The sequence below is a fragment of the Dyadobacter subterraneus genome, assembly GCF_015221875.1.
Lineage (GTDB): Bacteria > Bacteroidota > Bacteroidia > Cytophagales > Spirosomataceae > Dyadobacter > Dyadobacter subterraneus.
This window is the reverse complement of sequence record NZ_JACYGY010000001.1, coordinates 3,678,256-3,735,926: the sequence shown is the minus strand read 5'-3', so window position 1 is coordinate 3,735,926 and position 57,671 is coordinate 3,678,256. Positions and strand designations below refer to the sequence as shown.

Below are 57,671 nucleotides of genomic sequence, written 5' to 3'. Positions count from 1 at the left end.
TTTTTTATAGGCCAACTCCGTAGCGCCGCAAATGTTTGTCCCGCTGGTTGGCAAAAGTTCTGTTTGCAAACTCTGAATAAAAAGTTCAAGTGCGGCGGCATCATAAGTAAGCGGAACCTGAACGAATGCTTCATTGGAAAAAACGATCAAACCAATCCGATTTGAATGCTGATTCTGGACAAAATGGTTAATCTCAAATTTTACTTTTTCCAGTCTGGTGGGGGTAACGTCCGTCGCATCCATAGATTTTGACAGATCAACAAGTACGTAAATATCCTTTCCTTTTGACTGAATGGCCTGATCAGCTTCACCAAAAGACGGACCGAGCAGGCTGACAATTAATAAGGCAAAATAAATGGTTCGTAAAAAAAGCTTTAAAATTAAAGTTCTGGCCGTGGTATTAAGCTGCCGGGCCACCCGGATGGTACGGTAAATAAAGGAAACGTATGCAACAATGAAGAAAAATATAAAAAAATATTCGGTACTTTCAAAGGGGTAATTCCAGTTCATAATGAACGATTTGACTATTTAAAACTTTTTCAAAAATAGACAATAGAAGCTTCTGACAAACTTTTTTTTTCGAAAACATTTGTTTTTCTGAATCAGAACCTCCTATATTTGCAACCCAGAACGGAAAGACGGAGGGATGGGTGAGTGGCTGAAACCAGTAGTTTGCTAAACTGCCGTACTCGCAAGGGTACCGCGGGTTCGAATCCCGCTTCCTCTACACTGTTTCACTATTGCGGGTCGCCGCAAGTTGGTTAATGGTTGGAAAAGTAATTGGACAATCATCAAAAAAGGTTTTAAGGTTTCGGGGAGTGGCGCAGCCCGGTAGCGCATCTGGTTTGGGACCAGAGGGTCGCAGGTTCGAATCCTGTCTCCCCGACAATTATAACCATTGATCAGTTGGCAGTATCATTGAGTAATTTGTAATTTCTCGCTGCATATCACCAACTGTTTTTATTTTAAACGGTCCCGTAGCTCAGCTGGATAGAGCAACTGCCTTCTAAGTAGTAGGTCTTGTGTTCGAATCACAACGGGATCACGGAAAAGAGTATCAAAACTCGCTAAACTCCTGCAAATTAAACATTTGCAGGAGTTTTCTTTTTGCGGAATGCCCCAAAATATTCAATTATTCTCAAAAAAAAGGTGAGTGATTCGGTGAGTCAAATCTCTGAATTTCCCGACTCACCAGAATGCACTTAACTAATTGTATTTCAGCATATTCTGCAAATGAACATCTTGTGCTAACGGATTTGTAAGACTAATTTTGTTTAACCTTTTAACTTAAAAGTTATGACGACAAATTTGAGTCTGCTTTTCTATGTGAGAAAGCAAGAATTATGATGGTGGTGAAGCGCCGATTTATTTGAGGTTGACCGTCAACGGAAGGCGGATTGAAATTGCCACAGGTAGGCAATGTGATCCAAAAAGATGGAACAGTAAAGCCGGCAGATTGTCTGGCAGTAAAGAAGACGCTCGTTCTACAAATTCATACCTAAATACTTTACAGGAAAAAGTATTTAGTGCTCATAGTGAGCTTGTAATTAGCGGTGAGCTAATTACAGCTGAGTCAGTTAAAGATAAATTCAATGGCCGGGTTGAAAATCCCAAACTTCTATTGGAAGTAATCAAAGAGCATAATAAATGGATGGAAGCCCTTGTCGGAACCACGTCAGTTGTATGTTGGCCTGTCTCCACTTGCTAAAATGTGCATAACGGGGCCAGGCTGTGGCTATATATATTACTTTAATCTAGGTTGACTGCATCAATTTACTTTTAGAGCTGATAGATAGCTCTCAAAAGTAAATTATAGTCTAAATCGTGTACGATTAAATATACTAAGCAGCCGACTTATATACACATGTAAAGGGTCATGTGTATATAACGACGCTTATGTGGCTGTTTTGATCTACTGAAATTATACTACTTAATACTTAGGGTCATTGAGGGCTTCATCCTGGAAATCAAACTCCTCGTGCGAATGGAAGATGTTTAGAAGCCCTTAGTCTTCCCGAATCCGGTCACGGTGTTTTTTACCCCAGGCAATCATTTCCAGCACCATATTCTGCAAGGTATCGCAATACGAGGAAGTCGTGTACTCCACGGTGGGCGGCGATGTGTCATACACCCGCCGCACCACCAGCTTGTTTTGTTCCAGGGCTTTGAGCTCTGTGGATAAGACCTTGGTGGTGATACCATGCACGCTCCGCTGAATTTCGCGAAAGCGACTATTGCCTTCGTGTATGGCCACTAGGATAGGTAATTTCCACTTCCCACTTACCACGTACAAGGTATCCTGAAGGTGGCGTATTTGCTGCGCAACGGTGTCTTTATCTGGAGGTATATCTGGCATCCTTTAGGTAACTGGTATGTTTTGTAAACCAGTTAAGGCGTAAATTTACAGAAATTAATTAAATGAACATGAATCATATTCAAAAACCAGTAATCCTAGTTGCTGGTGGCGCGGGCCTCCAGGGAGGTGCCGTCATTAAGGCCTTACTAGCAAAAGGTGATTTCGCCATACGGGCGATTGTACGGAATAAAAACAGCGAGGCAGCCAAGGCTCTGGCGGCTCAAAATATCGAACTATTCGAAACTACCTTCGATGAACTGGAAGGTTTGAGCAAGGCGGCGCGAGGGGCGACCGGTGTCTTCTCTGTGCAAATGGGTACTCACCCTGGCAATAAGGGAGAGGAAACGCGTCATGCCAATAATTTAGTAGCGGCTGCAAGGGCGGCGGGTGTCCGGCAATTCGTACATACGTCGGTGGCGCGGGCTGGGGAGCATGAAAATTTTGTGGACTGGGACAAAGGCCGCTGGGAGCCGTTGTATTGGCTGGAAAAATCTGCTGCTATTGACGCGGTTAAAGCTGCGGGCTTCCCGTACTGGACCATTTTGAAACCGCCGTTTTTAATGGAGAATTTGCTTCCCCCAGGGATGCAGGCATGTTCCCTACCATGGCCAATGGAAAGTTCATCACACCGGTCGCGACGGAACCCAAATTGACTGGTTTTCAGCACAGGATATTGGCCGCTTTGCAGCCGAAGCCTTTACTCAGCCGGAGAAATTCAACCATAAAGAACTCTCATTAGTGGGTGAAAAACACACCATGTCAGAAGTTGCCGAGGCGCTTTCCACTGTGACCGGCAAACATTTTGATGCCATCAGCCAAACTGAGGAGGAAGCAGCCGCCAGCGGATTGTTTAAATGGGGGTTCGAAGCCTACATCTGGCAGAATGTGGAAGGGTATAAAATTGACCCTCAGGAAGCTTCCGGCTACGGCATCCACCCCGAGTCGCTAGATGAATTTCTGGAGGGCCATAAATCTTTCCTGCAAGAAAGATATTCTGGTTTAGAATAAGACAGGTCAACGATCATTGACAGTTTATCCTGCATCTGGCTCAAGGCAAGGTGCGTATATCATTTTTAATCTAACCAAACGTAAGTAAACATGACAAAACAGGTATTTGGGTACTTTTTGCTCCTATCACCTAGTTATATAACAAATATATTTCAATATGTTTTTGGAAAGTTGCACCATACCAGCTTCTAGTTATGGATAAAATGCGAGCCAATTAATTAGGTCCTGTTTTATAGTGAAACTGTCGGTTTGATTATTACATTTTTGTGCACCGGTGTATTAATTTGGAAGAGATTAAGGAAAGATGAAGGTACTTACAGACTTTTACTTTTCTTGATCTTCTTTCTTACGTTTGAAGGAATTATAATTTCTTCCATATTCAAGATTTGGCGGTTGGCTTTAAAAAAAACCTCTCGTTATGCGTATATTTTTTTCTTTGGAACGATACTAGTTTCTGACTGATGCTTGCACACCACCGGTTTTAACCCTGTTTACTGCCAAACAGTCGAATAGTGCTTTCTCAGGGGGAAGATCTTATTCAATCACTGTTTGCAGGTACTGGTTCAAGACCTCCAGTCCTTTTTATTTACATTTGTAGTAGGTTGAAAGTGAGCGCTTCTATATCCCCAATTCATGGGGGCCGAACCGTTAGCGGTCATTGTATAAATCCACGAACTACAATAAAAATGATTCTTGACAGAAAAGATTTTGACATCAATAATAAATATTTAATTGAAAAATTAATAATCAAGACACCATTAAGACTTGGACTTGACTCAATTTTTCAGGACCATGCCTGTTTTATTTACCTTATGGAAGGGGAAGTGTCCTATACTTCACCAACTGACAGCCTATCTATTCAAACGGAGGAAAGTGTTTTGCTTAGATGTGGTAATTACTTCGCAAACGCTCTTCAAAAACATCCTGCTAAAACCTGTGAAATTTTTGCTGTCCATTTATATTCAGACATTTTGAAAGAATTATACAAAAAGGAATTTCCAACTTTCATAAAAGACTACACTCACAAACCGTATATTAAGAAAATAAAAAAACAAAGCATCATAACCCATTTCATTCAAAGTCTTAACTTTTATTTTGAAAACCCGAACTTGTTACGGACGAGTTGCTTAAATTAAAATTAAAAGAACTCATCCTTTTACTTCTTCAAACAGACAATGCTGAAAATATAATTACATTATTCTCTCATTTATTTAATCCAAGACAAGCAGGTTTGTTTGAAGTAGTAGAGGCACATTTATACTCATCTATTTCTATAGCCGAGTTAGCCAGTTTGACTGGACGGAGCCTTTCAACATTTAAGAGAGATTTTGAAACACAGTTTAGTGATACACCGGCAAATTTCATAAAAGAAAAGAAGTTGGAAAAGGCTCTTGAGCTACTACAATCAACCAAATTATCTGTATCTGAAATTTGTTATGAAGTTAGTTTTCAGGATACTTCACATTTCACAAAGACCTTCAAACAAAAGTATAATCAATCGCCTTCTGAGTATCGTAAGCAATAATTGAACTAAATTTACCATTTTTTGAACTGTACTGCCAGGTTTGAATTTACTTCAGGTTTTATTTTTGCCTCGTGATTTTAGATTTATTAAAAAAACGAAAGCAAAAGGACGGCTGCTTTCTCAAATTCGATACTCCATTGACCTGGTGCGTCCTTCAAAACACCTTTATACGCTTGATCCCATACATCTTTTTAATCGCTGTCCCATATAACTAACTGTATCTAAAAAGATTGAGAAATGAACGAAAGTATATTAATAACCGGAGCAAATGCAGGGCTTGGGAAAGAGGTTGCCCGCCAGTTAGCATTGAAAAAAGAAACAAAAAAGGTATTTCTTTTCTGCAGAAACCAAGTGAAAGCCGAGGCAGCAAAAAAATACCTTGAGGTGCAAACGGGCCAAAAGATTTTTGAGATTATTATTGGGGATGTTGCAGATGTCGATTCTGTAAGAAGAGCGGTAGAAAAAATAAAGGAACCTATTGACGCCATAATTTTAAATGCAGGCGGAATGGTTGGGAAAATGGCTGGAAAAATGACCCCTTCTGGTATGAATGAATTAGCTGCTGCGAATATTTTAGGTCATGTGATCTTAGTGGAGGAATTAATTAAACATGATAAGTTAAAAAAAGCAGTATTGTATCCAAGTGCAGAAGCAATACTGGGAGTAAAGATGCTCGGAATGAAACCGGTTGCCATGAAGACTTCTTCAGTAGATGAGTTTGCCGGTGTTCTTGATGGATCATATTTTGGTAATAAATTCGATGCGGTGCAAGCATACGGATACGTTAAATATGCTGCAACCATGTGGATGTTATCAATGGCAAGGAGATATCCTGACCTCAAATTTGTTGTTATGAGTCCAGGGAACACAAAAGGAACTTTGGCACCGGATAATTTGCCCCCGGCAATGAAATTTTTGTTGAAGTATTTTATGATGCCTGTTGTATTTCCAGTGATAGGAGGAATGGTGCATTCGTTAGAAGTAGGTGCAAAACGCTTTGTAGATGGTATTTCGGATGAGCAATATAAAAGTGGCGTTTTTTATGCAAGTAAAGAGGGTAAGTTATCAGGGGACGTGGTTGACCAGAGCACTTTTTATACTGATTTGAAAAATACTACATTTCAAGATAACGCTGATAAAGCAATTCACCGTTTTATAAAATAGGCTTAAAAATGCCTTATGGAGGTACACCACGCGCTGAACTTATGCAATTATTTGAACAGATGCTCCGTGATGGCGTAACTAAGAATTGATCTGAAAAACTTTCATGCAGAAATTATTAATGATCATCAAGCGATTCATGCAGAGCAGGTTGCATACATACTTATTCCTGCCGTGTGAAATCTGAATGAGAACATGGTCAATCGCAACTATATCGAAATTCGGCAGGAGTTTCATAATATTGCAGAAAGAGAGATTAAGCACCTGATCATTCAAAAAAAATCCAGCTAGATATTAACCAAAAAAAGTGTTATAAAAGATGATGAAGAAACAATACGCCAGGCAATAGTCCTTTTAGAAAGAAAGGCCTTGTATCACATACAAATGTTATGTTAAACTTCATTGCGACGGCATAATATAGCAGGCCTCGCATTTAGCTCTTGTGATTTAATTCTGGTCTGTTTCAAAGACTTGTTTAAGCCTTAAAACATTATCAACGCCGAGTTTTGTAAAGATAGCGGTTTTGAAAGTGCTGATCGTAGATATGTGAAGTCCTGTTGCTTCTGCGATTGCACTAGTGGTCAAGCCCTGTATCAGATACCGGGCAACTTCGTTCTGACGGGGCGTGAGAAGATCCTGCTTCCTGCTGGATTTATAGTTTTCAATCAGGTATGAGAGCAAGACTTCTTTATATTCCGCATTGATATAACGATTTCCCTGGTTTACGACCTGGATACAGTCAATGAGCTCTGTCAGGTTTTCATGTTTGAATAAGTAACCTTTTATACCGGATTTGAAATAGGAAATTATAAGTTCAGGTTTGAGTTCCTCGGCGTACAGGATGATCGAAGCCAGCGGGTATCGTCTTTTTATTTCTGCAACAGGATTTGTGCCATCTTCTTCAAAATCAGAATTGATTACAATAATGAAAACCGCCATTTCTATTTCCGGCAGTGATTGACCGATCTCTTGGAGATTTTTGGCTTCGCTCAGAAGCGTCTGTGGAAAATTTTCTTTGAGCAGTCTTGCCAATCCCTTACGAAAAAGAGGATGTGTGTCCAGGATGATAATAGAGGAAGCAGTCGTTTCAGGATTGTTCATGGGTAAAGGTAGCATCTCTATCCCTGGTATACCCTATACTTTCTTAAAGATAAGTTACCAACCCTGGTGCGGTCCCGGATGGGCACTTTCTTTTTTTAAGATATGCCCATCCATGACCCAAATCCATGTTCGCCTGTTGTATTCTACTTTCCAACTACTACGATAAGCTATTCAAATTAATTTTATAAACAGGTAATAATAATTGATTTTCAACGTTTTACATTCATACGGCTTCCTGACAAATCGAAGATTAACTTGCTTTCTCACCAGGTCTTTTGGTAACCAAGTTAACTCTTACGTGATGACAAACCAACAAAATATCAAATTCGCCGCACCTGATAAAAGCCTTTTCTTCCCTACGCTTAAAAAAAGGGTTAATCAGTATTTTAGTGAACATCATAAATCAAAATATGCTAATAAAACCATGGTAGTGAAAACCATTGTTTTAATTGCGGCTTATTTGGTTCCATACTTTGTACTGATCATTTTTACGCCGCCGGCAGTAATAAGCCTGCTACTCTGGCTGCTGATGGGCTTTGCCATTTCCGGGATTGGTATGAGTGTGATGCATGACGCAAATCATGGTGCCTTTTCTAAAAATCCTTCGGTGAACAAGTGGCTGGGTTATACCATAAATCTGGCGGGTGCAGGGGCGCTGAACTGGAAGTTGCAGCACAATATTCTTCACCATACTTACACGAATATTGCAGGGCTGGATGAAGACATCAAAGACCGCGGGGTCATTAAACTTTCTCCCCATGCCAAAGCCGGAAAGCTTCACCGGTTTCAGTGGATTTACGCTTTTTTCTTTTATGGAATTTTGACTCTTTACTGGGTGCTGCTTAAAGATTTTATCCAATATTATACCTTCATAAAAGCCGGCGTTAACCGGCAGACCAGATCACAAAACAAAGAGATGCTCGGCGGCCTGATCCGTATGAAGCTGATCTACATTGCGGTGATGCTGGTCGTTCCGGTATTTGTATTCAAGATTTCATTCGGACAGATCTTGGTCGGCTTTTTACTGATGCACTTTGCAGCAGGACTTGTCTTGACTGTAATTTTTCAGCTTGCCCACTCAGTCGAAGGCGCACAGCATCCGCTGCCTGATCATACAGGTATCATCGCCAAAGACTGGGCAATCCATCAGCTTGAAACGACCGTAAATTTTTCCCCGCGCAACAAATGGCTGAGCTGGTATATTGGCGGGCTGAATTTTCAAATCGAACATCATTTGTTTCCCAAGGTCTGCCATGTGCATTATCCCCAGCTAGCACCGATCGTGCGGCAAACCGCTCAGGAATTCGGGCTTACTTATATGGAAAACAAAACTTTCCTTGCGGCGGTCAGATCCCACATTTCAAGCCTTAAACGTTTTGGGATGCCTTCTTTAAATGAGGCAATCGTATAACTACTCAATAGCGTCCGGAACTCTTTTAACAATTTATTATGCCATTTTTAGACACAGTGTTGCAAACCCCGGCGTACGGCTGGAAAGATGCTGCCGGAAATCTGGTTAGACCAGGTGCTGGCGCGATCCTTCGTGAATTTTTTAGCAGACTAAATATTTGGGCCGACCGCCGTAACTGGCTGCCGCTGATGAGCTGGATGAAGGTATTCTGCATGATGCCATTCCTGTTTCTTTTTGTGTTCCGCTATTTCAGTTTCTGGACACTGCTGGCAGCGTTTTTATATAGTATGGTTATCATGGGAACGCATGGAACGATATGGCATCACAGGTATTGTACCCATGGGGCTTACACATTCTCTAACAAGTTCTGGCGTTTTTTTACGCAGAATCTAACTGTCAGCATGATACCGGAGGAAATCTATGTAATCTCACATCATGTGCATCATGCCAAGTCGGACCAGCCAGGTGATCCTTATAACGCCAAAGCCGGTTTTCTTTACTGCTTTCTGGCTGACGTAAACCACCAGCCCATTGCAAAGAACCTTAGTGAGACAGATTATTACCGGGTAAAAGCCCTGATGAAGCATACAGGGGTAAAAGCCAATACTTTTAAACAGTACCAGAAATGGGGCTCTTACGCGAATCCGACAAGAGCAGTTTTAGCCTGGGCGCTCAACTGGTCGTTCTGGTACTGCGCATTTTATCTGGCAGGTGGCCATGCGCTGGCATGTTGCCTTTTTGGAGCAGCTGGCTTCTGGGCTGTCGGGGTCAGGACCTTTAATTATGAAGGACATGGCAAAGGGAAAAACGTGCAGGTGGAAGGAAATGATTTCAATACCGGGGATAACTCTGTCAACCAGATCTGGCCGGGCATTGTGGCCGGCGAGTGGCATAACAATCATCACCTGTATCCAAAAAGTGCAAGAAGTGGATTTAAACCTTACCAGGTAGATTTAGCATGGTATTACATTAGGATAATGAATAGGCTTGGAGCAGTCAGTTCTTACAAAGATTTTAAAAAGCAGTTCTACGCCCGTTACCATGTGCCTTATCAGGAAAAGAAATCTCACTAAGCATAGAGTTATCCGAAAGAAGTTCTTTAACACGTCCGCACATTGTATCGATTTGACATTTTAGTCTTTGGTGATCAGCTTTAATAATATGGTCCGGGCCTGCGTCAATAAATTTTTTCATTTAAAAAAATACGCTCCCGGTTACGCGTGCCAGCGCAAGGCGCATTTTGATTTGACGTGGGTTTGACATGGTACAGATCTTGCATAGAATACCTTATCAATCTATTATCACAAAAAAGGCAAAATCCAATGACACAACCATTAGTGATTTCAAAGCAGGAACAACCGGTTTCTGCAGCACCAGATAACTATCAGGTTGCCATGGCGGAATTTGTAAAAAAACATAAATCCAGTGATGGAAATATGAATGCGCTGCAGCAGACTGTTTGCAAACATCCGGCCCTTTTAAACGGTAAATATTATCAGCGGTCCATCTCAGTTAGCGGGGCGCAATTCCTGTATCCAGATTTAGCTGACCACTATCTCTACTGGATCTTTGCGTGGTCCCGGATTTGCGGTGATCAGGAGTATCTGTGCGCCGTTAACCTTGATCAGCAGATCAGTGCCAGTTTGTATGTTACCATTGATAGTAATCTGCATCCTGTGGGAAATAAGATGAACTGCTTATTTGCTACCGGGGATATCCCCAACGAGCTCAACGTCGAAGTTAGAAACGGTAAAGCAGTTCGACTGACCATTCCGGCCGGTGGCATGGTATGTTATGTCGGTGGATTGGTTTAATTATTGCTATTTGACGTATCGACAATGGTTTTGTTATTAAATGCAGCTGCCTTAAATGCAGCTGCGTAGCTCAAATAGTCAGTTGTAACACCTTTAAATGCCGTAATTTGCATTTTTGATAGATGATTGACCGGATGCGGATCGATTTCCGGAAACGAATCCTCCCTTTAGTCGGCCGTCGAGCTGATGCAGGCAATACAAGCTTCTAAGCAGTACATGTTGGAGACGCAGAAATATTCCTGCTGGATTATAAAAAATGCAAGCTTTGAAATAACAATTTGAAGATGTTTGTTTGATTCTGACCGTTAACTCAGTTTTATTTTACCGCCAGTTTACTTGTTAGTACTTTTGAATCTGTAAGTAGGGGCGAGGCATCCGGCTTGGGGCTGGCAGCGCCGGGACTCTGCTACTAAATTTACTCAACGTTAGAGCCTTCCCTTTATGGGAAGGGTTTCTAAAAAATGGATTTTCATTTGAAGATATTCGGGCAGCTCTATTAACTGCTTCCATAAAAAATTGGCCTTTCACAGATGGATCTTGATGCTTTTAGAGCCTAATACTCAGACCGAATGGAAAACGTTCACCAATGCAGCATGGTTTGTGGTTATTGACATGCCTTAAAACTTAAATCCTAACCACTAAAAGTCCTTGTCAGCAATTCTCTGCCCGCTGATTAGAGAATTTTCATAAAAAATGCTTAGCGGAGCAGGTAGATAGTCTACTAAGATTGAAAGTGTATCTTGAATAGAAGATGATACAATTATTCCGGTCTGATGCTGTCTAGTCTCTAATATGTGTTCGTATTTTGAGACATTTGATTCTCATAAATTAAACTGAAACCAAATAAATAAATTTTCTTCTTATTATATTGAACCAGGTATTCTTGGAAACAGCTACTTTATCTTCAATAAAACAGATTCTTTCTATGAAACAAACTTTTCTCGTACTGTTCGTGCTATTGGTATCTTACAACGCTATCGCCCAGATTGACACAACCAGCTTTCCAAAAGAAAGAAATGAAATCAGGGAACTAATGCGGAACCGAAAGCCGGATATACAAATCGATTGCAAGGATTTTATCGCAGTGGGTGCGAAAGGCGACATTTCTTTTTCACACGAAGCATGGCAAGGCGTGCAGTCGAAGGAAAAAATTGTTTTTAAATCGGTCAGGCCAGTGCCCGGCAATGAATTTATCCGAATTTACGACGGTAATATGGCTGTTGTCAATTTTCTGATTAATGTACAGCTCGAAGTAGACGGCCGTGCAGTGAATATGAAGGTGAGAAGGTTAGAGGTTTTTCACAAAACGATCAGCGGATGGTGCCGTGTGGCGGGGCAGGGTACCGAAATAGATGAGAAGCTATTTCCAGTGAAAGCCAATTGAGGTAAAGCGCTTCATAATGTTCTTCTTTTGAGCAGCCATTATAATACCACAGTCACGAACCAGCGTTCCTTTATCTGTACTTGCGATAATTTCATTAGTTTTCTGCAGTTAAACCCTCCATAGAAGCAGTCAGCGCACCTGTTAGCTTAGGCTTTAAAAGAAGTTTCATATCGCCTACAGATGTGTGGGGACCAGGACGGTATAAGTGCCAGCTATGACAATGGTCTTCTGCACATATGTATTCCAAGGAAAGAAGAAGCCAGAGGATGCCCGAGGCTTATTGAAGTCGTATAAAAATAAAGCTTGCTGAAAAACAAGCCTTATTTTTTAGTAGGAGGCTATATTCCCAGAGTACTAAGAAACCCGGCATTTTAAAACCAGTACAGAGCAGCTGGCGACATTGATAATGCTGCCGGGTTTAAACTCCTGCTCTGATGTACCAATAAAACCTTCATTACTATCGAGGACCATACGCCACTGATCGGCGCACTCATCCGGTAAGGTGAATCTGACATTATCTTTTGAAGTATTAAAAATAATTAAAAAGCTATCATCTGTAATTCTTTCGTTGTCCCAGTTCACACATCTGATGCCTTTTCCGTTTAGATATACACCAAAAGTCTTGGCAAGCGCATCGTCCCATTGCTCATCGGCTACGCTGCTTCCGTCTGCTTGTATCCACAAAATGTCTTTTCTTTGTGAGCCAGTAACCGGTAAACCCTGAAACCAACGTCTGCGGCGAAAAGAAGGATGCTCCTTGCAAAATCGAATCAGCGATTTTGTGTATGCCAATAGTTCAGGGTCAGCTGACTGCCAGTCCAGCCAGGATATCTCATTGTCCTGACAATATGCATTGTTGTTGCCCTGCTGGGTACGGCCCCATTCATCCCCGGCCATAAGCATCGGAACACCCTGCGATAAGAACATTGTAGTCAGTAGATTCCTTTTTTGTTTTTGCCGTAAAAGAATTATTTGCTTATTGTTTGTAGGCCCTTCAATGCCACAGTTCCAGCTGTTATTCTCATCAGCTCCATCTTTGTTATCCTCTCCATTGGCTTGATTGTGTTTTTCGTTATAGCTGACCAAATCGTTCAGGGTAAAACCATCATGGGCAGTTAGCAAATTCACGCTGGCTGTTGGCCGCCGGTAATCTCCCTGATAAAGGTCCGGGCTGCCGGTAAACCGGTTTGCAAATTCATATAATGTCACATCACCACCCCGCCAGACATCCCGGATATGATCGCGGTACTTGTCATTCCATTCTCCCCAGCCCACAGGAAATTTCCCAACCATATAACCTTTATCGCCAATGTCCCAAGGTTCAGCAATCAACTTTACCTGCGATATAACCGGGTCCTGGTAGATAATGTTGAAAAAAGAGCTTAGACTGTCTGTTTCTTCAAGTGTTCTTGCCAGCGAGGCAGCCAGATCAAACCTAAAGCCGTCAACATGCATTTCAGTGATCCAGTATCTGAGACTATCCATGATCAAAGCCAGAACATTTGGGAGCTGAACATTGAGTGTGTTGCCTGTACCGGTATAATCCATGTATTTAGATTTCTCATCGCTGCAAAGCCGGTAATAAGAAGCATTATCTAATCCCCTGAAAGACAGGGTAGGGCCCAGATGATTTCCTTCCGCAGTGTGATTGTAGACCACATCCAAAATGACTTCTATACCCTCTTTATGCAGCGCTTTGACCATTTTTTTAAATTCAATCACCTGGTCTGCTGCTGCCGAACCGCTGCTATAACGGAAGTCAGGTGCAAAAAAGCCCAGAGTATTATAGCCCCAGTAATTGGCAAGTCCTTTTTTGGCAAGATGCTGATCAGAAACAAAATGATGTACCGGAAGAAGCTCGACGGCCGTAATGCCAAGTTCTTTTAAATAACGCAGCGTCGCCGGGTGTGCCATACCTGCATAAGTTCCTCTTGCTTCCTTCGGAATTTCCTTGTGAAGCCGGGTAAATCCTTTTACATGGGCCTCGTAGATGACAGTATCACTATAAGGAATGTCTGGTTTTACGTCATTTTCCCAGTCAAAGTAATTATCAACTACTACGGATTTGGGAATAAAAGCAGCACTATCGGTTTCACTAAAACTCAGATCGTCAATATTGTCTCCAACCTGGTAGCCAAAAACGGCATCGTCCCACTGAACGTCTCCGTCCACTGCCCTGGCATAAGGATCGATAAGCAGCTTGTTGGGATTAAACCGGTGCCCGTTTTGTGGTTCATACAATCCGTATGCTCTGTATCCATACCGCTGGCCCGGTCGTAGTCCTGGAATATAGACATGCCAGATGTGATGGGTGACTTCTTCAACCTTGATTACCGTGCTTTCCTTTTCAGGATTATCTGCGTCAAAAAGGCACAGTTCTATGCCTTCTGCATGTTCTGAGAAAATCGAGAAATTGACACCTTTTCCATCCCAGGTTGCGCCCAGTGGATAAGGTTTTCCCGGATAAACTTTTACTTGCTTTGGATTTTCGTTTTCCAAAACTTGGTTCTCAATATGTAGGTTCATAATATTAACAGCTGAATAATCAGTTTATATCAGTAGGATGATCTTAAATGGGGCAGTACCTTCGAGCCAAAGGCATCGATAAATTCGAACTGCCGTGTATTTACATTATGCAGATACAAGTTTGAAACGCCGGCGCTGATGTCTGCCATAAGCCATTCCAGATGCTGGTCTGTGCTGTCTGAGATCCGGACCGAATTAATCATGTCCTGGGGTTTTACCATGTCACCTGCTGCATCAAATCCCTGTGCCGAGCGGATATCAGAAAGCAGCGCCGAAGAGAAGACATTGTTTCTCCACTGCTGGTGCGCTCCTGCAAGGGCATTGTCGAAAGTGGTATCGTAAGATAGCTGGACTTTCAAATAAATTGGCTTGTTTTCACCACCCCCGGAACGGAAAGCATCAATAAGTGTTTTGAGCTCATCCTTGGGGCGTGAAGTCGTAATCATACCATCTGCCCAGCTGCCAACCCATTTGGCAGTCTGCTCTGTCAGCGCGGCCCCAATGACCGAAGGAATATAATCCGGCCGTGTATATAGCTTGGCCTCACTGACTTTGACATGACCGTCATGGGTTACTGTTTCACCCCGCCACAGCGCGCGCATGATATCAACGCTTTCTTTCAAACGCTCATTACGGACAGCTTTTAATGGCCACTTATCTCCGTTGATGTGCTCGTTTAAAAACTGTCCGCTACCGGCAGCGATCCAGAATCTGCCCGGGTTCATTTCACAAAGGGTTGCCACGGCCTGCGCGATGATTGCCGGGTGATATCTCTGACCGGGTGCGTTTACAATCCCGTAACCCAGTGTCGTAGCCTGCATGGCAGCACCGAGCCAACTCCAGGCAAAACCGCTTTCTCCCTGCGATTCACTCCATGGGAAATAGTGGTCCGAGCTTAGTGCCTGCGTAAAACCGGCCTGCTGTGCTTTCTGGACCAGGGTTAATAATAAACTTGGTTTAAACTGCTCGTGAGAGACATGATAACCTGCCTGAATATTTTCCATGCTGTTTGCTGATAAATTGCTTCTTTAAGTTGTTGGGAAACCAAATGCATAAATCGCCTGTCGAATATAAAAGGTATGCCAACGAAGGATCCAACTCTGTAAAATCAGCTTTCTTTATGGATGAGCTACCACTGCAAAAAATAGTTTTTCAGGTAGTGAACGGTTAGCGTTATTTGCTTAGGCGCATTGCGACTGCTATTCGACCGTTTAAGGAAACAACGCGCCTATCCAGACCTCGGCTATTTTTTTGCGTTTTTACATTAGTCGGGTGGAACGACATTACATGACCATCACTCGTCTAGTTTCTAATTAAAAAAGACCTTTTATGATGAAGCTATTATCGTGAAAGATGCCGGGTCCTTATTATCTCTGTGCAGTGCGTCACAAAGATACGGATCAGAAGAAAGGTAGCTTTATCATAAAACGTGCTTTCATTAGGATGTGGGTAAGTAATTGCTCAAAATAACCTGGTAGAAACTTCGAAGGCATTAGGTTAACGTAAAATATTACCGAATCTTTAAATAATGCTCTTTAATTTTCCTTCTTGTTACAACTTTTTAGAATAGTGCCCTGATTAATCATGGAGGCTAATTCGTATATCGCCCTGCAAGCTTTGTCTTACCGAATAGTAAATTTTGATAGTTTAATTGCGATAAATAAGATTTTATTTGTTTTATGGCATGCTTTATTGCTGGTAACTTCCCTTATCTGCACCAAGGATCTAACACCTTTAAAATGATAAAGGCCTCGCAGATCATTTACAATGGATTTTTTGTGACGCTTACCAAACAACTACTTACCTTCCAACACTTTATGTTTACAGCAGAACCCCATCATATCATTGCCATAGGCGCTTCGGCTGGCGGCCTTGATGAGCTTAACACTTTTTTTGACCATACTCCCTCTGATGGAGTTTCCTACATCATTGTTCAGCATTTATCTGCTGAATTTAAAAGCCACATGGTAACGCTGCTTTCCAGGCACAGCAAACTAGTTGTTCATGAAGCCGAAAACGGAATGTCAATTCAGGGAAATCGGGTATATATTATTCCTAATGACAAGTTTATGACCGTGCGCGGACACACTTTGTATCTAACCGACAAGAGCGATGACCGTGGTCCACACATGACCATCAATACTTTTTTCACTTCACTGGCGGCAGATTATGGCCACAAAGCGATCGGCGTTGTGCTATCAGGGCTGGGTTCGGATGGAACCGATGGGGTTAAAGCCATAAAAAGGGGCGGTGGAATGGTGATTGCCCGAGAGCCTAAAGGCACAGAGTTTCACAGCATGCCGGCAAATGCAATTGCCTCTGGCATGGTTGATTTGATTTTGGAACCCGAAGCTATGCCTGCTGCTATTGAGGATTATGTCAGGCGTGAGCTTGATGTTCTGGCTGCCGGAATTCTGGATGAAGGTCACGTCGATGAGATTATCGGGCTGATCAATCAGAAACTTCCGCTTGATTTTTCGGATTACAAGCATACCACCATTTTAAGAAGAATAAAAAGAAGGACAGCTTCCAACAATTTTGCTGAGTTAGGTAGCTATATTGAGTTCATCAAAAGCAATCCTGCGGAGTTGGAAATATTAGCGAAGGATTTTTTAATCAGTGTGACCGCTTTTTTCAGGGATACAGAATCATTTCAATTTATCGAAAGCCAGGTAATGCCTGCGATCATTAATGAATTGTCGCCCGGGCAAGAAATAAGGATGTGGGTTACCGGATGCGCAACGGGTGAAGAAGCATATTCAATAGCCATGCTTATCAGTGAACAACTGGGCGGCAGGATTGATGAGCATGTGGTGAAAATTTTTGCAACAGATATTGATAATGTTGCTTTGACTAATGCCGGCAAAGGGATATATAAGCAAAGTACTATGGTCAATGTCTCACAGCAACGCCGGGAGAGATTCTTTCAGCTGGAAGGAGATGACTATAAGGTCAGGCCTGCTCTTCGTAAAATGGTTATTTTCGCCCAGCATGACCTGGTAAAAAATCCGCCCTATTGCAATATGCATTTTATAAGCTGCCGCAATGTGTTGATTTATATGGCGCCCGCCCTTCAAAAGAAAATTTACCTGATGCTGCTTTTCGGTCTTAAAGCAGATGGATACCTTTTTCTTGGTTCAAGCGAAAACCCGCTGCCAATCCTGCAAAGCCTTAAAGTACTTAGCAAAAAATTTAAGGTCTATAAAAATTTGGATACCAATCATCCGGTAAGGTTCGAATCCTTTTCGCTTCCCGAAGTCTCTTATAAAAAGCGGACAGACACATTCCATCCCCAGGAGCAGGCCTATAAAGTTCCTGAACGTACCCTTGGCGATGCAGTCAATGAAACGCTGATGAAGGATCTTGGCCAACTCATTATCTGTATTGATCATAATGAAAGGATTCTAAAATTCTATGGAGATACAACAAAATTTTTGCTCCAGAAGATCATGACCACGGATTTTACCGAACTGCTTCCGGGCCCGCTGGCCATAGCATACAATGCCGTTGTTAACGATGTTATGCTAAACGATCACGCCGCATCGATCACCGGAATCAAAATCAAACAGGGTGAAGTAATCATCAGTGTGACGCTATCAGTAAGCCCAATGATATATAAAGGCCGAAGCAATGGCTTTCTGATGGTACGTATAGAGGAAGAAGATTACCCCGAGGAAGCATTGAACAGCGGACCGGTCTTTGATGAGGAATTGTATTTCAACCAGTATACCCGGAGCCTGGAACAGGAGGTAAGGGATTTAAAAGAAAAGCTGATGGTTTCAAACGAGAAGCTGTATGCACTCGATGAGAACATGCAGTCTTTCAATGAGGAGCTGCTTTCTGCGAATGAAGAAATGCAGAGCACCAGTGAAGAAATGCAGTCTATCAATGAAGAGCTGCACACTATAAATTCTGATTACCAGCTCAAAAACAAAGAACTTTTAGAACTTAACGATGATCTGAATAATTATTTTAGAAGCAATGTTAACGGTCAGCTTTTTATAGATGATCAGTTGCGGCTTATTAAGTTCTCTCCAGGAGCAGTTAAATTAATAAATCTTCTTGAAAGTGATATCGGACGGCCTCTAAGTAATTTCTCCACAAACTTTAAGGTCGAGACTATTATTGAAGATATCAATCAGGTACTAGCCAGCGATACAGTGGTGGCTAAGGAAATTGAGACACGGGATGGCAGATGGTTCCAGGTTATGACCATGCCCTATATCAAGCAGATCAACAATTCGACCTGCGGAGCGATCATAACTTTTAATGACATTACCGAACTTAAAACAATCCAGCAGCAGCTTGATAAAAAAAATCAGGCTCTGACAAGGATTAATGCCGACCTTGATAATTTCATTCATACTGCTTCGCATGATTTAATTGACCCCCTAAATAGTATTGAGGGAAGCATCTCACTCATAAATGCAATAAATTCCAACGATACCGAGCTTAATGAAGTACTGCCTATTATAAATGGGTCGATAAAAAAATTCCGCTCACTGATTAGTGAGATTGCCGCGATTGGCAAGATTGAAAATAATGCCATCCAAACTGAGCCGATCGACATGGATGAACTGCTGGATAATATCGAATGGAGTCTGTCTGAAAGGATCAAGTCCAACGGGGCAGTAATTAAAAGGGACGTGAGGGTAAAGGAAATTGTTTTTTCTAAAAAAAACCTTCGTAGTATCCTTTACAACCTAATTGCTAACGGCATCAAATACCGTTCTGAAGCTCCCCCGGTCATTACTGTCCAGATAACTATTGAAGATAGCGGTACTGTTGTGTCGGTGAAGGATAATGGAATGGGTATTGAAAGCAAGCATCTAAGTACCATTTTTGATAAATATACCAGACTGGATATGGAATCGGTTTGTACCTAACCCGTAAAATAGTCCATGCTGCTGGTGGCAGGATCAGTGTGGAAAGTCAGCCCGGCGTCGGTAGTGAGTTTAAAATATACCTAACTGAATAACATGTCGAATCATCCCAGGTTTCTTGTGGTAATCGGTGCATCCGCCGGCGGATTGAATGCGTTAACCGAATTGGTACGCACACTTCCCGTTGAATTAGACGCTGCTTACTGTATTGTGCTTCACCTGTCACGGAAAGGGATTGGCGATTTTGTCGTGCACCGGTTAGGGAAAGTAACAACGATGCAGTGCAGCATGGCAGTCAGTGGCACGGCAATTCAAGCAGCAAATGTATACATCGCGCGCCCTAATCAGCATTTGCTTGTTAAGGAAGGTAAATTGTTATTAGGCTCCGGACCACAGGAAAACCGTTTCAGGCCTTCAATTGATGTGCTTTTTCGCTCGGCTGCCGTAAATTATACATCCCATGCCGTTGGAATCATATTAAGTGGTATGCTCGATGATGGAACTTCGGGCATGTGGGCAATTAAAAGAAGCGGGGGAGTCTGCATCGTACAAGACCCTAATCAAGCGGAATACCCTGACATGCCCCTGTCAGTAATAAACAATATGGATGTAGATCATGTCTGTGAGCTTGGCAGCATAGGAACATTTTTAACACAAATAGCTGATCTTGAGAGAACATCTCAAATTTCGGCGCCTGAGGATGTGGTGCTCGAATCGCAATCAGCCGAAAAAACGGCAGTTGGCATTGATGTGGTTGAAGAAATCGCTGATAAAAGTGTTTTTGCCTGTCCGGACTGCGGGGGAAATCTATGGAGTATTAAAGGGGATATCATAAACCGTTACCGCTGTCATATTGGACATTCTTATACCGAAGGCGACCTGGTAGTAAAGCAGGCTGAAACGGCCAGCGCCACGCTATGGGTTGCGCTTCGGATGATGGAAGAGCGGAAACATCTTTTGCGTAAACTGGAAGTTGATTTTGCTCAGAAAGGATACACCTCACTTTCATTAGATCATCTTGAAAGAAAGGATGAAATGCAGCGGCACATTGATACGCTAAAAGTTATTTTATCTGACCTGCAGCGTAACGATGAGGCATTAGCATTTTAATAATATCCTGTAATTAATTATCACCTGAAGCGTTGAACTTATCAGCGTTCTTTACCTGCTGATGGTAAATGTGTTGATTTAAAGCCATTGGCAAGCAGCAAGTACACAGTCAAGTGCGAATGGGTAAAGAGTTGATTGAATTGGAAAGACAGAGTCAAAAATTCGAAGGATACCGCGAAATTGTTCTGAATATCTACTGATAGAGAGGCCTGAATGACCGGAAATAAGCGGAGAAGTTACGTTGATTAAACGGATTAGCTGTAAGATACAATTATTGCCTATAAACCACAAAGTTTCCCTAAATCGTGTTAACTTTTTAGGGAAACGGGAAATTGAAATGATTTTACTGCGGGAATTATCATTAGTCGAACCGCTTATATCTCAGAATAGGCAGTAGGGTGAAGCAAGTAAATATCTGCCCTTAGAAAGTTGTGAGCATATTCCGGCCGCGCATTCAGTGCAACCCATGCCGGATCCGCACTAAATGATTTCCAATGCGCATCACGGTCTGTTTTATTTTCAAAAGACGTCATGTAAAAAAGCGATGGCAGTTTACTGCCGGCAATCGCTTTTCCGCAGAATATGGTATTAAAACCAAGGCGCTTGAATATGTCTAATTCTCCATTATTAAACTGGCTTATCTTATTATCATGCAGTTTTTCACTGGCGGCCTCATATCTTCTTAATTCGTATACACGTTCAGAAGGAGCTGCTTTCAGATCAGGTAGTTGAAGCAGCGGCATTCCGCTAATACCATCCATGAAAACGGATTCAATATGTTTGAACACCGGGTTGTCAAAGCTGGTATTCAAATAATCGTCAGCTGCCGATAAATAACTTTTATCCGCTGCAAGTTTATTGGATAAGGATGAAAACTGTTCAGCCGAATTGAATGGAATCAGAATATACACCAGTGAATCCGCATTGTCAGAAGCTTTAAAAACCCCAACCTTTTTAATGCCTGCACGATGAAGCGCTGGAAGGTATGCCTGTTTCAAATAATTTTCCAACCGGTCGCCCTGGTTCTTATCTTTCAGATGGTAGATTTTAAGCTGATAATATTCGGGTTTTGCCGCATAAGCGGAATTGTAGCTTAGCGGTACAATTATACATAATAGTATTACAAATGTTTTGAATAGACTGATTTTGATCATCGGGATTCTGGCGTTTGATAAATTGATAAAATGTTAAAGTAATTGTTATATCCAGGCCACCAACAGCAGGTTGAAAATGTTTGCTACATTTGGTAGACAAGATTTGACTAAGAGCGAATATTTTCTTTCTGACTGCCATTAAGTAACCATATTAATTGTGTTAAAAATGTACCAATCTTGTCAAATCCTGGATTTTTAGTATGCTGATCAATCATCATTGTAAAATGTGATACCAATGCGCGGCAAACAATGAGTAATTAGCATTTTCTTAGCCGTAGCTCATATATAGAAACCTATGGAAGCTGTATAATTGCTTAAAATTTTGTTAAGTAGCGCATTAGATACCTGATTTTTAGAGCATATTAAATTCAAAAGACCCTCAGTAAGCATCTGATTTTAAATTGTTCTTATACTGAATTTAGATGTCTGGCACACTTCTCATTTCTCTGAATCGGCAAACGCTTCCCCATCAGCTAATCTCGGTATAGGCCTGGTGATAATTTTTTAGATCAGGTATGTGAATTACTTTATTTGGTATACTTCTTTATCACACAGGTTCTCTTTTAATCTGCCATACCATCAAATCAGTTCATTGTCGAAACAAAGTAATTATTTATCTAAACGCAAAGAATTATGCTTGCAATGAATTACCGTGGCCCATTCAGGGTCCGTATACAGCAGAAGGCAATGCCAGAAATTCAGCATCCGCAAGATGCGATTGTCCGTGTCACACGTTCATGTATCTGCGGGTCAGATCTGCACTTGTACCATGGGCTGGTACCCGATACGCGGGTTGGGACAACTTTTGGTCATGAATTTATAGGTGTTGTTGAAGAAATCGGTACTGAGGTTCAAAACCTTAAAGTCGGCGACAGTGTGCTGGTTCCTTTTAATATCGCGTGTGGCAAATGTGTTTTTTGTCAGCAAGGGCTATATGGAAATTGCCACGAATCCAATCCACAGGCAACTGCGGTTGGCGGTATCTTCGGCTATTCGCATACCGCAGGGGGCTTTGACGGCGGACAGGCACAGTACGTCCGTGTTCCTTTTGCTGATGTAGGTCCGATGGTTATTCCCGAAGATCTGGATCACGATGATGCAGTCCTGCTTACAGACGTAGTACCAACAGGTTATCAGGCAGCCGAAATGGGAGCAATTAAGCCAGGGGACACCGTAGTAGTTTTTGGCGCAGGGCCTATCGGTATTATGGCAGCCAAAAGCGCCTGGTTATTTGGTGCAGGCCGCGTGATCGTAATTGATCACATTGAGTACCGGCTTGAATTTGTAAAACAATATGCACAGTGTGAGGCGTACAATTTCCGTTCATTGGAAGATGTAGTTTTATTTATTAAAAAGACGACGGGTTACATCGGAGCGGATGTATGTATTGATGCGGTTGGCTGTGAAGCCGCTGGAAATGCTATGCAGACCATTACAGGAAGAAAATTACTATTACAAGCAGGCTCAGCAACGGCCTTGCACTGGGCAATCAATTCAGTGAAAAAGGGTGGTGTTGTCTCCATTGTTGGTGTTTATGGGCCAACAGATAATCTGGTACCCATAGGTAATGTGGTTAATAAAGGAATTACAATCCGGGCCAACCAGGCTTCCGTCAAACGTCTTTTGCCTCGGTTAATTGAACATGTAAGAGAAGGAAGGTTAAACCCGAAGGGCATTATAACACACCGTGTTCCACTGGAAGAGGTTGCGGATGCTTACCATATATTTTCAGCAAAACTTGACAACTGTATCAAAACGGTACTAATTCCATAAATCTTCAACCATTTAAATTCAGAGAATCATGCAGGACGAAAATAGCATCCGACACAAAGATATTAAGGGTTGGGGTATTGATGCCGATCCACTGGATCTGCCCGCTTATCCGATGAAAATACGTAGTGAAAATGATAATAGAAAAGGTCTTTTTTGGGAAAGGCCCTTACAACAGGCGGCGCAGGTTGAAATTCTTGTTTCAAATGAAAGGCCAACAATTACTTCCGTTTTTGGAACGCCCAATCCGCCTAGTGGATTAAGTGGAAAAATACGCAGATATGCATTCAAATTCAGCGAATCAAGTTATGGCCACTGGCTGTCACTTCTTTTGGCCGACCGTGTTAATGTGATCGAGGGTATTGTTGATGATATCAAGCAAGGTAGTTTTCCAAATTTGTTCGCCGAGCTTGGGGGAAGAGCAGAGCTAAAGCATAATCCGGCGAGACTGGCGAAAAAAGTGGCCATTGGACTTGCTATTACCGCTGGCATCGTCCTTTTGTGTAAACGAAATAGCAGAGACAGAAGTAGCTAAAATATATTGACCAATATGGACTATTAAAAGGGATTACGCTGTCTTTGCTTGTAATTGCCGCACTAGCAGAATACTGGTGGTAAATCGCCAGCTCTCAGTAAAATCATATCTGAATCAGATAAGACAGAAATAGGACATTAGTTCGTCCTTTGGCTATCAGCAGCAAGTAATTCAAAAAAAAATCCTGTGAATTTATTTTGTTGAATCAAAAAAAGCCGTTGCAGTTTGGGCTGCAACGGCTTTTGCAAATGCTGATACATTGCATCACGGGACGATCACAAAGGAGTCTGTCGCCAGCTCCTTTGAACTTTGAACCTTAATGCTGTATTTTCCTGGTGACAGACTTTGCAGACCAAGATTCAGGTTTTGCTGGTCAGGAGAGGCCTTTTTGTTGTCATTTTGATAAACGGTGTTGCCTGCCAGGTCATATACCGCAATTTTTAGCTGCTCTGTGGCTTTAAGGCCGCGGACTCTAAAAAGTAAGGTTTTGGCCTGGGAAGGATTCGGAAATGCGGCTACATCAAAAGGCATCTTTGATCCTTTCACGGCAACAATCGAGCTATATTGATAGCTGCCATCAAAATCGACTTGTTTGAGCCGGTAATAGGTGTAGTCTGAATTATCATTTGGGTCGGTCGTCTGATACTTTACCGCCGATTTAGAAGATCCGGCACCCTTAACCACACCAACGGTCTGAAAGCCAATACTCGGATTGAGCGTTCTTTCGATCTGAAAATAATCATTATTAACCTCTTCACTGGTCTGCCAAAGAAGCAAGACACTTGACTCATTTAGCCGCTCACCGGTGAAGCTTATCAATGTAACCGGCAAAGGTTTTTGTGTGCAAGGCACAATCATCGCGCATGGGTCCGTGCTTAATGCTGTTGTTTTTAGAGTCCGGGCAGCGTAGAAGCTGGAATTTGTCTTTTCTGCCAGCCGTTGCACAGTCAGGTGCGCCTTGGTCTTGCCAAGTGATTGCCCTCGGGCTGCGCCTGCCAGAAAAAGTAAAGACAGAAAAAATAGAAATCTCATATTGGATTTGCGAATTAAAATAAACTAATCAAAATTCGGGGTTCAATGTCGGAATGTCAAGTTCGAAAGGATTCGGATTAGCACTAAAAACGCCCGTCTTGGCATCTTGTGAATAGGTGGTAATTCTGATGGCTTTGTATACAAAACTGACGCTCTCTGCAAGTGTTCCACAATCATCACATCCTGCACTTGCGTCAGAGATTTTTGTAACAAAAACATTTTTAAGTTCTATCTTATGGACCACCAATTCGCTGCCCTGCTGCGGCCTTGCTGTTGTAGCAATTTCAATCAGTGGAATGGACTTGCCTGCCGCAATATTTTTCAGTAGTTCGTTTGATAATTTATCCACATTCTTAGTAATTGAAATTACATCGAAACTTGGTTTTCCAACCGACGCACCGCCACCTTTGGTGTAAGAAGATTCTGCTTCGGCGCCAAACTGCACCCCTGTAATCTCAATATAATTTTCATAGCCTTTAATCAAACTGCCTTTGGCGGTGAGCTCTCCGGCTTTTAAAAAAATGTGCTGGGCAAAAGCAGCATCAACATTTAGAAAAAGAAACGGTAAAATCATTAAAAGGGAATAGCAGAATTTTTTCATAGTACTGAGTAATTAAGAAAAATTAAAAAATAGATTGAAATTGTAAAGAGTGAAGCATCTTAAATTAGGAAAATTCAGGTTAATCAGTTGGGCATTTGATTTGATGAAAGCTCACGTTGGGATTTTTATTAGTTTAATCTAGTTGTGCTGTGGCATGGAACCACTCAAAGGTAAATATAATGGCTAGCTCTTTATTTAAAATAAGGGTGAAATTTATTTAAAGGTTACTGGTAGTTCGTAGGGGATTTATAATATTCCCTAATATCTGGACACTACTTAAATTTTTTAATTCATTATGAAGTCCTCTCTGGTTTTCAGACGGTTGAAAGTAGAGTTTCTGGTGTCAAATGGTCTATAACACGTTATCTATATTTTAATGGCTTATTTTCAGCCATATATCCGAAAGTGACAAAGATGGGTATATAGATTATTCGGGAACAATGAGAGAAGCATTTGAATTTTATAGATCTATTAAAATAATCCGACGTAATTCGCCGGATTACAAACGCTTCATTTATCTTTTTTGTCTAAGTTCTCTATTGATCCTACTGGTGAATCCTGTTTGTATGGTAAAAAATGATCGATTAAATCTTGTAATAGCTAGTGCATTTTTCGATTTTGCCCGTTTTTTCTTATGCTGTTTTACAGAGAATTAATAACAGATTCTATCTCTTGCTCTATTTGCAGACTTGAATTCATGATCCTTTTTATATATCCTGCTTTGTCGATTACAATGCTGGTCGGCCATAAACTGACCTGGTATTTTTTATCTGTTTCTGCCGAATTTGGCAATAATTTAAAATTGAAGGGATGTTTCTTTACAAAGGCCTTGATCTGGTCCGCGTTGTTAAAAGTCAAAGCCAGAAAAACTACATTTTCGTTTTCATTACGGCATACTAACGCATTTAATTGCGGTATTTCCTGAACGCAGGGTGCACAAGAAGTAAACCAAAAGTTGAGCACTACAATCTTACCACGGAGCTTGCTTAAAGTCCAGGACTTGCCTTGCAAATCTTTCATTTCAAAATCAGGTGCTGGTTTGTTAAGCATGGATTCCATGGCCTGTTCTCTTTTAGTATTTGCGATTTCAAGTTGCTGTCTGATTTCATCAGTCATCGGCATCAGGTGAACAATACCCTTTTCGTCATCTTTTTTATCATGCGCAAACAAGACCCTTCCCCATGCCTGTTTTAGACTGTCTAACTTTTCCATCGCAAATATTTTACCGTCAGGTAACAAATATTTTATGTTCTTTTCCGGTAAGTGGCTAATATCGGATGCTGTCTGCGCTTTTAAAGGCAGGCCTGAGACACAAAGGGAAAATGTCATTAAACAAGTCGTGATCTGAAAATTTATTTGTTTCATATTGGTTATTTATTAGCTGTGCGTTTTGCTTGGGAAAGCGGCTATTGCCTATTAGCACTTTTTAGATAATTTAATTCAAAGATGTTTTTAATAGTTCGAAGAACCTTGCAGACGCCGACTCACTTTCAAGCCATGGCAGATGGCCGCACTTCTCAATGAAAAATATCTGGGTTTGGGCAACAATGCTTTTAGTCTCGTACACGGTCGATTCACCGACTGGGTCCTGCCGGCCCTGGATCAGATAAACCGGGCTTTTAAAGTTACGCAGGCTTGCCACTCTAGACTTTTCAGTCCTATTGTAATCTTTTAGCGTAAGCGAATTGACTATACCTGCATTGTGGTCAGCAAGACTGGTGTCAACAAGCACCTTGGTAGCCAGCGCAATTTCCCGGTTGTAGAAATATCCCGGCCAAATTGCTTTCATTTTAAGCGCAAAAGAGTCAGCCAGTTTTGACTCAGAGGAATCTTCTTCCCTCAGGCGCATTCTGATATTACTGTTAAAATATTTGAAAAAATTAGAGGTAATGCCGCCAGGGCCGAGAAGGATCAGTCTGTCAACATGTAGCGGGTACTTTGCCGCGTAAGCGAGCGCAAGCATACCACCCCAGGAATGTCCTGCAATGACAATTTTCTTGATATGAAGGTACTTACGAAGAATTTCCAGGTCGTCGACATATCTTGAAATGGTCATGTGACTTGAATCAATTTTATTCAGGGAAGAACGTCCCGTGCCGCGCTGGTCGGGAACGATGAATCTGTATGTCGGAAGGGCTTTCCAGATCGGAGCAAGATAGGCCGCATTAAAGCCCGGTCCGCCCGCCAGCAAAACCACCGGTGTGCCCTGACCATATTCATTGACATTTAGTGAAATGTTATCAGCGGACTGAATTAAATAGTTTTTCTGTGCAAGCAGGATTGTCTGCTGCAATAGCAGGACCCACAAAATTGTTAAGTTTCTTCTCATTCTGTTTGTTATTAGTATCTGCCTAAAAAAGCAGCTTTGCTGCGGCAAAGATCACAAGCTGGTTTCTGCTAAGCATTCACCTATGGTAATTTCGTAAAGCCGGGTATACTAAATTTCATTTATTAACCTAGGCGAATGCTAATAGCCTGGGAACACCGGAGCTTTGTCAAAACAAAACTTCAATACAACCTATGCATGACTCAAATCTGCTTTTGAACAATCAAAAGCGAAACATCAAACTTACTTGTCTTTTTTTTCTTTTGGTGACATCATTGTTTGGCTGTAAAGACAGTCACCAGGAGAATATAAATTTTTCAGATTATTTTATTTCCGACACTTCACATGTTCAGACAGGAGGGGTCAAAATGGTTCCGGTGAAAACACCGGTCGGTATTCAACATGTTTGGACAAAGCGAATAGGTAACAACCCGAAAATTAAAGTTTTGCTGCTGGCAGGCGGTCCTGGCTTTCCGCATGACTATCTGGAAGTTTTTGAAAGCTTTTTTCCACAAGAAGGAATAGAGTTTTATTACTATGACGAGCTTGGCTCAGGTAACTCGGGCAAACCAGCGGATTCGACAAGGTTCAGTGTGGCAAGAGCTGTTGAGGAAGTCGAGCAGGTACGCCTGGCCTTGGGTTTGGGAAAAGAAAACTTTTACATTTTCGGACACTCCTGGGGTGGGCTTCTTGCGATGGAATATGCGCTGAAATATCAGCAGCATGTAAAAGGGCTGATCGTTTCGAACATGTGTGCGAGTGGAAAAGAGTTTAACCGTTACATCCAACAGGTACTTGTGAAACAAATTCCTTCCTCTGCACTGGACAGTATAAATCTGCTGGCTGCCAGAAATGATTATGCGAATCCCAGATATACCGAGCTGGTTACAGTGCACTTTTATGCCCACCATGTCTGCAGGATACCGGTCAATGACTGGCCGGAACCTTTCACAAGAGCCTTGGGCAGATCGAACCAGCCTTATTACCTTGCTATGCAGGGTCCCAGCGAATTTGGAATTATTGGCAGCTTAAAGAACTGGGATATCAGCGGACGGTTGATGCGAATAAAGGTTCCAACGCTTATGATTGGAGCAAAATATGACGAAATAGATCCAAAGCATATGCAATGGATGAGCAAACAGGTCGTTAACGGGAAATTTCTGTACTGCCAAACCGGAAGCCACCTGAGCATGTATGATCAGCAGCAGTTTTACATGCACGGGATCATTGAATTTTTGAAAAACGGCACAGTACCCAAACCCTCTATTTAATCATTACCGCTCAATGACCAGTAGTATAAACAACCAGCCCTATTCGGCAAGAGCCGTTCATCCCGGGATAAAGACATTATCTGCGTTTTTTATTTATCTGTTGACTTCTTCCACCTTATATGCTCAGTTCAATGTCACTATGATGATGCCGGCCAATTACAAGCGACCTTTTGGAACATTAAGAAATAACACTTTTATAAGAAGCGAAACCTTATTTACCATCAAAGAAAATCTGCCTTGGAATGGCCCTATAAATGTGAGAAATCCATGGAGATATCATCGTACGCCGGCCTTGTTGGTTATAGCCGTTAATTCAAAAAGCAGGATGGAAATAAACCCGCTGATGATTAAATCAAATTATAAAGTGCAGCATCGCTTTTGAATTATAATGTATTGAGACGGGCCTGCAGCACCGCAACTTCCTGTTCAAGCTTTAGAATATACTGATCTTTGGCTTCAATCATCTCTTTGATTTCGGCCAGGCTGTATTTAGGTGTGATGTGCTGCGGGCAATTCCAGTCGTAGGCTTTTATGTGAAAAAGTATTAAACGCTCAGGCTTGAACTTATAATCCTGGGGTTTAAGAAGATCAAATAGAAATGGATTTTCGCTGATCTCGACCACTTCTGCCTGGGCATAAAGCTTTAACCTCGCCCGCAGCGGGTAGGAAAGAAGAATCAGCGACACATTTGGATTTTTTACTATGTTACCAATCGAAATGTACTGGCGGTTTCCGCTGAAATCAACTATTCCTATGGTTTGCTTATCAATGACCTTAATAAAACCCTTCGGCCCGCCACGGTGCTGAACATACGGAAACCCGTTATTGCCAAATGAAGCCATATAAAAGCTGTCCATCTCGGCTATGAATCTGTTTTCAACAGCAGTCAGGCCTTCAACATCACTGTTTTTTTCCACCCGTTCATAGGCTCCGCGGCTTCCCATTCTTTCCTGGATTGCTTTGATGTCGTCGGTAAATGCTAATGCTGAATAGTTCATGGCTGTAATAATCAAGCTCGGCCCAGGTTTTTGTAAATCAGATCGACTGGATTTGTCTTATCATCTGATTTGTAAAGCCCCATTCGTTGTCGTACCATGCCATGACTTTAACCAGATCGCCATCTACCACAAGGGTCATTTCAAGATCTACCGTTGCGGCATATGGACTTTTAACAATGTCGCTCGAAACCAGCGGCTGGTCAGTAACGTCAACTACTTTCTCATACCTTGGCGTAGCTGATTCTTCTGTTAATATCCTGTTGATTTCTTCAATGGTGGTTGGCCGCTCAGCGATGAAGGTAATGTCTGATATCGATCCTACCGGAACCGGAACACGTACTGCGATGCCGTCAAACTTTCCTGCATACTGGGGTAGTGCCTTAGTGGTTGCAACTGCTGCACCGGTAGCTGCGGGAGCCAGATTGTTCGCAGCTGCCCTGCCCATGCGCGGCTCACGCTTGGAGGGTGCATCGATCAGTGTTTGAGAGGCAGTGTAGGCATGAGTCGTATTTAGGATGGCTTTTTTGATCCCGATTCTTCGGCCCAAAATTTCAATAATCGGACTGATGTTATTGGTAGTACAACTTGCGCACGAAAATACGGCTACTTTCCCATCCTGTGTATTTACGCCATGAACAACGGTTGGCGTATCTTTTGTGGGTCCCGAGATTACAACAAATTTAACTCCGGCAGCCAGATGTTTTTCGGCAGCGGCCTGGCTGGTGAAAATACCGGTACTTTCGATAACCACATCTGCACCAAGCGATTTCCATGGCAGGTTTTCAATTTCCTTTAAACTGGTATATTTTACAGATTTGCCATCAATCAATATGTTGTCACCTTCAATTTTAACTTCCTTTTCGTATATGCCATAATTGCTGTCATATTTCAGCAGGTATGCAGCGTTTTCGATGCTCATCAGGTCGTTAATACCTACCAGTTCCAGATCATTGGTTTCAAAAATAACTTTGAGGGCAGATCGCCCGATGCGTCCAAAACCATTGATAACTATCCTTTTCATATTGTCTTTTGTTTTAAAAAGTTGATGGTTCAATATTGGTATTTTCCTGGCTATATTCCAACCAGGAGGGCTTATCAGCAGTAAGCGGTACAACATCTTTCCGGTTATATACAACGGATCGGGGGAGCACTATGGGAATTTTGTAATCAGGAACTGCAAATTCTTTCTGAACAGAAAGAAGCTGATTTGCGTCCTAAATTGATTATGTACGCTGATAAAGGGAATCCTGCGCTAAGCCGGTATGGACGAATTATAAATTCAGGATTGTTTCAGTGCAGCTTCCAGGTGCTGAAATAACCGAAATATACAGCGAATGCGCTACTGAGCACATTGCTGTGCCTATGGTCACAGCATAATTTTGCATTACAATCTTACTTCGTTAAACAGGTTTGCCTACTGTAAGTCAAGATAAATAAGATAGTCAAAGCAAGTGATAATAAACGTTTTTAAACCAAATAGCAGATATGATTCCATTTGATCAATTTAATGATGCGCAATTTTCCAGTGACGAGTGCGGCGATACGATGTGGAATGAAGCGAATCTGAATCCTGAGTCCGATCAAAACAGTCAGCGCTTACCGTTACCTCCCTTTACATACGAGACAGCACTGCTAAAAGTGCAGCTGGCCGAAGATCTATGGAATAGCAAAAATCCAGAACTTGTTAGTCTCGCCTATTCACAGGACACAAAATGGCGAAACAGATCTGAATTTATTTCCGGGCGGGAAAAAGTAAAGCAGTTTTTGACACAGAAATGGAAAAAGGAACTGGGTTACCGCCTGAAAAAGGAGCTTTGGAATTTTTCGGAAAACAGGATTGCTGTACGCTTTGAATATGAATCACATAACGAAAAGGGACAATGGTTCAGAAGCTATGGGATTGAATTATGGGAGTTCAATGAAAACGGGTTAATGGTGAATAGAATTGCCAGTATCAATGACGCTCCGATTGATGAAAATGAGCGAAGAATTTTCTGATAATCAGGTCCACGACCAGTTAGGATTTAATAGTACACAGTGAATTTCCACCAATAATCGATTATAAGCAATGAAAACCAAACATCAATTTATCAAGATCAACGGGGTAGATATTTTTTATCGTGAAGCCGGTCCGGCCGATGCCCCTGTGCTGGTACTGCTTCATGGATACCCCTCATCCTCACACATGTTTCGCAATCTAATCAGCAATCTTTCAGATAAATTCCGCCTGATCGCCCCTGATTATCCAGGATATGGAAGAAGTGAGCAGCCGAAAATATCCGACTTCGAATATACATTTGCCAACTATGCCGTTATCGTCGAGAAGCTTCTGGAAACGCTCGGAATTAATAAATTCAGCCTCTACCTGATGGATTATGGCGCTCCGGTAGGATGGAGGATTGCTTCTGCGAATCCTGAAAAAATTGATACCTTAATCATTCAGAATGGTTGTGCCTATGAAGAAGGTCTGGAAACATTCTGGGATCCCTTCAAGCTTTACTGGGCAGACAGGAACGATAAAGTCTCAGAGGATACGCTTAAAACCTTTCATGCACCAGATGGACTGAAATGGCAATATACGCACGGAGTTCCCGATACTAGCGTGGTTAGCCCGGATAACTGGGAAATTGATCTGCGTCACCTGGAACGTGAGGAGAACGGGCAAATTCAGCTGGATTTGTTTTATGATTACCGTACTAATGTTGTACTCTATCCGAAGTGGCAACAATATCTTCGGGATTCTAATCCTGAGATGCTGATCGTTTATGGAAAGAATGACTATATTTTCCCGGTTTCAGGGGCTGAGGCTTACAAGAAAGATGTCAAAAACCTTGAATTCAATCTGTTCGATGCAGGGCATTTTGCGCTAGAAAGTGCAGGGGAGGAAATTGCGGACAAAATCAGGGATTTCCTAACCCGAAAAGTTCTTTGAAATTAGTTTGAAGATGATTGACCAGGATTTTTAAATTTTGGTTATTCGAACTTCACAGCGACGATTTTTCGCCGCTGTTTTTCTGTTTATACGACACATTAAATGATAGAATAGCGCAGTCAAAACTCTTTTTGCCATGAGGATCTCTGCAAATTAACTCCTTTCGATGAAGCACTATTTCCAAAAAGTCCTTTGGGTGATATACATCATAAGTATTTCGATGATCGTCCGGACACACACTTTCAGCCAAAGTCATTACAAGTACCGGGCAGATTCTTTATCGCAGCTCCGTAGCAGTGCAATTCATAGTTTTAAAAAGGGAGAAATACAGCGAGGCAAAAATTTATTCAAAAAACTGATAGACAATACCTGCGGACCCGGAAATGAACAGTCTGAAGCGGCTTTATGGCAGGAGCTCGCCATGCTGATCCGTTCACGTGACACAACGGGCATAACACGAATGTATTGTTTTGAAAAAATGGTGTCCCTTTATAAAAAAGCGGGCATAGAAGATAAAGAAATAGAGTCATTGAAAAGTATTGCGGATCTGAATATGGTGCACGGTAAATTAGATATTGCTGAGGCCCAGTTATTAAATGTACTTCACCGTTACAAAGCGATTGGTTATCCCAAAATTTATTATGTATATGACCTTCTGGCCGTTACCAACCGCTATAAGGGCGATTTTAGTAAAGGTATTTTATATGGCTTGAAAGCCGTGGAAAGTATGGAAGCCAGCCGGGATTTTTCCCCGGCTACTACTATTTACAGCCGTATCGCCAATATGTACAGAGAGCTGGGACAAACTGAAAAAAGCGTCGCATGGTATTGGAAAGTGTTCAGAGAAAGAAAATATACTGAAACAGTTAATCAGTATATGTTCAGGGATGCAGGTTTTTTGGCAAGGGAGCTTATCAAACTCAAAAAACAAAAGGAAGCACTTTTATTTATTCTTGATATTCAAGCGAAAAACAAACCCAATGGCGTTTATGCCAAAGCAAGTTTATTGGCATCGCTGGCCTACTGCTATCATGCTTTAGGTCAGAATCAACATGCCGAACGCTATTACCGGAATTTGATCACCCTTGACAGCCAGCTAGAAAAAAACAATGAGGTGACCACCGATGTACATTATGAAATCGGGCAGTATTTTATCAATAAACGGCAATATGGGAAGGCAGTAATTTATTTACACAAAGCATTAAATGCTTCCGAAGGCGTCAATTCACTTTCTGATAATAAGGAAATATATATGATGCTTTATAAATCCGATTCGGCGATGGGAAATTACCGCTCGGCGATGCAGTACTTAATGAAGCATAAAATATTAAGCGATTCGATTTTTAATGAAACCAAAAGCCGGCAGATTGAAGAACTGCATGTCCGTTATGAAATGGCAAAAAGAAAAAAGGATATGCAATTGCTCAACAACCAAAACCAGCAGGCGCATAAGATAAAAAATATAACCCTTGGCGGCGCAGTATTGCTGCTGATCGTAATCGTGCTGTTATTCAACCAGTACATGATAAAACAAAAAAGCAACCGCGAGCTTGAAACACATCAGAAAGAACTGGACCAGAAAAATATTTTTTTGGAAAAACTCAATGCAGCACAAGATAAACTTCTTAAAGAAAAAGAGTGGTTGATCGGCGAAGTGCACCACCGGGTCAAGAACAACCTTCAAATGGTGATTAGCTTACTGCATTCCCAATCTACTTACCTTAAAGATGTTGCTGCTGTTGCCGCTGTGAAAGATAGTCTTTTCCGAATGCAGGCAATGTCGCTGATTCATCAAAAGCTTTACGAGCATAAAAATACGAATACAATTGAAATGCCTGAGTACATCAATGACCTGGTGGCTGATCTTCGTGAGAGTGCTGATACTATCAGCCAGATCGATTTTGAACCTACGATAGAGCCGTTAAATCTTGATGTCTCCCAGGCACTTCCCCTGGGATTAATCATTAATGAAAGTATTGTTAATATTATAAAATATGCATTTCCACAACCGTCATCCGGGGTTGTTCAGATAAGTTTGCTGCGGGATGGGCCGGACCACATTCTGCTCAAAATATCAGATAATGGCATAGGTCTGCCGCCGGGTTTTGACATTACAGAGCATCATTCGCTTGGGTTTAATCTGATTCGGGGACTGGCAAAACAGCTAAAGGGCAGCTTTTCTATTGAAAGCGATCAGGGGGTGCATATAACAGTAAGATTTGTTGATTTAAATAAATAAATTTATAGTCTCAATGGGATTTCTCGCGAAATCAATAAGCTTCTGATCTTTGTCAGATTACCATGGCCCCGTTATGAATTTTAAGATCTTCTTTAACAACTTAAACCGGTTGCTGCCGTGGTTGGTGATCACGGTTCTGTTTATGTCATTTGGTTTGAGCGCGGCTGGGCAGTCCGGCAAATCCGGATATAACGACGCAGCCCGGCAGCGGTTATTAATCCGCATCACTGCGCAGTATCTTCATACGATCAGTCAGGGCCAAATCGATATGGATAGTGCCATACGTATTCCGTGCAGCGTGTATGGGTTGAGTCCGCTGCTGGCTTATAATGAGGGATATAGTGACGGAAGCCTATCGGGTGGTTCCAAACTGTTGAGCTTGGGGAAAGTTAGCGAGGCGAAAGCGTTACTGGCTAAATTAAATAATTCAGCCCGGATTAGATTATTGATCGAACTGGGCAGTCACTTTGTCTTTTTACCAGGTACTAAAAAAGAAGATCTTCATCAGGCAACTAAATACATAGACGAAGCAGTAAAATTAAGTAAATCAGAATCTGTCCAGTGGAAAATTGAAAGTTTGACGCTTCGGGCTTATCTGCTTGATCAATCCGGATTTAAAGAAGAAAGTGAAAAACAATTTTCTGAGATTGTAAGGCTATGTGAGCATGCAGGAAACGAACCAGCCTTAGCCCGGGCGTTACTGCGTGCAGGAGAAATACTCCGGTACGGTGATCCCGGCAGGTTACCAAGATTTGAAAAGGCACTTTCAATTTTCCAAAGAAAACATATGAAAGAGCACGAAATTGAAACACTGTCGCTGATCAATATTGAGAATTTTGTTGGCAAGCGTTATGATCAGGCAGAGAAGCTTTTAATCAGGATTATCAGTCTTCAGTCGGCCATACATTTTCGCCAGCAACAATATCCTTATGATGCACTTTCCTGGCTGGCTTACAGGAAAGGGGCTCTTAGGAATGCATTGAGTTACTCAAACAAAAGTCTGGCGAGTGTAACCTCTAAGGCTGATTCTGTATTTATTAGTTTGTTTTATACAAGAAGAGCAGGTGTCTACGACCGTCTTTTTAAATATAAAGAAGCACTGTCATGGTACGATAAAGGGTTGGAAAACAAAACACCAGCTACAAAATTGTACTGGTACAGATCCGTGATAGGCAAGGTTGCAACGCTTAACAATATCAGTAGAGCCAAAGAAGCATTGGAACTGCTTACAGAGGCCGAGAATCAATATCCTCCTACTACTTATTTCGAACAGATGCACTTTGCATTATTACTGGGAATCACCTACGAGAATCTGAAAAAATTCGATCTTGCAGAGAAAAATTACAATATTTTTTTGATCATGGCCGAAAAGTTTCCGGTTGAATATGTTCATGATGAATTTCCAGCCGCATTTTTCCAGATTTCTTCATTTTACCGGGTAATTGGTAAAACAGGCAGGGCCAGAGAACTGCTCGAACAGGGAAAAGATTTTGTCTCCACATTTGACATTCTTGGGAAGGGAAATTATTTCTATAATCTTTATAAGCTTGACTCCACAGACGGCAGGTATCTGGATGCTATCAAAAACCTCAACCTAAGCTACCAGTTTACAGATTCTGTATTTAGTAATGAACAAAGAAAAAGTGCTGGTGAATTACTGGTAAAGTATGAGGCAGAGAAAAAAGATAAGGATATAAAACTGTTAAACAGCCAGAATCAATTGCAGCGTATCCGAACTGCCCAGGCCGACAGAACAAAAAATATAACCCTGGCTGGCCTGGTACTTTTGTTAATCATCATTGGGTTACTGCTCAATCGTTACTCTATAAAACAAAGAAACAATCAGAAACTTGAAACTAAGCAAAAAGAACTAGAGGCAAATCAGAAAGAACTGGATCAGAAAAATTTCTATCTTCAAACACTGAATTCTGAGCAGGAAAAACTGCTTAAAGAAAAAGAGTGGCTTATCAGGGAGGTTCATCACCGGGTGAAAAATAATCTTCAGATGGTAACCAGTTTGCTCAATTCGCAATCTGCATATCTGGAGGATGATTCGGCTGTTGTGGCTGTTAAGGACAGCCTCCGGAGGATGCAGGCTATGTCGCTGATCCATCAGAAGCTTTATCTGGATGAGAATACTTCGCAGATTGCCATGCCGGAATATATTGAGGAGCTGGTGGGTTATCTGCATGAAAGTTTTGACACGGATAACCGTATCACTTTTGAACAAAATATTGAACCGACCTATCTTGATGTAGCGCAGGCTATTCCGCTCGGCCTGATCATCAATGAAAGCATTGTTAACGCCATCAAATATGCATTTCTTAATGAGCAGCATGGACGTGTCTGCGTATATTTGCACCGGGACGAACACGATTTTTTATTACTTAGGATATCGGATAACGGCATTGGTTTACCCCAGGGGCTGGATTTGTTAGAAAATAATTCATTGGGACTTGACTTGATGCAGGGGCTGACCAAACAACTGAAGGGCAGTTTTAAAATAGAAAGCAACCAGGGCGTGCATATTACAGTGAGATTTCCCGGACTAAGGAAATGATCAGTGAAGCCTTAAAAATTTTGTAATCAGTTTATGAATGATAAAGTACTTATTGTAGAGGATGAATTTATTGTGGCCAACGATCTGCGGGTAATATTAAAACAGGCTGGTTACAGGGTGAGCGGGATTGCCGCCTCGGTCGAAGAGGCTGAGGAGATGCTGCAAAAGAATAAACCGGATCTTGTACTTGTGGATATACGGTTGGATGGTAAACAATCCGGGATTGACTTTGCTAAAAAACTGAAAGCGGAAAATATCGCTTTTGTTTACATATCCGCCAATTCCAGTCAGGAGATTCTTGAAGAGGCAAAAGCTACCGATCCCTACGGATTTATTGTCAAGCCATTCAGAGAAAAAGATCTTTTGGTAACAATTGATATTGCCCTGTACCGTCATAAGCACAGCCTTGAATCAAAGTTTCGTTTGGAGGAACTTTTGCAAAAACAGCTTTCTGAAATAACTGCCAATACTTTAGATAACCAGGAAAGATTATTGAGAATCGCCAGGGCTCTGCAAGTTCATATTCCGTTTGATCTGATAGCCTGCAGCCCCAGGCCGCTAAATGTGGCAGAATTTGAAGATAAAGCATATCTGCGGGTCGGCTTTGATGAATATCAGTTTATTGGAAAAAAGGAACTGATGACAATCGCTAACCTGAAAGAAACTGGTTTTTCTCAAATAATTGAGAACAGTGGTTTTGAAAGGGAGACGATTTATTTTGGTGAAATATTATCCGAAAAGTCTGATATTATATCGTTACAAAAACTACTAAGTGATTCTTTCAGGCTTCGGTCTTTGCTGGTTTTTCCTGTTGAGATAAGCACCGGGAATTTTGTTGATTATTTCTTTTACAGCCGCCAGCAGAATATTTATACTAAAAGTCACGCCGAATTATTGAAGCGTTTGAAGACGTATTTAGGTGAAGTATCTTCAAAAAAAATTGATGAAAATAGGCCGGCAACCTTGACAATTGCCAAACCACGCACTGAAAATAACAAACTGGGTGATGCAGTATTTGTTCCCGGATTCAAAGGTATAGTCGGGAGTCATCCTCTGCTATTATCCGCGTTAGACCAAACCATGCAGGTGGCGCCTTACAACACTTCGGTTTTAATACTGGGTGAAAGTGGAACAGGAAAAGAAAATGTTGCCCAATCCATTCACGCGCTCTCGACAAGAAAAAATGGACCATTTGTAAAAGTAAATTGCGCGGCTATTCCTGCCTTGTTGATTGAATCAGAATTATTCGGTCATGAAAAAGGCTCGTTTACCGGTGCAACTGAAAAAAGAAAAGGGAAATTCGAACAAGCTGAAGGAGGAACTATATTTCTGGATGAGATTGGAGAGCTGCCCCTTGACATGCAGGTTAAACTTTTAAGGGTTTTACAGGAAAAAGAAATTGAGTATGTGGGAAGCAGCGCAACAAAAAAGGTGAATGTCCGAATCATTGCCGCTACAAACCGTAACCTGGAAAAGGAAGTGGCCCATGGGACTTTCAGGCTCGATCTTTATTACCGCCTGAATGTTTTTCCCATAACTTTGCCTCCGTTACGGGAAAGAAAAAGCGACATAGAAGCGTTGACATTATTTTTTGCAGACAAGTTTTGCAAAGAATTCGGGAAAATATTTTACGGTGTTGCAGAATCAATGCTGGAAGAAATGCAAGCCTATGACTGGCCGGGCAATGTTCGGGAACTTGTCAATGTTCTGGAGCAGTCTGTGATTCTCAATGACGGTAAATCAAAATTACAATTAAAGCGGAGCCTGAGATTTGCAGAAGCGGAACTATCAGGTAAGACAAGCATAACAACGCTTGAAGATGTAAAGCATATTCAAAGAGAAACAGAAAGAGATTATATCATCTCCATTCTCAAAAAAGCCAATGGAGTAGTACGCGGAGCACGTGGCGCTGCGGAATTACTAAATATAAAGCCAACGACGCTGGAATCTAAAATGGCAAAATTGGGAATCAGAAAGGATGATTTCATCAACCAGTCAGCAAATGAATAGCGTTTATGAACCAGCGTGTCCTCCGAAATTACCGGAGCCTTTAAAGAAAAGCTCCGATTATTTCGGAGCTTCACATCGGAAATGACTTTAATAATTTTTCCTTTTGTTTTGTAAATATTTGATTGTGTGTGATTTGTAAAATCATTGAAATCATTTCCTGGTTTTGTGTCTCATGGCATATGTTTGGTTACTGTAACTCTTGAAATTGAAGTAACACATCAAACCTAATGTAACCCTCATGGATTCAAAACCTAATGTAAAAACAGCAGTTTTCATTAACGACAAGGGCCAGACTATTTTTTACAGAAACTGGATCAATGATACGGGTAAGCCAAAAGGTATTGTGATCGTGGTCCACGGGCTAAATTCTCATAGCGGATATTATCACAACTTTGCAGCACAACTCGTCGAAAACGATTATGAAGTATATGCCATCGATCTGGGCGGCCGTGGAGAATCCGAAGGGGAGCGTTACTATATTTCGGATTATAATGAAGTTATTGATGATATTGACCGGTTGGTAAATATTGTAACCTGCGAACATCCGACTTTACCTTTGTTTCTTTTGGGCCATAGCGCAGGTGGCGTTTTTGCTTCGGTTTACGCTGCGCTTCACCAGGCAAAATTAAAAGGTCTTATCTGTGAAAGCTTTGCATTTGATCTTCCTGTGCCTGCATTTGCACTGGCCTTTATCAGATTCCTTAGCCATATTATCCCTCACGCAAGGCTGGTCAAGTTAAAAAATGAGGATTTTTCCCGTGACCAATCCGTAGTGGATAAAATGAACAACGATCCTTTGCTTGCAAACGAAAAACAACCTACCAGAACGATGCAGCAACTGCTGCTTGCGGGTGAATTTTTAAAAAACAAAATGTCTGAAATCAGACTTCCCCTGCTTATACTGCATGGCACTGCCGACAAAGCCACCAACCCCGTCGGAAGTCAGTATTTTCTTGATCATGCGTCCTCAAATGATAAGCAGCTGAAACTTTATGAGGGGCATTACCATGATCTGCTCAATGACAAATACAATGGAATTATTGTAAAAGACATTCTGCGCTGGTTGCAGGATAGGCTTTGATTAAATATAATTTTTTGACCCGTTATGATCCATTAAACCCATAATTGCTTTGACAAATCCCATAACATCCTCGAACCTGATTCACAGGCTACCTCAATTTCCAGCTTACGGAAGCGAACCTGTTGAGATCAATGCACTTAGCACAGAGTACTTTTTTATGCGCCAGGCCCGACAAGAGCAAATAGTTGAAATGATCTGGATTACCAAAGGTCATTTTCAAATCATGTTCGACCTGGAAACATTCGAAGTCACAAGCGGCATGATTGTTTTTCTCTTACCCAGCCAGGCATTTTATGTCAAATCTGCTGCCGATCTGGAAGGGCTTATTATCCGTTTCCCGGTTACATTTATTCCGGCAGAGCTTAACTCTCCCTATCCTAATCTTGCCTATTGTATTTCGCGTATTTTCCAGGTCGATGGGTTGACAACAACCAACATCATGAGTGTAATCCAATGTATGCGTCAGGAGCTAACCAGTCCTCACAGTCAGAAGATGGAAGTGCTTTCGGGGTACATGAAGATTATTCTGATCTATTTACTCAGGCAGCGGTCCATCGTTTATCATTCTTCCTTTAAATCAGATTTAACAACATTGGCAAGAAGATTTCTAGATCTCCTGGAAAGACGTTATCATATCTGTAAAAAAGTGAGTGAATATGCCGATGAACTCGCTGTAACTCCCAATTATTTAAACCAGATCGTCAAACAGGAAACCGGGATGACTGCCAGTGCCAATATCAGAAGACGGTTGTTATTGCAAGCCAAACGAATGGCCATAATCCAGGGCAATAGTATGAAGACGGTCGCTTATAAACTTGGCTTTGAAGACACGGCTCATTTCAGCAAATTTTTTAAAATGGGATGCGGCTGCAACTTTACAGATTACCGAAAAACCTGCACGACTGATTTTTAATATCACTGGGGCACCTGTTCTTTTATCTCAATTATACGTATATCTATTAACGTTTGTATCAATCTGTCATATTTAAAGAGATCTTCAACATAATATCAAAATTATAAAAGCAAACGGATGCATGAGTTTTTAAAAGCCTTTCTTGATTTGGTAAACAAAGATGTGGTGCTTGACCAGAAAACTAAAAATCTGATTGGTAATAATTGCAAACCTGTCAGAATTAGAAAGAGCGAGTTGCTTTTAAATGCAGGAGAAATCTGCAAGGATATCTACTTTATGGTTGATGGCAGGGCGATTTCGTATTTCACAGATTATGACGGAAAAACCAAAACCTGGTTTTTTCATCATAGCCAACCCGGTGCACCCGTTAAAAATTTATTTGCGGTAGATTACCGGAGCTTTTTATCCGGAGTGCCATCCAAAATGTCTATACAGACAACCTCAGAAGTAAATGCTGTAAAATTCTCAAAAGAAGTAGTCGATCTGCTGATTGAAAATTCGGAAATTTTTGCAGTCTGGATGAGAAAATTACATGAACGCAGCCTGATAGTGGCTTATGATAGAATTACGACTTTATTAACCTTAACTGCTACCGAACGTTATCTGAAGTTTTTAAATGACGAGGCTTACCTTTTGGATATGTTCTCCAACTACCATATCGCAACTTACCTGCACGTAACCCCGCAATCACTCAGCCGAATCAGAAAGAGGGTGCACCTGTCTGTCCTGTGATTTACATCATGACAGCACGTTTTTGAAATTTTTAAATAATCTACCTATCCGTATAAACGGAGACTTTTTATGATCGTAAAGAAAAACATATCGCTGAAATCAATTTTGGAATTTACCGGTTATCACTTGCTGTGGCTGGCTGGGTGGATGTCGTTTGTGACAATCGGGTGCCATATTTTGAATTGGGAATTGCTGGAATTTTCCTGGTTGCCATTGCCGTTGATTGGGACTGCGGTGGTATTTTATATCGGATTTAAAAATAATCAGTCATACGATAGGCTTTGGGAGGCGAGGAAATTATGGAGTGAAATAACCAATAGCAGCAGAGTGCTGGCAACGATGGTCAGACACTACCGGTCAGGGGAAATGAGTGAAATTCAGGAAGATGAGATACGGCGACAAATCGTGTTTCGTCATATTGCCTATATTTATCAACTTCGCGATCAACTGCTGCAGCCCGCTGTGTGGGAAAATCTAAGTCAGAAAAGTTACTGGGGAACCGGATATTATAACCGTCGGCACCGTGATAAGCTTCACAAGAGTTTTGCGAAAGAATTAGAGGAAATTGCTAAAAAGAAATACCTTCCGGCTGAAGAAAGTGTCAATTTGCAGCATTACAAAAATAAAGCCGTACAGTTATTGAACATGCAAACAGAAATGATCCAGCAGCTCTATGACGGTAAGGCCATTAACATGATTCAGCAAATAGAGCTGCAGTCTGCTGTTAAAAATTTTTATGATGGTCAAGGGAAGATGGAACGTATCAAGCAGTCGCCTTTTCCAAGAGAGTATTCATCTTTCAGTTTTATATTTATATGCATATTTATTCTATTGCTGCCCTTCGGACTGATCAGTGAGTTCAGCAGGTTAGGTAAGGCGGGAATCTGGCTGACTATACCGGTCGGGATCGTTATTGGCTGGATATTTGTGGCAATGGAAATGATCAGCGACTACTGTGAAAATCCGTTTGAAGGATTGCGCAGCGATACTCCGATGCTTTCGATATGCCGGGAAATAGAGATTAATATGCTTCAAACGATTGGGGAAAAGAATATTCCCGCACCCATTACACCAAAAAACCATGTCTTGATCTGACATGGTTTTTTGGTGTAATATTTATCATGGAGCACGCGCACGTTTTACACTTTTAAGCGCCTCATGAAATCGCGGATTTTTTTGGAGATAGCCAGACCTTCCTCTTCAAGAGCAAAATGTCCGGTATCAAAGGTGTAATATTCGGCATTTTCTACATCTTGAAGATAGGCTTTTGCGCCAGGTTCCGGAAAGAATGGATCATTTTTGCCCCAGGTGATGAGCATCGGTGGCTGATTATCCCTGAGGTACTGCTGCCATTTTGGATAAAGTTCCAGATTAGTCTTGTAATCATATAACAGATCCAACTGTGCACGGTCATTGCCAGGTCTTGATATTTTTGCGAAATCAAGGTTCCAATTGTCGGGGCTGATATTTTCGGGATTTTTTGATCCGAATGTATATTGCCATCTGATGCTTTCGAGCGTGAACATCGCCCGCATTGGCGATTCTGTTTCAGGAGTTCTGGTTTTCCAGAATTTTCTGGATTCGGCAAAGCCCTCGCTTAATCCTTCCTCATAGGCATTCCCGTTTTGCACTATGAACGCCCGGACTCTTTCTGGATGGGCAGTCGCAATTCGGTAGCCCACTGGTGCTCCGTAATCCTGAATCATCAGCACATACGATGTCAAATTCAGGCTTTCCAAAAATTGGTCAATTATATTTGAAATGTTGTCAAAAGTGTACTGGAAATCATCCGGAGATGGAAAATCGCTGTTGCCAAAACCAGGATAATCTGGTGCTATAAGATGAAATTCATCGGACAGTTCGAGAAGTAAACGCCTGTACATATGTGATGATGTAGGAAAACCATGCAGCAGCACAATGGTTTCCTTTAATGGATCGCCAGCCTCACGATAAAATATCTTCAGACCGCCGACCTGAAGATATTTGTAAGATGTTTTTTTGTTGGACATTTTGATAAATGGTGTTAGACCAGCTTGTTTGTTAATAAAGATTTAAGACGATCACAAAAACCGTCTGATAAAAGTACCGGCTATGGGGTTTTATGTAAAGGTCACAATGCGGTTAACATTTGTATAATTCAATTGTGGAGGGGTTAGAATAGCAGTGCAAAAAAAGTGATTGCTTAAAGATTATAGCAATCTAAACCACATTTGGATATCAGAAGATAATCTTCGGGCATCCGGATATCTGGCTCTTTCCGTTCTTGTTCGTTTTTTAGAATATAATAATCTTAACTGTGGGTAATTTGAGTGCCCGAGTCTGTTTTACTGACCTGATCGAATGAAAATTTGGCGGTTCTTCTGTTTTAAGATTTGATTGAAAATGTTAAATTTTATATCCAGTGAAAAACAAGACATTCCGTGTCAACTTCATGAGTGAAAAACTGATAGGAAGATAGGTTTTAAAGTAGCAATTGAATTTGACTAGAAGCGTGCTGATCTTGTTTTTGTGCCCGGCACCTATTTTTTATTATACAAAATTAACACTCAGAATGATCAGGTCTGGCAAGATCAGCAGGCACTTGCTGAGCCTTAGTTGTCAGGAAAGTCTTATTGAGTAAAGTGTCTTAACCCAATCAAAAATGTAAAGTTGTTTAACTCCTTTCTTTCCTGCTAATCTCAGAAAAATCAATAGTGTTTGCCAATCCAAGTTAAAATTGTTTAACTAAATAAAGCCTTTTATCAACGAACCGTACAAGATTATCAATCACTATCATGCTCGTTTCCCATAATTCCATATTCAGCCCTTAACAAATACTTTTCATATGGAAGTGCCTGCGTCTCAACATTGTTCCAGTTATAGCAGCGTTTCACTTCGAAAGATGCTACAACTAGAATCTCGCTTAGAGAGTAAACCAATCAGGGCACTAATCCTCTGATTTATTTTTAAGCAACATCAAAAGAGAATAAGCGCCTTTTACGACACAAAGCTGTTCGTCAAAATTTTCTTTGGTAATGATTTCTGTAAATCCGTTTTCGCTGGTACCGGTTTTTACCTGTTTCATTTCGAAATTATCTTTTCCTTTTGGAATAAAAACAAATTGCTTTTCTTCAAAGGTCACAATCGCATCATCAGGTAGCACAAGGACAGTCCTTCTGTTCAGTTCGATGTCAGCATTCATGAACATTCCGGGCAAAAGTCCCGGCTCATATTTTTCAAAATGGGAGTGGACCTCCGCAGTTCTTTCGATGGAAAGGTCCTTGCTGATCAGGATAATCTCACATTCATACTTTTTGCTAGGATTGTTGTTAGTATAAGCCAAAAGACGCTGTCCCTTTTTTATTTTATCAAGATCTTTTTCAAAAACTTTAAGCGCCAGGTGAATATCAGTCGGATTTATCAGTTCAAACAATACCTCCGTTGGTGATACATATTTCCCGATATTGACATTGACTTTGGAAACATAACCGTTGATAGGGGAGTAAATATTGACACTGCGCGAGATATTATCTTTCGACAATTTATCCGGATTAATACCTGCCAGGCGCAGTTTTTCGTAAAGCGATTTCATCATCACCTGCTGGCTGAAGTAATCCGATTCGGCCTGCTGGAATATTTTATCGCTGCTGGATTTATTTTTATTCAAATCCTTTTGACGCACATAATCGCTTTCAAGAAATGCTAACCGGGCTTTTCCTGTCAGATAATCCTGCTGCAATTGGATATACTGCTGGTCTTCCATAACGGCCAGAATTTCTCCTTTTTTCACCGGCGTGCCGGGTAAAAGCCGTGTTCTTTTCAAATAACCTCCCAGAGGCACGCTGATGGAAACAATGTTTTGCGGTGGTACATCAATTTTCCCGTTCAGTTTCAGAATTTCCGAAACCTGTTTTTTTTCAGGGAGTGACAACTTAATGCCGGCATTCTGAATTTGTTCTTTATTAAGCGAAGCAATATTCTCATTTGCTGGTTTTTCTGTTTCAGGAGATTGGTGTTCTTCCTTTTCTGAACAGGATAACACGGTGATGACGATTGCTGCAAAGATCAGATATTTCATAGCAGGCTTTTTAGTTTTCAAGGTAATAACTTAGGTCAATGGCTTTGCTGTTCAGGCTGTTGACCATGTCCAGATAATTGCTTTGGATGCTGGCAGCCTGACTGATCAGCTGCGCCCATTGCAGATAATTGATATTGCCGCCGGCGAGCTGCTCCTTGGCCGCTCTGGTGATCAGCGACGCATTGGCTAGTCCTGTTGTTTCGTAATACTGCACGGCAGTCAGGAATTTCCTGTACTGGGTCAGGGCCGCTAAATACTGAGATTTCAGCGACTGGGCACTAGCCTGATAACTTTGACGTGTAATATCCTGATTGATCCTTGCACTGTTGATCCGGGCCTTCTGGGCTCCTGCAAAAATTGGAATACCCACACCGATCTGCGCGGATTGAAAGCGCTGTGAAGCCGAATAGGTTTTATCATTTGCACCGGTTCCACGCATGCTCATATTATTGTAGCCCACATTTAGCTGTGGCAAAAGTTTTGATTTTTCGACAGCAATGCTCGCGGCGGCTATTTGCTGCTGCTGCATCAAATAGCGCATCTGTGGATGATTGGCCAGCGAAGTTGAATCCAGGCCGGCTGCAAACACATAGCGGTCTTCCGTTTTGGGCTGAAAATCGGTTGTGGTATTCAATAGTAACTGAAATTGTAACCTGGATAAATTCAGGTCAGATTCAAGCTGCTGGCTTTGCATCCGGATTTCTGCCAGCTGAGATTCCACCATGGTTTTTTCCAGAATATCACTTTCTCCCTTTTCAAACCTCTGCTGGGCTCTCTGGTAAAAACCACTATAAAGACTATCAAGCGATTTCAAAAGTTCTCTTTTTTTATTTTGAAAAATAAAAAGATAATAAACCTGCGCTATATTTCTTTTCAGCTCGCTTTCCCGAACGGCCACGTTCAGTACGCTGGATGCAAGTTCGCTTTGCAGAAGGTTTTTTTGTTTGGCATAAACAACAGGTAGGCTGAACGACTGCGCTATATTAATGCGGGTATCAGTGTAAAAACTGTTAATTTGCCCGCCTTCCAGTTGCACCGTTGTCTGCGGAACAACTGCTGCCGTTTTTACCAGGGCTTTCTGATATTCCGTGCGAAGTTTTTCGGTTTTCAGGTTTTGGTTATTGGCAATGGCCATTTGCTGAGCAGTTTTCAGATCGATCCTGTTTTGTGAAAAACTTTTGGAAGGATTTATAACGGAAAGAACCGGGATGATCAGCAGTAACAAGGCTCCTTTACTGATATCTTTAAATTTAAAACCGTTTTCGAAAAACATATAGAGAACCGGAAGAACAAAAAGTGTCAGAAATGTTGCTACCAGAAGTCCGCCGATCACTACCGTTGCCAATGGTCGTTGCACTTCGGCTCCTGCGCCGTTGCTGATCGCCATGGGGAAAAAGCCGAGCGAAGCCACAAATGCAGTCATCAGAACCGGTCGTAGTCTGTGCTGGGTGCCTTGCAAAACAGCTGCTTTAATGCTTTTTCCCTCTTCTTTTCTGATTCGGTTAAATTCAGCGACCAGCACAATGCCGTTCAGAACGGCTACGCCAAAAAGGGCTATAAATCCGATGCCTGCGCTGATGCTGAATGGCATACCGCGCAAGGCAAGGAAAAAGATACCGCCGATTGCAGATAGCGGTATGGCTGAGTAAATCAGTAAACCATCTTTTACTGAATTAAAGGCAAAAAACAGCAGCACAAAGATCAGCAAGAGCGAAACGGGTACCGCTACCATCAGGCGCTGCTTTGCCGCATTCAGGTTTTCAAATGATCCGCCATAGGTTACGTAATAACCGGTAGCAAGTTTAAGGTTCTGATTCACTTTGGTTTGCAGCTCAGTAACAATGCTTTGGACATCTCGTCCTGAAATATTAAATCCAACAACTATACGTCTTTTGGAATCTTCCCGCTGTATCTGATTGGGACCATTCAGTATTTTAACTTCCGCCAGTTGATTAAGCGGAATCTGATTGCCATTGGCAGTAGAAATCAGCAGATTCTGAATATCTTCAAGATTTTTCTTCTGTTCGCCGCGTAATCTGACAACCAGTTCAAATCGTTTCTCCCCTTCGAAAACCATTCCGGTACTCTGCCCGGCAAGAGCTGTGTTGACAATCTTGTTAATCGCGGTGATGTTCAAACCATATTGGGCTAGCGCATTACGGTTATAGCGTATGGTGATTTGCGGCATACCTGAAACAGCTTCTACATATAAATTTTTTGTCCCTTCTACTTTGTTGACCATCATACCGAGTTTTTTCGCGTACAAAGCCAGCGTGTCCAAATCTTCTCCGAAAATCTTGCAGACAACATCCTGTCTGGCTCCGGTCATTAGCTCATTAAAACGCATCTGAACCGGAAATTGAAATCCTGCCGTGATGCCTGGTACGGCTTTAAGTGCTTGGCTCATTTTATCAGAAAGTTCAGGAAAAGTTTTAGCGGATGTCCACTGACTTTTATCTTTCAGGATCACCATCATGTCACTGGCCTCCATCGGCATGGGATCTGTTGGCACCTCTCCGCTGCCTATTTTAGTTACCACTTTCAACACTTCCGGAAACTGCGCTTTCAGAATATGGGCTGCTTTTTGCGTATTTTCAATGGTAGTTGTAAGGCTGCTTCCGGTTAACACACGTGTATCCACAGCGAAATCACCTTCTTCAAGAGCCGGAATAAATTCTCCGCCCAAAGTCGTCAGTACGTAAACGGCGCAGCCAAAAAGGATTAGTACCGAAGCCAGGATCATTTTCGGATGGCGGATTACGCCCTCCAATCCATATCTGTATTTCTTCGAAAGTCTATCCATGATCCGGTCAGAAAGTCCTGGTTCTTTTTTGATCTTTTTACTTAAAAATACCGCGCTCATCATCGGGATATAGGTGAGTGATAAAATGAAGGCGCCCAAAAGTGCAAACGCAACGGTTTGGGCCATCGGTTTGAACATTTTTCCTTCAATTCCCTGCAAGGTGAAAATGGGCAGATAAACGATCAAGATGATAACCTGGCCAAAAACGGCACTGTTCATCATCCGTTCGGCGGATTCGTTCACTTCCTCATCCATTTGTGTTTGAGAAATGCTCACCAGTCCGGCGAATTTTTTGTTGTGCGTGATGTGGTGCATCACCGCCTCAACGATAATCACCGCCCCGTCTACAATCAAGCCAAAATCCAGCGCGCCGAGACTCATCAAATTTCCACTGACACCAAAGGTGTTCATCATGATCACAGCAAAAAGCATCGCCAGTGGGATCACTGAAGCTACCAGCAAACCGGCTCTTAAATTGCCGAGGAAAAGCACCAGTACGAAAACGACGATCAACGCGCCTTCCAAAAGATTTTTTTCAACGGTACCGATGGCGTTATGAACCATTTTGGTGCGGTCCAGAAAAGGCTCGATCACAACACCCTCCGGCAAAGTTTTCTGGACTTGGGCAACTCTTTCCTTAACATTTTTAATTACTTCACTGCTGTTAGCTCCTTTCAGCATCATCACAACCGCGCCTGAAACCTCACCTTTGTGGTTATAACACATCGCTCCATAACGGGTGGCGAAACCGGTTTTTACTTCTGCAACGTCCCGGATGAAAAGCGGCTGTCCATCCGCAAGATTTTTGACTGCAATGTTTTTGATATCATCCAGATTTTCAACCAAACCTTCGCTGCGGATGAACAGCACGGTAGGGCCTTTTTCAATATAAGCACCTCCGGTATTTTCATTGTTACTCTGAAGTGCGGAAAAAACATCATTGATCGTGATTCCGTAGGACAAAAGTTTATCGGGATCAATCTCAATAGAAAACTGTTTTAATTTCCCGCCAAAACTGCTGACCTCGGCCACGCCTTTAACACCCAGAAGCTGACGCCGCACGATCCAGTCCTGAATGGTGCGAAGATCCGTTTCATTGTAACGGTGTTCATACCCTTCTTTGGGACGGACTACATATTGATAAATTTCCCCAAGCCCGGTGCTGATCGGACCTAATTCGGGCGTGCCGATACCCTGCGGGATCAGCGTCTGTACTTTTAAAAGTCGCTCTGAAACCTGCTGTCTGGCCCAGTAAATATCGGTAGCATCATCAAAAACGATGGTGACAAGGGACAAGCCAAAACGGGAAAAACTTCGGATTTCTTTCAGCCCGGCAATATTGTTATTGGCCTGTTCAATCGGGAAAGTTACCAGCCTTTCAATATCGGTTGCGCCAAAAGAAGGAGCAACCGTGATAACCTGCACCTGATTATTTGTGATATCCGGGACGGCGTCTATGGGCAACCTTGTCAATTCAAAGCCTCCATAGATTACCAGGCCTATGACAAACAGACCCACGATGAGCTTGTTGCCAACGGCAAACCCAATAATTTTGTTAAGCATATTTTTTCTATCTAAATCTGCAATTAGAGATAAATGCAACTTTTCACAGCGTTGAACGCTGCGTGCATTGGGAAATCATTAATGATTCAGAGGGACTTTGGCGGCTGCCAGATATTGGAAAGAACAAAGGAAAGAAGCGCTCCGTCCTTGTAAGTAAACACCTGTTTTTGCAGGAAAAACGATGGATTTATTTTAAAAATATACGACTGGATTACTGCCATCGGTGCAATCCAGATATTTCCGGACGTGTGATCCGTATTGGTTTTAAACGGCAGTTTTTTATCGAGATCGTAATCGGCATTATCTGTAATGCTTTCTGCGTAATGCGCTGTCAGAAATTCAAAAAATGTGATGCTGCTATCCCATTTCTTATGCTGCTGAAAATGATGCAGCAGCACAGGAAGTTTTACAAGCTCGACCAACTCGGAAGTTGAAAGCAGGTAAATCATCAGAAACGATATAGAAATGAGTTTTTTCAAACCGTTAGCAGCTTTTTTACTTGTGAAAATAGTTAAAATTTAACCGGATATATTATTTGTATTTCAAGCCTTTTAGGAGTCAAGACAAATTTGTTCTTCACGGCAATGGACTCAGCAATTTTAGCCAAAACCAGAGTAGGAACCTCAATTTTATGATCCGTTAGTTTTATGTCAAAATTAGAAGTCAGCGTGACTTGCCCTGCTGCGATACTGATCTGCCCTTTAAAAGTTCTGTTTTGTTTTACACCATGCATATCCAGAATTCCATCCACATTAACTGCATAATTCCCATCCTTGCTGTAATCTACCGGTTCTTTTATTTTTCCGGTAAAAACTGCCGATGGATATTTCTCGGTCTCCATATAGTTTTCATTGAAATGTTCTTCCATCAGCTTGTTTGGGAAATGAAAACCTCGCTGCGGCATCTTAACTGCAATCTCACCATTAGAAGTATTAAGGATCACGAGTACCTGATTATTCACAGCGGCAATATTTTCAAGCGCTGTTTCAGAAAAAAAGCTGGTCTGACCTGTTTTTGTCATATATAACTGTCCAAAACAGGTGATTGCAATCAGCTGGCTGATCATCAAAGCCAGCATGATCCGGAAGGTTTTAGTAAGCATTTGATCTGCGTTTTCTGTTCTTGTCAAAACTGAATGTCCTTGAAATGTTAAAACCGTAGAAAATATCGCCGTTGTTCCACTTTCCGGTGGTTTGTCCGATAAACTGTTTCTCAATCATTCCTCTTGAATTTGTCAGGTGAAGCTGGAATACGTGGCCGCCTGTTTCGATATCAAAACCAAGTGATAATGTATTGGTGAATCTCGGATCCCGTTGGGTTGTACCGGCGAAACTTTTTGGCGTATACCAGTATTCCACATTAAACGATGTCCGCTTGGTAAGTTTATAGCGCCCGCCCATGCCCAGCGAATAGATGGTATTGGCATCGATCTGATTCTCAGCCAGGTTTCTATGAGCGACTGTCGGACTTAACTGAATCGATAGTTTCTCATTAAATTTCCTGGCAATAAGTGCCTGAAAGGTATAAGTCTGGCGCTGCATAATGGTATAAAAAGGCAGCTCTGTGGAAGAAGTGGTCGAATTATGCGCATCACTGGCAAAAAGAGTTACTGATACCGGCATATTTCTGGCTCCCGTAGATTGTTTTAAAAGCCTGTATTTGGCAAAAATATCGATCGTTTTTTGATAACTGCTTCTGCCAATACCGATCATAAGCCGGTCTGTTAATCCATATTCCAAGGCCAGACGAATCTGCGCTTCGTCTAAACCAAAAAAGTTTTGCGCTCCTGAATTCACAGCGCCAAACCGGTGGGAAATCAGGAAATCCAAGTTGTTTTTTCCAACCGTTTCAACAGAATGACCGTTAATGATCCGGGTTCCTTTGAAGGTAGCTGCGCTGTAATTCACAACCGAATCCTGAACCTGGTCAAGCTCTTTTAACAGATCGCTCTGAGCGAAAACGGTACGGCTGGTCAGAATCATCCCCATGACAAAAAGTCTTTTCAACATAATAACACAAGTTTTAGATTAGGCAGTTACAGTCAGAATATTTCCGTTAAGGGTGGTGGTATAAACGGCAATGCCCTTTTTTCCCTCACCGTTCAGCCCTTTTCCTGTATTATCGTATTTGGCGCCATGGGCTGTGCAGTAAAAATGATCAGTCTGGTAGGTAATCTGATTTTTCCCTTCGTGACTGCATGTAAGCGTAGCGGCAATGAAGGCGCCGGTATTACTCCGGGCGATCACAACGCCATCTTTAATTACATAACCGCCATTTGTTTTCAATGCGGCGTTTTCAGAAGATGTCAGATCCAGCGTAAGATTCGTAGGAGCAGGGTTGACACGGTCGTTGGTACAGGATTGCAGGTGTCCGGCAAAATAAACGGCTGCCAGGGCAGATCCTGCAAAACCAATTTTTCTTAAAAATTCGTGACGGTTGATATTGGAAGTGCCTTTTTTGATCTCCATGAAGTTTTGCGGGTTAAATAATGATCTCTTAACAGATCAAATATAGTTGTCCGATTCTTAATGGTTCCTAAGGGATTTCTTAAGGTTTGCTTAAGAATTAAAAGTAAGACTTACCGTAGTTCCTTTGTCAAGACTACTCTGAATTGAAAAGGTAATTAACAGCAGCTCACACATGCGCTTGACAATGGAAAGACCAAGTCCGCTGCCTTTGATCTCCGGGTGGCCAAGCGGATTGGAACGATAAAAGGGTTCTTTGATTTTTTCAATTTCCCAGGGTGCTATACCAATCCCGTCATCAATGATTTTATAAACCAGGGCATGTTTTTGCGGACGTATCTCAATGATTACATGACCCGTATGCTTGGAGTATTTTACGGCATTGGAAATAAGATTTTCAATGATGATATCGGTCATATACGGATCAGAGTATACGACATAACGTTCATCGGTTTGCAGCGATATGGAAAGCTCTTTATCCAGTATCCTTTCCTGCTGCCGGATCAAAATTGTTTCTGTGAGTTCTGACAGGTCAATTTTTTGTAGGTCCATTGCCTTTTTCTGGCTTTCAAATCGAGCTAACAGAAGTAGTTGGTCTACCAGATAATTTATTCGGTTAATTTCATTGATACAATATGCAACCTTGTCGATGTATTCTTCCGCAGTTCTGGGTTTTCTTATCAGAACTTCCAGTGTTCCCTTGATGACGGCCAGGGGTGTTCTGAGCTCATGGGACGCATCAGAAGTAAACTGTTTTTCACGTTCCACGGCGTTCTCGATGCGGTCCATCAGGGCGTTAATGGTAATTACCAGCTTTTCAAGTTCATCCTTGCGAGCCGGTATGGCAATGCGCGCCGAGAGGTTTTCGTTTGTAATTTTATCTGCCGTATCAATCACGCTAAGCACGGGCTCGATACTGCGGCCGGCAATAAAACGTGTGATTAAAAATAAAAGCAGAAGTACTGCCGGAAGTGAGATCAGAAGAACGGTCTGCAAATTAGACATGACTTTTTCTGATTCGTCGATCGGGATGGCAACAACCAGATAACCAACTTTACCGGATTTGCCTTTTACCACGATCTGCATCTGCCCGATACTTCTTCCCAGGAGTTTGGTACGGAAAAACTGCATGTCTGGTTTTGATAAATCTGCCCTTAATTCATCGGTTTTTAAGTTCGGAGATTTGTCAATGACTTTGCCGTCAAGGCCCGAAAGCTGGACAAAGACCGGGTTTATTTCCAGAAAAAGATGCTCTTTTTCAAGCCATTCAATTTTATCTTCAAAAAAAGGAATTCCATTTTTTATTCCCAATTCCTGCAAATGCTCACGGGCCTCAAAATTCAGATCTTTTTCAAGTCTACCAAAAACGGTAAGATTGACAATCGTATAGACGAGCACAAAAACCACAGCGATCATTAACGCCGTGCTGAGCGTGAAATTGAGTGCAATTTTGTTTTTAAAAGAAGTGGTCATGTACCGTGTCCTCAATAAATATCTTTGGCTATGTATCCAACGCCCCGGATAGTTTGTATGTAATCTTCTTCTTTGGCGAGTTTTAATTTTTTACGAAGCGAGTTGATGTATACATCAATCACACCGGTATTGTATTCAAAATGAATGTCCCAGACACTTTCGATGATACGGGATCTTCGACACACTTTCCCTTTGTTGCGCACAAGATATTCCAGAAGACCGAATTCTTTTTGGGTAAGTTTAATTTCTTCCTGTTGCTTAAAGACCTGATGTGAATGCGTATTGATACTTATCGGGCCTAAGGTAAACTCTGCCTGTTCGCCCGTTTGCGGCCTAAGCTGCACTTTTATTCTTTCCAAGAGCTCCTCAAAGCTGAACGGTTTTTTTATATAGTCATTTGCTCCGGCCTGAAGACCGAAAATAGTATCCTGAACAGTATCCCGGGCAGTCAGAAAAATCACAGGGGTTTTAGGCCGGGATTTTCTAAACTCTCGGCACACGTCGATCCCGCTTCTGCCAGGTAGCATCCAGTCAATTAAAAGCAGGTCATATTCTCCTGAGAGGGCTAACTGCAGTCCCTTATGGCCATCCATAGCCGTGTCAACCGCGTAGGATTCCTCTTCAAGTCCTTGTTTTAGAAAATTCAATATGCCTGTTTCATCTTCTATGATCAGAATTCTCATATCTGTTTTTGTTAAGAGGAATTAACTTTTGGGCAATGGCAATTTGATATATCTTAATTTCTGGTAAAGTAAGCATTAGCAAACGGTTATCTATTTGAAATTATTCTTAAGATCATCTTAAAAGTTATTTTTGGGACTAAACAACCTGTTTCATCAAAAAAAATGTAAAGTTCGGACTTCCTGAGTTCAAGCCGGTTTTCAAAACTATTTCGTACAAATATTTATCTCACTCAGATCCACATGAAATGAGGATGGTAAATTAGCCCGGACGAAAGTATGTGGGCTCATTTCAATAGAACAAAGTCGAGTATCATGCAGGCCAGTTTATAAAAACAAAAATGTCTGCAAGTAGTTTTTAAATATATTTATAGAGAAAAACCGCAACCTTTGCAGATCACATAATGGTTTCAAACCGTTTAAGATAGCCTAACATATTGATGGAAATCCCGATTAAAAACAAGCTCAACGAAAAAGAGCTTTTCAGAATAAAGAGAATGAAGGAGGTGATTAAAACCACCCATCCGCACGGACACAAGGATTACCTTGAAATCATCTATCTGCAGCAGGGCGCGGGCGTGCACCAGATCGATCATAACCGTTTTGCAGTTAAACCTGGCAGCCTTTACCTGGTTATGCCTGGCCAGGTTCATAGCTGGGAGCTGACAGAAATTCCCAAAGGTTATGTTGCGATGATCCAAAAGGATTTTTTGCTGGACCATTCACTTTATGACACTCTTTTCCAAACTTTTCCACTACTGTTTTCGAGTTGCTTTGAGCTTAAAGAGGCGGATGAAACCTTTAGCCGCATTTTTAAAAGTATTGAAGAGGAATATATCAAAGAGGAAGCTAATTATAGTGCAGTCATTCAGACTTATCTTTTGCTGATATTCAATTTACTGAAACGTCAGGCCAACACCAGTCATGTAGCTTCTTATCCTGTACTGCTTAAAAATTACTTTACAATGCTGGATCAGGAATTTAAAACGAACCATGAGACAGCATTCTATGCAAATCGTTTAAATATTACGCAGAAAACCCTTAATACCAATTGCAGAAAATATCTTGGCAAGACGGCCACAGCCGTGATCAGTGAAAAGTTAACGGCAGAATCAAAAAAACTACTCTTGTATTCTTCGAAAAACCTGGGCGAAATTGCTTACGAACTTGGTTTTGCAGATGCTTCACACTTTAATAAGTTTTTCAAGCGGCAGACAGGCGTTCTGCCAGGTGTATATCGTAAAGGAATTTCCTGAATGTACCAGAAATGCGCGCTAATGTACAAAGTCTACTAAATTTATAGGGTTAAATTTGCCATTCTGCTCAAACAACAGGAAAGGTAATTTACTCACGATGAAAGTAGCTGTATTTACATTAACATTTTTGTTCATATCGATGGTCTCAATTCGGGCGCAAAGCAGCTTTACCATAAGTGGTAGTGTAGCCGACCGGTTAACAGGCCAACCCTTGGCTTTCTGCTCCATAGCAATTTATAAGAGTCAGGATTCTACCTTGGTGGCAGGTGTACTGACTGACGAAAATGGCATTTACAAAATTGGCAATGTTGATTTGGGGCGCTACTATATGCAGGCAAAATACATTGGATACAGTAAAATTGTTTTAGCCTTACCGGATTTAGCGGACGGGCAAACCCAGCTGAATTTGCCGGCCATTGCCATGGAGCCGGATCCAAGGACACTCAGTGCATTGAATGTAACAGCGCAGCGGCAGACTGTTGAAAATAAAATAGACCGGCAGGTTTACCGCGCCGATAAATTTCTGAGCAGCCAGGGAGGGACAGCTATTGATGTATTAAAAAATACTCCATCTGTTACGGTAAACAGTGAAGGAGACATTACACTGCGGGGTTCTTCGGGATTTTTGGTTCTTCTCAATGGAAAACCTGTCCAGGCCGATCCTTCTGCCATCCTTAATCAGATTCCGGCTAATACCATTGAAAACATTGAGGTGATCACATCTCCTTCGGCACGTTTTGATCCGGATGGTAAAGCTGGAATTATCAATATAACAACCAGGACGGTCGCTGCCGGAAGCCGTTCACTTTCGGCTAATAGTCAGGCTGGTTTGCCTGCTTTGTACCGGTACGGAAATCTTCACAGCCCTCAGCGCTACGGTGCAGATGCAACATTTAACGTCCGTTCCAGCCACTGGGATTTCAATCTTAGCGGTAACTATT

Annotated in this window: 47 protein-coding genes, 3 tRNA genes and 3 pseudogenes (2 of these 53 only partly in view); 32 read left to right on the top strand and 21 right to left on the bottom strand. The window is 41.8% G+C overall.

Annotated features, from left to right (window positions below; translation table 11 throughout):
* Positions 1-510, bottom strand: the 5' portion of a protein-coding gene (locus IEE83_RS15490; RefSeq protein ID WP_194121443.1) for a vWA domain-containing protein. 453 nt of this gene lie to the left of the window's left edge; the window shows 510 of its 963 coding nt (coding positions 1-510); it begins with the start codon at positions 508-510; the stop codon falls past the left edge of the window.
* Between the two features lie 130 nt (positions 511-640).
* Between IEE83_RS15490 and IEE83_RS15485 the strand changes: the two genes are divergently transcribed.
* The 4 genes and pseudogenes from IEE83_RS15485 to IEE83_RS33590 all read left to right on the top strand — a co-directional run.
* Positions 641-727: transfer RNA gene (locus IEE83_RS15485), tRNA-Ser, on the top strand.
* 85 nt (positions 728-812) lie between these two features.
* Positions 813-886, top strand: a tRNA-Pro gene (locus IEE83_RS15480).
* 85 nt (positions 887-971) lie between these two features.
* Positions 972-1,045: transfer RNA gene (locus IEE83_RS15475), tRNA-Arg, on the top strand.
* 312 nt (positions 1,046-1,357) lie between these two features.
* Positions 1,358-1,708: pseudogene (locus tag IEE83_RS33590) on the top strand (Arm DNA-binding domain-containing protein); the annotation flags it as partial.
* Positions 1,709-2,005: 297 nt separating this feature from the next.
* Here IEE83_RS33590 and IEE83_RS15465 read toward each other — a convergent pair.
* Positions 2,006-2,356, bottom strand: a complete 351-nt coding sequence (locus IEE83_RS15465; RefSeq protein WP_194121441.1) for a winged helix-turn-helix transcriptional regulator — start codon at positions 2,354-2,356, stop codon at positions 2,006-2,008.
* Between the two features lie 68 nt (positions 2,357-2,424).
* On the opposite strand from IEE83_RS15465, the gene IEE83_RS33210 reads away from it, so the two are divergent.
* The 6 genes and pseudogenes from IEE83_RS33210 to IEE83_RS15440 all read left to right on the top strand — a co-directional run bounded on the left by IEE83_RS33210 (position 2,425) and on the right by IEE83_RS15440 (position 6,053).
* A complete protein-coding gene (locus IEE83_RS33210; RefSeq protein ID WP_194121440.1) occupies positions 2,425-3,009 on the top strand; it encodes an NmrA family NAD(P)-binding protein in 585 nt (194 codons plus the stop codon).
* Positions 2,924-3,109: pseudogene (locus IEE83_RS33585) on the top strand (hypothetical protein); the annotation flags it as partial. The gene IEE83_RS33210 and the pseudogene IEE83_RS33585, both read left to right, overlap by 86 nt.
* A 3-nt stretch (positions 3,110-3,112) precedes the next feature.
* Positions 3,113-3,364: a hypothetical protein gene (locus IEE83_RS33205; RefSeq protein ID WP_229251484.1), complete on the top strand. Its 252-nt coding sequence runs from the start codon at positions 3,113-3,115 to the stop codon at positions 3,362-3,364.
* A 512-nt stretch (positions 3,365-3,876) separates the two neighbouring features.
* Positions 3,877-4,500 (top strand): hypothetical protein, encoded by a 624-nt coding sequence (locus IEE83_RS15450; protein ID WP_194121439.1) that lies wholly within the window; start codon positions 3,877-3,879, stop codon positions 4,498-4,500.
* The gene (locus tag IEE83_RS15445; RefSeq protein WP_194121438.1) at positions 4,488-4,889 is read left to right on the top strand and encodes a helix-turn-helix domain-containing protein; all 402 of its coding nucleotides are present in this window, start codon (positions 4,488-4,490) and stop codon (positions 4,887-4,889) included. Before IEE83_RS15450 ends, IEE83_RS15445 begins: the two co-directional genes overlap by 13 nt.
* Positions 4,890-5,126: 237 nt before the next feature.
* Entirely contained in the window at positions 5,127-6,053 is a 927-nt protein-coding gene (locus IEE83_RS15440) for an SDR family NAD(P)-dependent oxidoreductase (protein ID WP_194121437.1), read from the top strand.
* A gap of 444 nt (positions 6,054-6,497) precedes the next feature.
* Here the strand turns inward: IEE83_RS15440 and IEE83_RS15435 are convergent, their stop codons facing one another.
* Positions 6,498-7,166, bottom strand: coding sequence for a LuxR C-terminal-related transcriptional regulator (locus IEE83_RS15435; RefSeq protein ID WP_194121436.1), 669 nt, complete (start codon positions 7,164-7,166; stop codon positions 6,498-6,500).
* 286 nt (positions 7,167-7,452) lie between these two features.
* Here IEE83_RS15435 and IEE83_RS15430 point away from each other — a divergent pair, with 286 nt between their 5' ends.
* From IEE83_RS15430 to IEE83_RS33580, 5 genes are all read left to right on the top strand, one after another.
* Positions 7,453-8,562 (top strand): fatty acid desaturase family protein, encoded by a 1,110-nt coding sequence (locus tag IEE83_RS15430; protein ID WP_194121435.1) that lies wholly within the window; start codon positions 7,453-7,455, stop codon positions 8,560-8,562.
* 38 nt (positions 8,563-8,600) lie between these two features.
* Positions 8,601-9,635, top strand: coding sequence for a fatty acid desaturase (locus IEE83_RS15425; RefSeq protein WP_194121434.1), 1,035 nt, complete (start codon positions 8,601-8,603; stop codon positions 9,633-9,635).
* 249 nt (positions 9,636-9,884) lie between these two features.
* Positions 9,885-10,376: a hypothetical protein gene (locus tag IEE83_RS15420; protein WP_194121433.1), complete on the top strand. Its 492-nt coding sequence runs from the start codon at positions 9,885-9,887 to the stop codon at positions 10,374-10,376.
* A gap of 925 nt (positions 10,377-11,301) precedes the next feature.
* Positions 11,302-11,760, top strand: coding sequence for a hypothetical protein (locus IEE83_RS15415; RefSeq protein WP_194121432.1), 459 nt, complete (start codon positions 11,302-11,304; stop codon positions 11,758-11,760).
* A 180-nt stretch (positions 11,761-11,940) separates the two neighbouring features.
* On the top strand, positions 11,941-12,054 hold the full coding sequence (locus IEE83_RS33580) for an Hsp20 family protein (RefSeq protein WP_194121431.1): 114 nt from the start codon (positions 11,941-11,943) through the stop codon (positions 12,052-12,054).
* Positions 12,055-12,114: 60 nt separating this feature from the next.
* On the opposite strand, the gene glgX is transcribed toward IEE83_RS33580, so the two are convergent.
* Positions 12,115-14,286, bottom strand: coding sequence for a glycogen debranching protein GlgX (gene glgX, locus IEE83_RS15405; protein WP_194121430.1), 2,172 nt, complete (start codon positions 14,284-14,286; stop codon positions 12,115-12,117).
* A 29-nt stretch (positions 14,287-14,315) separates the two neighbouring features.
* Entirely contained in the window at positions 14,316-15,290 is a 975-nt protein-coding gene (locus tag IEE83_RS15400; RefSeq protein WP_194121429.1) for a TIGR03885 family FMN-dependent LLM class oxidoreductase, read from the bottom strand.
* A 675-nt stretch (positions 15,291-15,965) separates the two neighbouring features.
* On the opposite strand from IEE83_RS15400, the pseudogene IEE83_RS15395 reads away from it, so the two are divergent.
* Together IEE83_RS15395 and IEE83_RS15385 are read left to right on the top strand one after the other, a co-directional pair.
* A pseudogene (locus IEE83_RS15395) lies at positions 15,966-19,264 on the top strand (chemotaxis protein CheB).
* Position 19,265: 1 nt separating this feature from the next.
* Positions 19,266-20,279, top strand: coding sequence for a chemotaxis protein CheB (locus IEE83_RS15385; protein WP_194121427.1), 1,014 nt, complete (start codon positions 19,266-19,268; stop codon positions 20,277-20,279).
* Between the two features lie 374 nt (positions 20,280-20,653).
* On the opposite strand, the gene IEE83_RS15380 is transcribed toward IEE83_RS15385, so the two are convergent.
* Positions 20,654-21,433, bottom strand: a complete 780-nt coding sequence (locus tag IEE83_RS15380; protein WP_194121426.1) for an NIPSNAP family protein — start codon at positions 21,431-21,433, stop codon at positions 20,654-20,656.
* A 633-nt stretch (positions 21,434-22,066) separates the two neighbouring features.
* Here IEE83_RS15380 and IEE83_RS15375 point away from each other — a divergent pair.
* Positions 22,067-23,206 carry a zinc-dependent alcohol dehydrogenase gene (locus tag IEE83_RS15375; RefSeq protein ID WP_194121425.1) on the top strand — a complete coding sequence of 380 codons (1,140 nt, stop codon included), beginning with the start codon at positions 22,067-22,069 and terminating at the stop codon, positions 23,204-23,206.
* A 28-nt stretch (positions 23,207-23,234) separates the two neighbouring features.
* The gene (locus IEE83_RS15370) at positions 23,235-23,738 is read left to right on the top strand and encodes a hypothetical protein (protein WP_194121424.1); all 504 of its coding nucleotides are present in this window, start codon (positions 23,235-23,237) and stop codon (positions 23,736-23,738) included.
* A 264-nt stretch (positions 23,739-24,002) separates the two neighbouring features.
* Here the strand turns inward: IEE83_RS15370 and IEE83_RS15365 are convergent, their stop codons facing one another.
* The 4 genes from IEE83_RS15365 to IEE83_RS15350 all read right to left on the bottom strand — a co-directional run bounded on the left by IEE83_RS15365 (position 24,003) and on the right by IEE83_RS15350 (position 27,700).
* Positions 24,003-24,770, bottom strand: a complete 768-nt coding sequence (locus IEE83_RS15365; RefSeq protein WP_194121423.1) for a T9SS type A sorting domain-containing protein — start codon at positions 24,768-24,770, stop codon at positions 24,003-24,005.
* 28 nt (positions 24,771-24,798) lie between these two features.
* Positions 24,799-25,371 (bottom strand): type VI secretion system tube protein Hcp, encoded by a 573-nt coding sequence (locus tag IEE83_RS15360; protein ID WP_194121422.1) that lies wholly within the window; start codon positions 25,369-25,371, stop codon positions 24,799-24,801.
* Between the two features lie 642 nt (positions 25,372-26,013).
* On the bottom strand, positions 26,014-26,583 hold the full coding sequence (locus tag IEE83_RS15355) for a peroxiredoxin family protein (protein ID WP_194121421.1): 570 nt from the start codon (positions 26,581-26,583) through the stop codon (positions 26,014-26,016).
* Positions 26,584-26,806: 223 nt separating this feature from the next.
* The gene (locus IEE83_RS15350) at positions 26,807-27,700 is read right to left on the bottom strand and encodes an alpha/beta fold hydrolase (RefSeq protein WP_194121420.1); all 894 of its coding nucleotides are present in this window, start codon (positions 27,698-27,700) and stop codon (positions 26,807-26,809) included.
* Positions 27,701-27,891: 191 nt separating this feature from the next.
* Here IEE83_RS15350 and IEE83_RS15345 point away from each other — a divergent pair, with 191 nt between their 5' ends.
* Complete coding sequence (locus tag IEE83_RS15345; RefSeq protein WP_194121419.1) at positions 27,892-28,968, top strand: proline iminopeptidase-family hydrolase; 1,077 nt, start codon at positions 27,892-27,894, stop codon at positions 28,966-28,968.
* A 13-nt stretch (positions 28,969-28,981) separates the two neighbouring features.
* Positions 28,982-29,350, top strand: coding sequence for a hypothetical protein (locus IEE83_RS15340; RefSeq protein ID WP_194121418.1), 369 nt, complete (start codon positions 28,982-28,984; stop codon positions 29,348-29,350).
* Position 29,351: 1 nt separating this feature from the next.
* Here IEE83_RS15340 and IEE83_RS15335 read toward each other — a convergent pair whose 3' ends face one another.
* Together IEE83_RS15335 and IEE83_RS15330 are read right to left on the bottom strand one after the other, a co-directional pair.
* Entirely contained in the window at positions 29,352-29,966 is a 615-nt protein-coding gene (locus IEE83_RS15335; protein ID WP_194121417.1) for a pyridoxamine 5'-phosphate oxidase family protein, read from the bottom strand.
* Between the two features lie 37 nt (positions 29,967-30,003).
* Positions 30,004-30,987: a type I glyceraldehyde-3-phosphate dehydrogenase gene (locus IEE83_RS15330; RefSeq protein ID WP_194121416.1), complete on the bottom strand. Its 984-nt coding sequence runs from the start codon at positions 30,985-30,987 to the stop codon at positions 30,004-30,006.
* A gap of 464 nt (positions 30,988-31,451) precedes the next feature.
* On the opposite strand from IEE83_RS15330, the gene IEE83_RS15325 reads away from it, so the two are divergent.
* The 9 genes from IEE83_RS15325 (at position 31,452) to IEE83_RS15285 (ending at position 43,528) form a co-directional block, all read left to right on the top strand.
* Complete coding sequence (locus IEE83_RS15325) at positions 31,452-31,964, top strand: DUF1348 family protein (RefSeq protein WP_310588512.1); 513 nt, start codon at positions 31,452-31,454, stop codon at positions 31,962-31,964.
* 70 nt (positions 31,965-32,034) lie between these two features.
* Positions 32,035-32,898, top strand: coding sequence for an alpha/beta fold hydrolase (locus tag IEE83_RS15320; RefSeq protein ID WP_194121415.1), 864 nt, complete (start codon positions 32,035-32,037; stop codon positions 32,896-32,898).
* A gap of 166 nt (positions 32,899-33,064) precedes the next feature.
* On the top strand, positions 33,065-35,137 hold the full coding sequence (locus IEE83_RS15315) for a tetratricopeptide repeat-containing sensor histidine kinase (RefSeq protein WP_194121414.1): 2,073 nt from the start codon (positions 33,065-33,067) through the stop codon (positions 35,135-35,137).
* Positions 35,138-35,210: 73 nt separating this feature from the next.
* Complete coding sequence (locus IEE83_RS15310) at positions 35,211-37,697, top strand: tetratricopeptide repeat-containing sensor histidine kinase (protein ID WP_228101826.1); 2,487 nt, start codon at positions 35,211-35,213, stop codon at positions 37,695-37,697.
* 33 nt (positions 37,698-37,730) lie between these two features.
* On the top strand, positions 37,731-39,707 hold the full coding sequence (locus IEE83_RS15305; RefSeq protein ID WP_194121413.1) for a sigma 54-interacting response regulator: 1,977 nt from the start codon (positions 37,731-37,733) through the stop codon (positions 39,705-39,707).
* A gap of 238 nt (positions 39,708-39,945) precedes the next feature.
* Positions 39,946-40,788: an alpha/beta hydrolase gene (locus IEE83_RS15300; protein ID WP_194121412.1), complete on the top strand. Its 843-nt coding sequence runs from the start codon at positions 39,946-39,948 to the stop codon at positions 40,786-40,788.
* A 49-nt stretch (positions 40,789-40,837) separates the two neighbouring features.
* A complete protein-coding gene (locus tag IEE83_RS15295) occupies positions 40,838-41,701 on the top strand; it encodes an AraC family transcriptional regulator (protein WP_228101825.1) in 864 nt (287 codons plus the stop codon).
* Positions 41,702-41,818: 117 nt separating this feature from the next.
* Complete coding sequence (locus tag IEE83_RS15290; RefSeq protein ID WP_194121411.1) at positions 41,819-42,433, top strand: Crp/Fnr family transcriptional regulator; 615 nt, start codon at positions 41,819-41,821, stop codon at positions 42,431-42,433.
* A 69-nt stretch (positions 42,434-42,502) separates the two neighbouring features.
* On the top strand, positions 42,503-43,528 hold the full coding sequence (locus IEE83_RS15285; protein ID WP_194121410.1) for a bestrophin family protein: 1,026 nt from the start codon (positions 42,503-42,505) through the stop codon (positions 43,526-43,528).
* Positions 43,529-43,572: 44 nt separating this feature from the next.
* On the opposite strand, the gene IEE83_RS15280 is transcribed toward IEE83_RS15285, so the two are convergent.
* From IEE83_RS15280 to IEE83_RS15240, 9 genes are all read right to left on the bottom strand, one after another.
* A complete protein-coding gene (locus IEE83_RS15280) occupies positions 43,573-44,442 on the bottom strand; it encodes an alpha/beta fold hydrolase (protein ID WP_194121409.1) in 870 nt (289 codons plus the stop codon).
* Between the two features lie 917 nt (positions 44,443-45,359).
* Complete coding sequence (locus IEE83_RS15275) at positions 45,360-46,490, bottom strand: efflux RND transporter periplasmic adaptor subunit (protein ID WP_194121408.1); 1,131 nt, start codon at positions 46,488-46,490, stop codon at positions 45,360-45,362.
* A 10-nt stretch (positions 46,491-46,500) separates the two neighbouring features.
* The gene (locus IEE83_RS15270) at positions 46,501-50,856 is read right to left on the bottom strand and encodes a CusA/CzcA family heavy metal efflux RND transporter (protein WP_194121407.1); all 4,356 of its coding nucleotides are present in this window, start codon (positions 50,854-50,856) and stop codon (positions 46,501-46,503) included.
* 86 nt (positions 50,857-50,942) lie between these two features.
* Positions 50,943-51,335: a hypothetical protein gene (locus tag IEE83_RS15265; protein WP_194121406.1), complete on the bottom strand. Its 393-nt coding sequence runs from the start codon at positions 51,333-51,335 to the stop codon at positions 50,943-50,945.
* A 32-nt stretch (positions 51,336-51,367) separates the two neighbouring features.
* The gene (locus IEE83_RS15260) at positions 51,368-51,958 is read right to left on the bottom strand and encodes a YceI family protein (RefSeq protein WP_228101824.1); all 591 of its coding nucleotides are present in this window, start codon (positions 51,956-51,958) and stop codon (positions 51,368-51,370) included.
* Positions 51,948-52,865, bottom strand: coding sequence for a DUF5777 family beta-barrel protein (locus IEE83_RS15255; protein ID WP_194121405.1), 918 nt, complete (start codon positions 52,863-52,865; stop codon positions 51,948-51,950). The genes IEE83_RS15260 and IEE83_RS15255 overlap by 11 nt, the downstream gene beginning before the upstream one ends.
* Positions 52,866-52,883: 18 nt before the next feature.
* Positions 52,884-53,324, bottom strand: a complete 441-nt coding sequence (locus IEE83_RS15250; RefSeq protein WP_194121404.1) for a QcrA and Rieske domain-containing protein — start codon at positions 53,322-53,324, stop codon at positions 52,884-52,886.
* A gap of 90 nt (positions 53,325-53,414) precedes the next feature.
* Entirely contained in the window at positions 53,415-54,794 is a 1,380-nt protein-coding gene (locus IEE83_RS15245) for a sensor histidine kinase (RefSeq protein ID WP_194121403.1), read from the bottom strand.
* Positions 54,795-54,805: 11 nt separating this feature from the next.
* On the bottom strand, positions 54,806-55,477 hold the full coding sequence (locus IEE83_RS15240) for a response regulator transcription factor (RefSeq protein ID WP_194121402.1): 672 nt from the start codon (positions 55,475-55,477) through the stop codon (positions 54,806-54,808).
* A gap of 437 nt (positions 55,478-55,914) precedes the next feature.
* Here IEE83_RS15240 and IEE83_RS15235 point away from each other — a divergent pair, with 437 nt between their 5' ends.
* Positions 55,915-56,730: an AraC family transcriptional regulator gene (locus IEE83_RS15235; RefSeq protein WP_194121401.1), complete on the top strand. Its 816-nt coding sequence runs from the start codon at positions 55,915-55,917 to the stop codon at positions 56,728-56,730.
* A 97-nt stretch (positions 56,731-56,827) separates the two neighbouring features.
* Positions 56,828-57,671 carry the 5' end (the start) of a TonB-dependent receptor domain-containing protein gene (locus IEE83_RS15230; protein ID WP_194121400.1) on the top strand. 1,619 nt of this gene lie beyond the right edge of the window, so the window shows 844 of its 2,463 coding nt (coding positions 1-844); its start codon is at positions 56,828-56,830; its stop codon lies beyond the right edge, outside the window.

Bases quoted from the DNA above. Each gene is read 5' to 3' on its own strand.
- IEE83_RS15370 (WP_194121424.1), top strand. From the start codon at position 23,235: ATGCAGGACGAAAATAGCATCCGACACAAAGATATTAAGGGTTGGGGT.
- IEE83_RS15420 (WP_194121433.1), top strand. From the start codon at position 9,885: ATGACACAACCATTAGTGATTTCAAAGCAGGAACAACCGGTTTCTGCA.
- IEE83_RS15325 (WP_310588512.1), top strand. From the start codon at position 31,452: ATGATTCCATTTGATCAATTTAATGATGCGCAATTTTCCAGTGACGAG.
- IEE83_RS15365 (WP_194121423.1), bottom strand. From the start codon at position 24,770: ATGAGATTTCTATTTTTTCTGTCTTTACTTTTTCTGGCAGGCGCAGCC.
- IEE83_RS15275 (WP_194121408.1), bottom strand. From the start codon at position 46,490: ATGAAATATCTGATCTTTGCAGCAATCGTCATCACCGTGTTATCCTGT.
- IEE83_RS15320 (WP_194121415.1), top strand. From the start codon at position 32,035: ATGAAAACCAAACATCAATTTATCAAGATCAACGGGGTAGATATTTTT.
- IEE83_RS15260 (WP_228101824.1), bottom strand. From the start codon at position 51,958: ATGCTTACTAAAACCTTCCGGATCATGCTGGCTTTGATGATCAGCCAG.
- IEE83_RS33205 (WP_229251484.1), top strand. From the start codon at position 3,113: ATGTCAGAAGTTGCCGAGGCGCTTTCCACTGTGACCGGCAAACATTTT.
- glgX (WP_194121430.1), bottom strand. From the start codon at position 14,286: ATGAACCTACATATTGAGAACCAAGTTTTGGAAAACGAAAATCCAAAG.
- IEE83_RS15430 (WP_194121435.1), top strand. From the start codon at position 7,453: ATGACAAACCAACAAAATATCAAATTCGCCGCACCTGATAAAAGCCTT.
- IEE83_RS15310 (WP_228101826.1), top strand. From the start codon at position 35,211: ATGAATTTTAAGATCTTCTTTAACAACTTAAACCGGTTGCTGCCGTGG.
- IEE83_RS15340 (WP_194121418.1), top strand. From the start codon at position 28,982: ATGACCAGTAGTATAAACAACCAGCCCTATTCGGCAAGAGCCGTTCAT.
- IEE83_RS15300 (WP_194121412.1), top strand. From the start codon at position 39,946: ATGGATTCAAAACCTAATGTAAAAACAGCAGTTTTCATTAACGACAAG.
- IEE83_RS15345 (WP_194121419.1), top strand. From the start codon at position 27,892: ATGCATGACTCAAATCTGCTTTTGAACAATCAAAAGCGAAACATCAAA.
- IEE83_RS15375 (WP_194121425.1), top strand. From the start codon at position 22,067: ATGCTTGCAATGAATTACCGTGGCCCATTCAGGGTCCGTATACAGCAG.
- IEE83_RS15270 (WP_194121407.1), bottom strand. From the start codon at position 50,856: ATGCTTAACAAAATTATTGGGTTTGCCGTTGGCAACAAGCTCATCGTG.
- IEE83_RS15415 (WP_194121432.1), top strand. From the start codon at position 11,302: ATGAAACAAACTTTTCTCGTACTGTTCGTGCTATTGGTATCTTACAAC.
- IEE83_RS15400 (WP_194121429.1), bottom strand. From the start codon at position 15,290: ATGGAAAATATTCAGGCAGGTTATCATGTCTCTCACGAGCAGTTTAAA.
- IEE83_RS15315 (WP_194121414.1), top strand. From the start codon at position 33,065: ATGAAGCACTATTTCCAAAAAGTCCTTTGGGTGATATACATCATAAGT.
- IEE83_RS15255 (WP_194121405.1), bottom strand. From the start codon at position 52,865: ATGTTGAAAAGACTTTTTGTCATGGGGATGATTCTGACCAGCCGTACC.
- IEE83_RS15235 (WP_194121401.1), top strand. From the start codon at position 55,915: ATGGAAATCCCGATTAAAAACAAGCTCAACGAAAAAGAGCTTTTCAGA.
- IEE83_RS15290 (WP_194121411.1), top strand. From the start codon at position 41,819: ATGCATGAGTTTTTAAAAGCCTTTCTTGATTTGGTAAACAAAGATGTG.
- IEE83_RS15465 (WP_194121441.1), bottom strand. From the start codon at position 2,356: ATGCCAGATATACCTCCAGATAAAGACACCGTTGCGCAGCAAATACGC.
- IEE83_RS15440 (WP_194121437.1), top strand. From the start codon at position 5,127: ATGAACGAAAGTATATTAATAACCGGAGCAAATGCAGGGCTTGGGAAA.
- IEE83_RS15335 (WP_194121417.1), bottom strand. From the start codon at position 29,966: ATGAACTATTCAGCATTAGCATTTACCGACGACATCAAAGCAATCCAG.
- IEE83_RS15355 (WP_194121421.1), bottom strand. From the start codon at position 26,583: ATGGAAAAGTTAGACAGTCTAAAACAGGCATGGGGAAGGGTCTTGTTT.
- IEE83_RS15245 (WP_194121403.1), bottom strand. From the start codon at position 54,794: ATGACCACTTCTTTTAAAAACAAAATTGCACTCAATTTCACGCTCAGC.
- IEE83_RS15305 (WP_194121413.1), top strand. From the start codon at position 37,731: ATGAATGATAAAGTACTTATTGTAGAGGATGAATTTATTGTGGCCAAC.
- IEE83_RS15350 (WP_194121420.1), bottom strand. From the start codon at position 27,700: ATGAGAAGAAACTTAACAATTTTGTGGGTCCTGCTATTGCAGCAGACA.
- IEE83_RS15385 (WP_194121427.1), top strand. From the start codon at position 19,266: ATGTCGAATCATCCCAGGTTTCTTGTGGTAATCGGTGCATCCGCCGGC.
- IEE83_RS15425 (WP_194121434.1), top strand. From the start codon at position 8,601: ATGCCATTTTTAGACACAGTGTTGCAAACCCCGGCGTACGGCTGGAAA.
- IEE83_RS15380 (WP_194121426.1), bottom strand. From the start codon at position 21,433: ATGATCAAAATCAGTCTATTCAAAACATTTGTAATACTATTATGTATA.
- IEE83_RS15330 (WP_194121416.1), bottom strand. From the start codon at position 30,987: ATGAAAAGGATAGTTATCAATGGTTTTGGACGCATCGGGCGATCTGCC.
- IEE83_RS15360 (WP_194121422.1), bottom strand. From the start codon at position 25,371: ATGAAAAAATTCTGCTATTCCCTTTTAATGATTTTACCGTTTCTTTTT.
- IEE83_RS15240 (WP_194121402.1), bottom strand. From the start codon at position 55,477: ATGAGAATTCTGATCATAGAAGATGAAACAGGCATATTGAATTTTCTA.
- IEE83_RS33580 (WP_194121431.1), top strand. From the start codon at position 11,941: ATGTGTGGGGACCAGGACGGTATAAGTGCCAGCTATGACAATGGTCTT.
- IEE83_RS15435 (WP_194121436.1), bottom strand. From the start codon at position 7,166: ATGCTACCTTTACCCATGAACAATCCTGAAACGACTGCTTCCTCTATT.
- IEE83_RS33210 (WP_194121440.1), top strand. From the start codon at position 2,425: ATGAATCATATTCAAAAACCAGTAATCCTAGTTGCTGGTGGCGCGGGC.
- IEE83_RS15250 (WP_194121404.1), bottom strand. From the start codon at position 53,324: ATGGAGATCAAAAAAGGCACTTCCAATATCAACCGTCACGAATTTTTA.
- IEE83_RS15280 (WP_194121409.1), bottom strand. From the start codon at position 44,442: ATGTCCAACAAAAAAACATCTTACAAATATCTTCAGGTCGGCGGTCTG.
- IEE83_RS15285 (WP_194121410.1), top strand. From the start codon at position 42,503: ATGATCGTAAAGAAAAACATATCGCTGAAATCAATTTTGGAATTTACC.